At 63.0% G+C, this 56,756-nt stretch carries 51 protein-coding genes and 2 pseudogenes (2 of these 53 cut by a window edge); 23 read left to right on the plus strand and 30 right to left on the minus strand.

Features of this window, described 5'->3' with window-relative positions:
* From LB520_RS09925 to LB520_RS09935, 3 genes are all read right to left on the minus strand, one after another.
* Positions 1 to 282, minus strand: the 5' portion of a protein-coding gene (locus tag LB520_RS09925) for an Hpt domain-containing protein (RefSeq protein WP_224637362.1). 42 nt of this gene lie to the left of the window's left edge; the window shows 282 of its 324 coding nt (coding positions 1–282); it begins with the start codon at positions 280 to 282; the stop codon falls past the left edge of the window.
* Between the two features lie 91 nt (positions 283 to 373).
* Positions 374 to 829, minus strand: a complete 456-nt coding sequence (locus LB520_RS09930) for a hypothetical protein (RefSeq protein ID WP_224637363.1) — start codon at positions 827 to 829, stop codon at positions 374 to 376.
* Between the two features lie 70 nt (positions 830 to 899).
* The gene (locus LB520_RS09935; protein ID WP_224637364.1) at positions 900 to 2,756 is read right to left on the minus strand and encodes a hypothetical protein; all 1,857 of its coding nucleotides are present in this window, start codon (positions 2,754 to 2,756) and stop codon (positions 900 to 902) included.
* 613 nt (positions 2,757 to 3,369) lie between these two features.
* On the opposite strand from LB520_RS09935, the gene LB520_RS09940 reads away from it, so the two are divergent.
* From LB520_RS09940 to LB520_RS09960, 5 genes are all read left to right on the plus strand, one after another.
* Positions 3,370 to 4,419, plus strand: coding sequence for a LacI family DNA-binding transcriptional regulator (locus LB520_RS09940; protein ID WP_224637365.1), 1,050 nt, complete (start codon positions 3,370 to 3,372; stop codon positions 4,417 to 4,419).
* 76 nt (positions 4,420 to 4,495) lie between these two features.
* On the plus strand, positions 4,496 to 5,743 hold the full coding sequence (locus LB520_RS09945) for an ABC transporter substrate-binding protein (protein WP_140542761.1): 1,248 nt from the start codon (positions 4,496 to 4,498) through the stop codon (positions 5,741 to 5,743).
* A 330-nt stretch (positions 5,744 to 6,073) separates the two neighbouring features.
* The gene (locus tag LB520_RS09950) at positions 6,074 to 6,994 is read left to right on the plus strand and encodes a carbohydrate ABC transporter permease (protein WP_224637366.1); all 921 of its coding nucleotides are present in this window, start codon (positions 6,074 to 6,076) and stop codon (positions 6,992 to 6,994) included.
* On the plus strand, positions 6,994 to 7,851 hold the full coding sequence (locus tag LB520_RS09955; RefSeq protein WP_224637367.1) for a carbohydrate ABC transporter permease: 858 nt from the start codon (positions 6,994 to 6,996) through the stop codon (positions 7,849 to 7,851). The genes LB520_RS09950 and LB520_RS09955 overlap by 1 nt, the downstream gene beginning before the upstream one ends.
* An 18-nt stretch (positions 7,852 to 7,869) precedes the next feature.
* Positions 7,870 to 9,855 carry a glycoside hydrolase family 127 protein gene (locus LB520_RS09960; protein ID WP_224637368.1) on the plus strand — a complete coding sequence of 662 codons (1,986 nt, stop codon included), beginning with the start codon at positions 7,870 to 7,872 and terminating at the stop codon, positions 9,853 to 9,855.
* Between the two features lie 12 nt (positions 9,856 to 9,867).
* On the opposite strand, the gene LB520_RS09965 is transcribed toward LB520_RS09960, so the two are convergent.
* The 3 genes from LB520_RS09965 to LB520_RS09975 all read right to left on the minus strand — a co-directional run bounded on the left by LB520_RS09965 (position 9,868) and on the right by LB520_RS09975 (position 13,136).
* Positions 9,868 to 10,674 (minus strand): endonuclease/exonuclease/phosphatase family protein, encoded by an 807-nt coding sequence (locus LB520_RS09965; RefSeq protein ID WP_181170758.1) that lies wholly within the window; start codon positions 10,672 to 10,674, stop codon positions 9,868 to 9,870.
* A gap of 24 nt (positions 10,675 to 10,698) precedes the next feature.
* Positions 10,699 to 12,102: a phospholipase D-like domain-containing protein gene (locus LB520_RS09970; RefSeq protein ID WP_411969872.1), complete on the minus strand. Its 1,404-nt coding sequence runs from the start codon at positions 12,100 to 12,102 to the stop codon at positions 10,699 to 10,701.
* Positions 12,103 to 12,308: 206 nt separating this feature from the next.
* The gene (locus tag LB520_RS09975) at positions 12,309 to 13,136 is read right to left on the minus strand and encodes an oxidoreductase (RefSeq protein ID WP_224601624.1); all 828 of its coding nucleotides are present in this window, start codon (positions 13,134 to 13,136) and stop codon (positions 12,309 to 12,311) included.
* 75 nt (positions 13,137 to 13,211) lie between these two features.
* Here LB520_RS09975 and LB520_RS09980 point away from each other — a divergent pair, with 75 nt between their 5' ends.
* Positions 13,212 to 14,144, plus strand: a complete 933-nt coding sequence (locus LB520_RS09980) for an AraC family transcriptional regulator (RefSeq protein ID WP_224637370.1) — start codon at positions 13,212 to 13,214, stop codon at positions 14,142 to 14,144.
* A gap of 76 nt (positions 14,145 to 14,220) precedes the next feature.
* Here the strand turns inward: LB520_RS09980 and LB520_RS09985 are convergent.
* From LB520_RS09985 to LB520_RS10005, 5 genes and pseudogenes are all read right to left on the minus strand, one after another.
* Positions 14,221 to 14,661, minus strand: a pseudogene (locus LB520_RS09985) (methyltransferase domain-containing protein); the annotation flags it as partial.
* Positions 14,662 to 14,673: 12 nt separating this feature from the next.
* Positions 14,674 to 14,868: a hypothetical protein gene (locus LB520_RS09990; RefSeq protein ID WP_224637371.1), complete on the minus strand. Its 195-nt coding sequence runs from the start codon at positions 14,866 to 14,868 to the stop codon at positions 14,674 to 14,676.
* Between the two features lie 37 nt (positions 14,869 to 14,905).
* Positions 14,906 to 15,964 (minus strand): aminopeptidase, encoded by a 1,059-nt coding sequence (locus tag LB520_RS09995; RefSeq protein WP_224637372.1) that lies wholly within the window; start codon positions 15,962 to 15,964, stop codon positions 14,906 to 14,908.
* Between the two features lie 117 nt (positions 15,965 to 16,081).
* Positions 16,082 to 16,324 (minus strand): hypothetical protein, encoded by a 243-nt coding sequence (locus LB520_RS10000; RefSeq protein ID WP_224601630.1) that lies wholly within the window; start codon positions 16,322 to 16,324, stop codon positions 16,082 to 16,084.
* Positions 16,325 to 16,427: 103 nt separating this feature from the next.
* Positions 16,428 to 17,177 carry a DUF899 domain-containing protein gene (locus tag LB520_RS10005; protein ID WP_095767840.1) on the minus strand — a complete coding sequence of 250 codons (750 nt, stop codon included), beginning with the start codon at positions 17,175 to 17,177 and terminating at the stop codon, positions 16,428 to 16,430.
* Positions 17,178 to 17,297: 120 nt separating this feature from the next.
* On the opposite strand from LB520_RS10005, the gene LB520_RS10010 reads away from it, so the two are divergent.
* The 3 genes from LB520_RS10010 (at position 17,298) to LB520_RS10020 (ending at position 20,294) form a co-directional block, all read left to right on the plus strand.
* Entirely contained in the window at positions 17,298 to 18,518 is a 1,221-nt protein-coding gene (locus LB520_RS10010; protein WP_224637373.1) for a helix-turn-helix domain-containing protein, read from the plus strand.
* A gap of 33 nt (positions 18,519 to 18,551) precedes the next feature.
* Complete coding sequence (locus tag LB520_RS10015) at positions 18,552 to 19,556, plus strand: zinc-dependent alcohol dehydrogenase family protein (RefSeq protein ID WP_224637374.1); 1,005 nt, start codon at positions 18,552 to 18,554, stop codon at positions 19,554 to 19,556.
* Positions 19,557 to 19,652: 96 nt separating this feature from the next.
* A complete protein-coding gene (locus LB520_RS10020; protein ID WP_224637375.1) occupies positions 19,653 to 20,294 on the plus strand; it encodes a DUF5074 domain-containing protein in 642 nt (213 codons plus the stop codon).
* Between the two features lie 25 nt (positions 20,295 to 20,319).
* Here the strand turns inward: LB520_RS10020 and LB520_RS10025 are convergent, their stop codons facing one another.
* The 3 genes from LB520_RS10025 to LB520_RS10035 all read right to left on the minus strand — a co-directional run bounded on the left by LB520_RS10025 (position 20,320) and on the right by LB520_RS10035 (position 23,506).
* Positions 20,320 to 21,408: an acyltransferase family protein gene (locus LB520_RS10025; protein WP_224637376.1), complete on the minus strand. Its 1,089-nt coding sequence runs from the start codon at positions 21,406 to 21,408 to the stop codon at positions 20,320 to 20,322.
* 107 nt (positions 21,409 to 21,515) lie between these two features.
* On the minus strand, positions 21,516 to 22,778 hold the full coding sequence (locus LB520_RS10030; protein ID WP_224637377.1) for an MFS transporter: 1,263 nt from the start codon (positions 22,776 to 22,778) through the stop codon (positions 21,516 to 21,518).
* Positions 22,775 to 23,506 carry an MBL fold metallo-hydrolase gene (locus LB520_RS10035; RefSeq protein WP_224637378.1) on the minus strand — a complete coding sequence of 244 codons (732 nt, stop codon included), beginning with the start codon at positions 23,504 to 23,506 and terminating at the stop codon, positions 22,775 to 22,777. The genes LB520_RS10030 and LB520_RS10035 overlap by 4 nt, the downstream gene beginning before the upstream one ends.
* 107 nt (positions 23,507 to 23,613) lie before the next feature.
* Here LB520_RS10035 and LB520_RS10040 point away from each other — a divergent pair, with 107 nt between their 5' ends.
* Positions 23,614 to 24,279 (plus strand): ArsR/SmtB family transcription factor, encoded by a 666-nt coding sequence (locus tag LB520_RS10040; protein WP_224637379.1) that lies wholly within the window; start codon positions 23,614 to 23,616, stop codon positions 24,277 to 24,279.
* Between the two features lie 169 nt (positions 24,280 to 24,448).
* Here LB520_RS10040 and LB520_RS10045 read toward each other — a convergent pair.
* From LB520_RS10045 to efp, 8 genes and pseudogenes are all read right to left on the minus strand, one after another.
* A pseudogene (locus tag LB520_RS10045) lies at positions 24,449 to 24,624 on the minus strand (DUF899 domain-containing protein); the annotation flags it as partial.
* 17 nt (positions 24,625 to 24,641) lie between these two features.
* Entirely contained in the window at positions 24,642 to 25,025 is a 384-nt protein-coding gene (locus LB520_RS10050) for a VOC family protein (protein WP_140840917.1), read from the minus strand.
* A 228-nt stretch (positions 25,026 to 25,253) separates the two neighbouring features.
* On the minus strand, positions 25,254 to 26,708 hold the full coding sequence (locus LB520_RS10055) for a winged helix-turn-helix domain-containing protein (protein WP_224637380.1): 1,455 nt from the start codon (positions 26,706 to 26,708) through the stop codon (positions 25,254 to 25,256).
* Positions 26,709 to 27,085: 377 nt separating this feature from the next.
* Complete coding sequence (locus tag LB520_RS10060) at positions 27,086 to 28,294, minus strand: calcium-binding protein (RefSeq protein ID WP_224637381.1); 1,209 nt, start codon at positions 28,292 to 28,294, stop codon at positions 27,086 to 27,088.
* 447 nt (positions 28,295 to 28,741) lie between these two features.
* Entirely contained in the window at positions 28,742 to 30,007 is a 1,266-nt protein-coding gene (locus tag LB520_RS10065; protein WP_224637382.1) for a calcium-binding protein, read from the minus strand.
* A gap of 106 nt (positions 30,008 to 30,113) precedes the next feature.
* Positions 30,114 to 31,445 (minus strand): HlyD family type I secretion periplasmic adaptor subunit, encoded by a 1,332-nt coding sequence (locus tag LB520_RS10070; protein ID WP_224601806.1) that lies wholly within the window; start codon positions 31,443 to 31,445, stop codon positions 30,114 to 30,116.
* Positions 31,446 to 31,471: 26 nt separating this feature from the next.
* A complete protein-coding gene (locus tag LB520_RS10075; RefSeq protein ID WP_224637383.1) occupies positions 31,472 to 33,175 on the minus strand; it encodes a type I secretion system permease/ATPase in 1,704 nt (567 codons plus the stop codon).
* Positions 33,176 to 33,587: 412 nt separating this feature from the next.
* Positions 33,588 to 34,157: an elongation factor P gene (gene efp, locus LB520_RS10080; RefSeq protein ID WP_095767917.1), complete on the minus strand. Its 570-nt coding sequence runs from the start codon at positions 34,155 to 34,157 to the stop codon at positions 33,588 to 33,590.
* A gap of 129 nt (positions 34,158 to 34,286) precedes the next feature.
* Here efp and epmA point away from each other — a divergent pair, with 129 nt between their 5' ends.
* On the plus strand, positions 34,287 to 35,327 hold the full coding sequence (gene epmA, locus LB520_RS10085; RefSeq protein WP_224637384.1) for an EF-P lysine aminoacylase EpmA: 1,041 nt from the start codon (positions 34,287 to 34,289) through the stop codon (positions 35,325 to 35,327).
* 2 nt (positions 35,328 to 35,329) lie between these two features.
* Here the strand turns inward: epmA and LB520_RS10090 are convergent, their stop codons facing one another.
* Complete coding sequence (locus LB520_RS10090; RefSeq protein WP_224637385.1) at positions 35,330 to 36,436, minus strand: glycosyltransferase family 2 protein; 1,107 nt, start codon at positions 36,434 to 36,436, stop codon at positions 35,330 to 35,332.
* Positions 36,436 to 38,391 carry a glycosyltransferase gene (locus LB520_RS10095; protein ID WP_224637386.1) on the minus strand — a complete coding sequence of 652 codons (1,956 nt, stop codon included), beginning with the start codon at positions 38,389 to 38,391 and terminating at the stop codon, positions 36,436 to 36,438. Before LB520_RS10095 ends, LB520_RS10090 begins: the two co-directional genes overlap by 1 nt.
* A gap of 146 nt (positions 38,392 to 38,537) precedes the next feature.
* On the opposite strand from LB520_RS10095, the gene LB520_RS10100 reads away from it, so the two are divergent.
* The 6 genes from LB520_RS10100 (at position 38,538) to lpxK (ending at position 44,199) form a co-directional block, all read left to right on the plus strand.
* Positions 38,538 to 39,881 carry a TldD/PmbA family protein gene (locus LB520_RS10100; protein ID WP_224637387.1) on the plus strand — a complete coding sequence of 448 codons (1,344 nt, stop codon included), beginning with the start codon at positions 38,538 to 38,540 and terminating at the stop codon, positions 39,879 to 39,881.
* Positions 39,868 to 40,677 carry a 3'(2'),5'-bisphosphate nucleotidase CysQ gene (locus tag LB520_RS10105; RefSeq protein ID WP_224637388.1) on the plus strand — a complete coding sequence of 270 codons (810 nt, stop codon included), beginning with the start codon at positions 39,868 to 39,870 and terminating at the stop codon, positions 40,675 to 40,677. The genes LB520_RS10100 and LB520_RS10105 overlap by 14 nt, the downstream gene beginning before the upstream one ends.
* A gap of 75 nt (positions 40,678 to 40,752) precedes the next feature.
* The gene (locus LB520_RS10110; RefSeq protein ID WP_041002569.1) at positions 40,753 to 40,998 is read left to right on the plus strand and encodes a DUF4170 domain-containing protein; all 246 of its coding nucleotides are present in this window, start codon (positions 40,753 to 40,755) and stop codon (positions 40,996 to 40,998) included.
* 5 nt (positions 40,999 to 41,003) lie between these two features.
* Complete coding sequence (locus LB520_RS10115; protein WP_095767821.1) at positions 41,004 to 41,783, plus strand: lysophospholipid acyltransferase family protein; 780 nt, start codon at positions 41,004 to 41,006, stop codon at positions 41,781 to 41,783.
* The gene (gene waaA, locus LB520_RS10120; protein WP_224637389.1) at positions 41,780 to 43,096 is read left to right on the plus strand and encodes a lipid IV(A) 3-deoxy-D-manno-octulosonic acid transferase; all 1,317 of its coding nucleotides are present in this window, start codon (positions 41,780 to 41,782) and stop codon (positions 43,094 to 43,096) included. The genes LB520_RS10115 and waaA overlap by 4 nt, the downstream gene beginning before the upstream one ends.
* A gap of 74 nt (positions 43,097 to 43,170) precedes the next feature.
* Complete coding sequence (lpxK, locus tag LB520_RS10125; protein ID WP_224637437.1) at positions 43,171 to 44,199, plus strand: tetraacyldisaccharide 4'-kinase; 1,029 nt, start codon at positions 43,171 to 43,173, stop codon at positions 44,197 to 44,199.
* Between the two features lie 79 nt (positions 44,200 to 44,278).
* Here lpxK and LB520_RS10130 read toward each other — a convergent pair whose 3' ends face one another.
* Genes LB520_RS10130 through LB520_RS10140 form a run of 3 tightly spaced genes read right to left on the minus strand, consistent with a single transcriptional unit; the run spans position 44,279 to position 46,462 of the window.
* A complete protein-coding gene (locus LB520_RS10130) occupies positions 44,279 to 45,217 on the minus strand; it encodes a UDP-glucuronic acid decarboxylase family protein (protein WP_224637390.1) in 939 nt (312 codons plus the stop codon).
* A 57-nt stretch (positions 45,218 to 45,274) separates the two neighbouring features.
* On the minus strand, positions 45,275 to 46,225 hold the full coding sequence (locus tag LB520_RS10135) for a glycosyltransferase family 92 protein (RefSeq protein ID WP_224637391.1): 951 nt from the start codon (positions 46,223 to 46,225) through the stop codon (positions 45,275 to 45,277).
* 3 nt (positions 46,226 to 46,228) lie between these two features.
* Positions 46,229 to 46,462: a DUF2093 domain-containing protein gene (locus tag LB520_RS10140; RefSeq protein ID WP_040986608.1), complete on the minus strand. Its 234-nt coding sequence runs from the start codon at positions 46,460 to 46,462 to the stop codon at positions 46,229 to 46,231.
* A 115-nt stretch (positions 46,463 to 46,577) separates the two neighbouring features.
* Here LB520_RS10140 and LB520_RS10145 point away from each other — a divergent pair, with 115 nt between their 5' ends.
* A complete protein-coding gene (locus LB520_RS10145) occupies positions 46,578 to 47,180 on the plus strand; it encodes a hypothetical protein (protein ID WP_224544762.1) in 603 nt (200 codons plus the stop codon).
* Between the two features lie 6 nt (positions 47,181 to 47,186).
* Here the strand turns inward: LB520_RS10145 and LB520_RS10150 are convergent, their stop codons facing one another.
* A complete protein-coding gene (locus LB520_RS10150) occupies positions 47,187 to 48,113 on the minus strand; it encodes a LysR substrate-binding domain-containing protein (protein ID WP_095767816.1) in 927 nt (308 codons plus the stop codon).
* Positions 48,114 to 48,204: 91 nt separating this feature from the next.
* Between LB520_RS10150 and LB520_RS10155 the strand changes: the two genes are divergently transcribed.
* Entirely contained in the window at positions 48,205 to 49,098 is an 894-nt protein-coding gene (locus LB520_RS10155; RefSeq protein ID WP_224637392.1) for a DMT family transporter, read from the plus strand.
* 118 nt (positions 49,099 to 49,216) lie between these two features.
* A complete protein-coding gene (locus LB520_RS10160; RefSeq protein WP_224637393.1) occupies positions 49,217 to 49,975 on the plus strand; it encodes a hypothetical protein in 759 nt (252 codons plus the stop codon).
* A gap of 50 nt (positions 49,976 to 50,025) precedes the next feature.
* On the opposite strand, the gene mutL is transcribed toward LB520_RS10160, so the two are convergent.
* Positions 50,026 to 51,894, minus strand: a complete 1,869-nt coding sequence (gene mutL / locus LB520_RS10165; RefSeq protein WP_224637394.1) for a DNA mismatch repair endonuclease MutL — start codon at positions 51,892 to 51,894, stop codon at positions 50,026 to 50,028.
* A gap of 269 nt (positions 51,895 to 52,163) precedes the next feature.
* Complete coding sequence (locus LB520_RS10170; RefSeq protein ID WP_095767813.1) at positions 52,164 to 53,066, minus strand: LysR substrate-binding domain-containing protein; 903 nt, start codon at positions 53,064 to 53,066, stop codon at positions 52,164 to 52,166.
* An 89-nt stretch (positions 53,067 to 53,155) separates the two neighbouring features.
* On the opposite strand from LB520_RS10170, the gene LB520_RS10175 reads away from it, so the two are divergent.
* The 3 genes from LB520_RS10175 to LB520_RS10185 form a co-directional block, all read left to right on the plus strand.
* Complete coding sequence (locus LB520_RS10175; RefSeq protein ID WP_140840959.1) at positions 53,156 to 54,706, plus strand: trimethylamine methyltransferase family protein; 1,551 nt, start codon at positions 53,156 to 53,158, stop codon at positions 54,704 to 54,706.
* 58 nt (positions 54,707 to 54,764) lie between these two features.
* The gene (locus LB520_RS10180) at positions 54,765 to 56,414 is read left to right on the plus strand and encodes an ABC transporter substrate-binding protein (protein ID WP_224637395.1); all 1,650 of its coding nucleotides are present in this window, start codon (positions 54,765 to 54,767) and stop codon (positions 56,412 to 56,414) included.
* 92 nt (positions 56,415 to 56,506) lie between these two features.
* A protein-coding gene (locus LB520_RS10185) for a DUF3828 domain-containing protein (protein ID WP_224637396.1) crosses the window boundary here: on the plus strand, positions 56,507 to 56,756 show its 5' portion. The gene runs 224 nt beyond the window's last position; 250 of the gene's 474 nt are visible here — the first part of the coding sequence; the start codon lies at positions 56,507 to 56,509; its stop codon lies beyond the right edge, outside the window.

Raw genomic sequence — 56,756 nt, forward strand, 5'->3', positions numbered from 1 at the left:
CGCCGCACGGACGCTTGCGCCATCCGCCTGCTCGATAAGCAGCGTCTCCAGTGTGGAAGCCCGCGCGCTGGTCTCCGCAAAACCGAACGTGCCCGCGGCGCCGGCGAGCGAATGGGCGAGCCGGACCAGCGGATCGTTGCCGGGGAGGGGAGCGGCCTGAAGCGCGATGGCCTTCAGCTCCGCGAGCTGATCGGCGCAGCGGGCGAGGAAACGTTGGCGCAGTGGGGCGAAGGGGTCGGTGGGGATGGCGATGCTCCATGCCGGAATATTGGCGGTATTCAAGCAGAAAGCGGGGTGGGGTGGAATGGCGGGCAGCGTAGCTTATCGCGACTTGCTTTTCGTAGACCCACCAAAGGGAAGCCCGATCGAGTCCTCAGGCCTCGTGTTGCCACTTTCGGAGCGAGATGCGTCGTCGGTTCTGTTCCATGACCAGTTCCCCCATTCCGGAACTGCCAATCCAATAGTGGAAATCAACCGAATTTCGATTCCGGTCATGGTCATCGAACTTCCGAAAATCATCAAGTAAAGTTTCATACATTTCGGGGTCCGGCAACTGATGCCACTCCCCTTCGATCCAACAATTCGCTAAACCGCACAGTAGAGTTCGCTCGGCCGTATGGATGTCCCAGAACGGCTTCATGCCAACCAACAAACCCTTTGGAAGCCAAGTGCGCGCCTCGCGTAGCCTCCGTGCGGGCTCCCTCGTTTTTCCAACTTTTAGAAGATCACCGTTAAGTATCATGTACAGCCAACCTGCATCGACCTGAGCAACCCGCGACCAGACAGGCAGCGGCGTGTTGGCAATCGAAAAGCTGTGCGGTGCTTCCATTCAACCTTCCGTTGAATTGACAGTCACATCGACCTTATTGCGAAACTTCAGGAACTAGCAGCCTCGATCACTATGCTACTTCGGCGCTTTCAAGTTTGGCTGCGCGGATCATGTCCCTTGCCCATTTCTTAGCAACGGATAATCCCTGAACATAGTCGTCCGCTGCCATGGAAAGTGATTCTGGCGATGTTGCACTTTCAAGGTCATCACCGGACCAATCTTCTGACAGGCGCTTGCTTATAGCGTAGCACGTGACTTTGCCCACGCGAAACGCTGCCGAGCGACGCGCCGCACGGAGGCATTCCGCACGGACAACTTCAGGCTCGCCGGTGCCTGCTAGGTCCTGCTCAAGTTCGGCGGCCATGCGTTCGACTATTGGGTATAGACCGTTTACGAATAGAGTCTGAGATTCGCTATAGTATCGGCCCGCTCGGCCTTTGAGGTTCTTTCCTGCAACTTCTTCAGGGTCGACTAGGATTTTAATATCCGGGACGCGCTCCAACGCCTGTAAAGCTCTGGATGGTTTGGAACCGGACGGCGCCTTGCGAACTTTGTCTGCCTTTGCCCGCGCGCTATGCGGCTGAATCCGTTGCTCGCCCCCTAGTTCGCCATCGCCCGGAAGGTCCAAATCGGCATCTAGTCGCTGCGATGTATCATTACCTTCAGAGTAATTCTCCATTTTGACCGCGTTGGGGTTTTTGGATGGGCTAAATGCGAGGGTTGGCACCCGAAACTCGTCCAGCAGCTTTTGAAGGTCTGTCTGTAGATCATCCAGATTCTCGTCCGACTCAGGAGATTCCGCCCGAATAACCTCCTTCACCCATTCCGGCATCAATGCGCGCACATAGTCGGCGAAGTCGTCCGCAGTCAGTGGGGAGCGATCATTGGGCCATAGGAGCCCATCGCGATACTGATTAGGAAGCGCCATGCTGTTGGGGATTTCGATCTCGATAGTTAGGACCTTAGAGCCGAAAGGGATGCCGAACTTTGGCGCAGCGGCCGACCAGGCTTTGCTGTTTTTGAAGTCATAGCGTTCGCCTTTGTGCACGACAGCACAAAATGTCGTGGATGAGGTGGCGGGATTGGCGCGCGCACTCAATGTATGGCTCGACAAAGGATGCTTGGGGTCATGAATGTAATGGATGGCCAAACCAGTATTCTGGTCGTGAACACGCTGTGTTTGCGGCAACCTATCCAACACATCGGCAAGCGGTCTTAATTGCCGGTATCTGCCGGTTTCGTCTTTGCCGCCGCCTTTGGTCATAGCCACATCGATGCGGACTTCGACTCCGTCTGAGAAGGCGGCAAAGCGCCGAAAAATCGCGCTGGGCACAAAGCTTCGGTCAACGAATTTCCCCTTGCCCAAGGGCTCTGCAACCGTATCATGATCGTCGCTCTCGCCAAACAGCACGACTTCTGTCCAGTCCAAGTCCGTTGGCTTGCCTTCAGCAAGAACGGCATCAGTTACGTCATAGACCGTATCACTGCTGCCGTCGGGCAATAGGGCCGGGAAGCGGACATAAGTTTCTTCGTGTTCGTCATAGCCTATCGTGACCTCTGATACCGATCCATTCTTGCACGAACGGTACCGGATGCCGGTCTTGGACATGGTTAGTCCGGAGACCTTGGCGCCGATGCCGAAATTACCATCCAAAGCCATCACCTTACCTATCGAGGAGGACAGGTCTGTCGCTCTCTTGAGTTCGGTGCCATCCATGCCCGGGCCTGTGTTCCAGAAGGCCAGCTTGCGCACCCCGTCGATCTCGACGGGGTAGATTTCGATTAGCCGGCTACCTTCGGGCGCAAGGGCCGCACTCTCGTCCGCGTTCTTGAAGAATTCTCGGATAAGTGTGTTGACTGGTGCCTGTTCAATAAGGCGATTGATGAGGAAGCGCTTGTCATTGATGTTGAGCGGTTCTGCCTTCACGGACTATCCCCTCAGTTTGAATTTGTTGATGGACTCACCCGAAGTCGGGTTGAACTTCCGCTCAATTTCTGACGTGGCTTCTCGAAGCGCTTTCATTATCGCTTTAACGTCCACGTCCGAGTATTCATAGGCTCTACTGTTCGAAAGATTGCCGATTTTCCTAATTGCGTCCAGCGCGAGCTGCGTACGCCCTTCCGCCAGTCTAACGAACTTCTCACGCTTCTCGCTCCGGCTCGCCAAGTTGCCCTCCGTGGTTCTCGCCGCATTTCATTCATATATTTATGACGAATTTCGAGTCAAGAAACTGGAACTATTCTATCCGAAAATTCTACAAAAAACGCAGCGAATTTCATGAAAATTCGTCTCTTGGCCCCAAAAGACCCCCTCAGTTAAGGGCGTTCAGGATAGAGTCCAACTATGCTGCCGAGGTCCGTTTGATGAAAAAACTCGCGCAAGCCTCTTCGCCATCCCCTTGCCAACCCCGCCACCTTCCCCTAATCTCCCTCTGAGAAAACCTTTTCCCAAATCGCCCCGCACTCGCTGATTTCACCCGTCATCACCGCGCAGGCGATAAGAGAAAACCTTTTCCCAGCCAAGGGAATCCGCCGCGCCCATGCCTTCAGACGCCGAGCCAGCGCCAGTTTCCGCCAAGCCGCCGGTCACGCTGCGCGAGGTCGCGGCCGCCGCCGGCGTCAGCGTTGCGACGGCGTCGAAGGCGCTGAACGGGCAGGGGCGGATGACGGCGGAAACGCGCGAGCGCATCCGCGAGACGGCGCGGCTGCTCGGCTTCCGGCCGAACAGCTTGGCGCAGAGTCTGTTGCGAAAACGCTCCTTCACCGTCGGCCTGCTCACCAACGATACCTATGGCCGCTTCTCGCTGCCGCTGATGGCCGGCGTTTCGGATGCGCTGGTCGACAAGGGCGTGTCGGTGTTCCTGTGCAATGTCGAGGACGATCAGCGGCTCGGCCAGCTGCATGTCGAGGCCATGCTCGACAAGCGCGTCGACGGCATCGTCGCCACCGGAAAACGCATCGACCGCCATCTGCCGGTCGATCTCTCCAACCTGCGCATCCCGGTCGTCTACGCCTTCACCCAGCCGGATCCCGGCGCGGTCGGCCTCGTTTCCGACGATGCCGGCGGCGCGCGGCTGGCGGTCGAGCAGTTCTTGCGGCTCGGCCGCCGCCGCATCGCCCATGTCAGCGGCCCGGCGAGCTTCGCCGTGGTGCACACGCGGGCCGAGGCCTATCGCGACGTCCTGAGGGAGAACGGCTTGCCCACAGCCGAGCCGCTGCTGGGCGCCTGGTCGGAGGCCTGGGGCCACGATGCGGTGGCAAGACTGTTCGGCAAGGCGGGCAGGGAAGGATGGCCTGACGCCGTCTTCTGCGGCAACGACCAGATTGCCCGCGGCGTCATCGATGCGCTGCGCGAGCGCGGTATCCGCGTGCCCGAGGATGTCGGCGTCATCGGCTTCGACAATTGGGAGATCGTGGCCGAGGCGACGCGCCCGCCGCTGACCTCGATCGACATGAACCTGGCAAGCCTCGGCCGCGAGGCCGGGCTTGCCCTGCTTTCGCTCGTCGACGGCCAGCCGGCCGCACCGGGCATCAGGAAACTGCCGTGCCGGCTGGTGGTGCGTCAGTCATGCGGCAGTCCGCCGCAATGAAGCAACAAGGCTTACGCGCCCGGATAGACCGGGCGGCGTGGCCAAAACAGGGAGGAGAACCATGAGGAGGAGTAAAATGAAGACCATGTTTGCCAAGCTGGCTTTAGCCGCGGCCGTCATCGGCGGCGGCCTGCAGGCGGCGTCCGCCGAGACCGCCAACATCTGGGTGCGCGCCGACGGCTCGAATTTCATGCCGCGCATCGTCGACGCCTTCAACAAGGCGAACAAGGACCAGATCAAGCTCGACATCATTCCCAATGCCGAGATCATCCCGAAATATGGCGCGGCCGCGGCCGGCGGCACCGCGCCCGACGCGCTCTCGCTCGACCTCATCTACACGCCGTCCTTCGCCGCCGCCGGCCAACTGGAGGACATTACCGACTGGGCGAAATCCTTGCCCTATTTCGCCAGCCTGTCGCCGGCGCATGTGAAGACCGGCACCTATAAGGACCGCATCTACGGCCTGCCGTTCTCGGCCGACGCCTCGGTGCTGATCTGGAACAAGAAGCTGTTCAAGCAGGCTGGGCTGGACCCCGAGAAGGGCCCGACCAACTGGGCCGAGATCGAGGCCGATGCCGAAAAGGTCAACGCGCTTGGCGGCGACATCAAGGGCTTCTACTTCTCCGGCAATTGCGGCGGCTGCAACATCTTCACCTTCACGCCGCTGATCTGGGCCTCCGGCGGCGACATCCTGTCCGAGGACGGCTCGAAGGCGACGCTCGACAGCCCGCAACTGCGCGGCGCGATCGACCTCTATCGCTCGATGGTCAAGAAGGGCCTGGTGCCCGAGGGCGCGCAGACCGACACCGGCGCCAATTTCTTCGCCGCCTTCGCCGGCGGCAAGATCGGCATCTCGCCGTCCGGCGCTTTCGCCATCGGCGCGCTCAACACGCAATACCCGGATGTCGACTACGGCATCACCTTCCTGCCGGGCAAGGATGGCGGCTGGTCGTCCTTCGCCGGCGGCGACAATTTCGTCGTCACCAAGGGCACCAAGAAGATCGCCGTGGTGAAGGAGTTTTTGGACTTCGCCTATTCGTTGGAAGGCCAGACCATTCTGGCCAAATATGGCAGCCTGCCGGTGCGAAACGACATCGCCAAGGACGCGCTGAAGGATCTCGACCCCCGTTACCAGGTGGCGGCCGAGGCGATGGCGAAGGGCAAGACGCCCTATTCGGTGGTGTTCAATGACCTGATCAACTCCGCCAACGGGCCGTGGACGCAGATGATCAACGAGGTGTTCTTCGGCGACGATGTCGACGGCGCCATCAAGAACGCGCAGGAGACGATGCAGTCGATTATCGACCAGGCGCCGAACAAGTAGACACCAGGGCCAGCCGGCGGCGAGGATAGCGCAACGCTTCGCCGCCAAGGCTCTGACCGGCCGCCCGCCCCGTCTCCCTGGCCGGGCGGCCGGGGACTGTATCGCTGAATGGCAGGGTTTTATCGCGTTGAGAAAGCACGCTCACCAATTTGCGGCGCCACGACGTTCGCTCCCCCCTCTCCCCTTGTGGGAGAAGGTGTCGCCGAAGGCGACGGATGAGGGGTGTTCCAGCGGAGTGAGGCGTTGGCGTTCCCTGGAACACCCCTCATCCGTCTCGGCGCTACGCGCCGATCCACCTTCTCCCACAAGGGGAGAAGGGGGAGCCCGGCCATGACCGCCATCACCGCAACCTCCGCTCCCGCCCGCTCACGCATCGGCGTCAGCCGCCGGCAATGGGAGGGCCTGCTCTATGTCCTGCCGGCTGTCGCCCTGGTCACCGTCTTCTTCGTCATCCCGCTCGGCATGACCGCCTGGATGTCGCTCCACAACTGGCCGCTGATGGGCGAGCATGCCTTCATCGGCCTCGACAATTATTTCGCGATCCTGCGCGACACGCGCTTCTGGAACGCGCTCAAATTCACCTTCTACTACACGGTGATCGTCACCATCGCGATCTTCGCCGTCGCCTTCCCGCTGGCGATCTTCATCGAAAAACCGCGTCCGCTGACCAACCTCTACCGCACCGCCTTCTTCATGCCGGCGGTGGTCGGCTTCGCCTCGGCGAGCCTGCTCTGGTCCTGGCTGCTCAACGTCGATTCCGGCCTGTTCAGCCCGGCCGCCTTCGATCTCGGCCTCACCGCGAAGAAGGTCAATCTTCTCGCCACGTTCCAGCCGGCCTTCTGGTCGATCATCGCCATGGTGGTCTGGAAGGTCGCCGGCTTCACCATGATCATCCTGATGACCGGGCTGCAGTCGATCCCGCAGGATCTGCAGGAGGCGGCGGTCATCGACGGGGCAGGGCCGTTCGCGAGGTTCCGGGCGATCACCTTGCCGCTGATGCGCCGCACGCTGGCGCTGGCGCTGATCCTGTCGGTGGCGGGCTCGATCCTCGCCTTCGACCAGTTCTACATCATCCTGCGCGGCGGCCCGCGCAACCAGACGCTGACGGCGGTCTACTGGATCTTCAACCAGTCCTTCGTCTCGTTCAAGCTCGGCTACGGCGCCGCGCTCTCGATGGTGCTGCTGGTCATCCTGGTGGCGCTCAGCCTCATCCAGCTCTGGCTGCTGCGCAAGCCCGAGGGGCTCGATTAATGGCCGAGGCGATGTCGCAAAAGCGGAGAGTCGGCTTCAGCCTCGCCAGGCACTCCACCGGCATCATCGCCTCGGTGCTGTTCCTGGCGCCGATCGTCTGGACCGTGCTGTCGACCTTCAAGCCGGCGCAGGAGGCACGCCAGCCGCCGCTGCCGCCCTGGCCGACCACCGGTTTCTCGATCGAGAATTATCAGACGCTGAACTCCTTCGGCGACGGGCTCTGGGTCTCGGCGCAGAACAGCATCTATGTCTCGGTTATGACGGTGCTGCTCTCGGTGCTGGTCAGCGTGCTTGCCGGCTACGGTTTCTCGCGCTTCCGCTTCCCGTTGCGGGATTTCTTCTTCGTCCTGATCCTGTCGACGATCATGATCCCGTTCCAGTCGATCCTGACGCCGATCTTCCTGGTGTTGACGAAGCTTGGCCTGCACAACACGCTGACCGGCCTGGTCTGCGTCTACGTCACCCTGCAGCTGCCGTTCTCGATCTTCATGATGCGCAACGCCTTCGACGCCGTGCCGCGCGAGATCGAGGAAGCCGCGCGCATGGATGGCGCCAACAATGTCACCATGCTCGTCAAGGTGATGCTGCCGCTCGTCTGGCCGGGCGTCGTCACCATCGCGCTGTTTGCCTTCCTTGGCGCCTGGAACGAATTCCTGGCAGCCCTTGTGCTGATGACCGACCAGTCCAAATTCACTCTGCCGGTGATGATGACGGCGCTTCAGTCCGGCCGCTTCGGTGCCATCGACTGGGGCGCGGTGCAGGCCGGCGTGACTGTGATGATGGTGCCTTGCCTGATCCTGTTCCTGGCGCTGCAGCGCTTCTACATCCGCGGCCTGATGGCCGGGGCCGTCAAGTAATTCGAATGGAGTGAAATCATGACCGCATCGCAGCCCGCCGCGCAGACCGGCACCTCGGCCAGGCCGAAGCTCGCCTTCCGGCCGTTGCCAGTGCCGCAGGTCGATGTTCGCGGCTTCTGGGGCGACCGTGTCGACGCGGTCGCGACGTGCACCGCCGAGATTCTCTACGACCGCTGCGTCGAGGCGCGCATGCTGGAGCAGATCGATCCGGACCGCTCGTCGCCCGGCGTCGTCATCCCCTTCCATTCGCCGTCGCCGGACGAGGCAGCCAATCCTACCTTCACCGGCTCGACTGTGACGACACAGATGTTCTGGGATTCTGATTGGGGCAAGACCATCGAGACCGCGGCCTATTCGCTCTACCGTCGCCGCAATCCCGAGCTCGAGAAGAAGATCGACGCCGTCATCGACATGTTCGGCAAGCTGCAGCAGGAGGACGGCTATCTCTCAAGCTGGTATCAGCGCATCCAGCCCGGCCTGCGCTGGACCAACCTGCGCGACTGCCACGAGCTCTACTGCGCCGGCCATCTGATCGAGGGCGCGGTCGCTTACTTTCAGGCCACCGGCAAGCGCAAGCTGCTCGACATCCTGTCCCGTTACGTCGACCACATCGGCTCGGTGTTCGGTCCCGAGCCCGGCAAGAAGAAGGGCTATTGCGGCCATGAGGAAATCGAGCTGGCGCTGGTCAAGCTCGCTCGGGTGACTGGCGAGAAGAAGTACATGGACCTGGCGAAATATTTCATCGACCAGCGCGGCCAGCAGCCCCATTATTTCGACGAGGAGGCGCGCGCCCGCGGCGCCGATCCCAAAGCCTATCACTTCAAGACCTATGAATATAACCAGTCGCACAAGCCGGTGCGCGAGCAGGACAAGGTCGTCGGCCATGCGGTGAGGGCGATGTATCTCTATTCCGGTATGGCCGACATCGCCACCGAATATGGCGACGACACGCTTAGGGTCGCGCTTGACCGCCTGTGGGACGATCTCATGACCAAGAGCCTCTATGTCACCGGCGGTCTCGGTCCGTCGGCGCACAACGAAGGTTTTACGAGCGACTACGACCTGCCCAACGACACCGCCTATGCCGAGACCTGCGCTTCGGTGGGCCTGGTGTTCTGGGCAAGCCGCATGCTGGGGATGGGGCCGAACGCCCGCTACGCCGACATGATGGAACGGGCGCTTTACAACGGCTCGATCTCCGGCCTGTCGCTCGACGGCTCGCTGTTCTTCTACGAGAACCCGCTGGAGAGCCGCGGCGGCCATCACCGCTGGAAATGGCACCGCTGCCCGTGCTGCCCACCCAATATCGGCCGCATGGTGGCGTCCATCGGCAGCTATTTCTACGGCCTCGCCGACGATGCGCTGGCGGTGCACCTCTATGGCGATTCGACTGCGCGCTTCGAGATCGCCGGCCGGCAGGTGACGCTCGTCCAGACCAGCAGCTATCCCTGGGACGGCGCGATTGCGATCGAGATCGGGCCGGAGGCGCCCGTAGAGTTCACGCTTCACCTGCGCATACCCGCCTGGTGCCGCAAGGCGGCGTTGCGCGTCAACGGCAAGCTCGTCGATCTGGAAGCCGCGACGGTCGACGGCTATGCAGCGCTCCGCCGCGAATGGCAAAAGGGCGACAGGGTCGAGCTCGATCTCGAAATGTCGATGGCGCGCCTCTTCGCCAATCCGCAGGTGCACCAGGACATCGGCCGCGTGGCGCTCACCCGCGGCCCGCTGATCTACTGCGTCGAGGAAACCGACAATGGCGGCGGGCTGCATCGCATCGCCCTGCCGCGCGAGGCAAAGCTCGAGGCCCATAAGGAGCCGAACCTGCTCGGCGGCGTCGTCACCCTTTCGGCCATCGGCAGCAGGGCTGAGGCGGAAAACTGGGGCGCCGATCTCTACCGCCCCGAGCCGCCGGCGGCGGAAGCGACGAAGCTCAAGGCCGTCCCCTATTTTGCCTGGGACAATCGCGATCCCGGCGAGATGCTGGTCTGGCTGCGGGAAGGGTGAAAGCGGCTTCTCTCAAAGATGCACGAAGGCCGTCAGCGGCAGGTGGTCGGAGGCGACGCGCGACAGCGGCGTGTCATGCGCCTCGACGCCTGAAACCAGGTCGTGCCGGTTGCCCATGATGCGGTCGAGCGCCAGAACCGGCAGGCCGGATGGGAAAGTCGGCACCGCCGGCGTCGGGCCGAAGGTCGTGTGCAGCGTGTTCAACGCCGAGCGGTTGCCGAGCCGCCATTCATTGAGGTCGCCCAGAAGCAGCGTCGGCCTCTCGTCGGCGCTGCTCATGATGTCGAGCACGACGCGGGCCTGTTCCGAACGCGAGCGGCGCAGCAAGCCGAGATGGGCGGCAATGACGCGCAGCGATCGTTTCTCGTCGAGATCGATCTCCGCGACCAGCGCGCCGCGCGGCTCCAGTCCGGGCAGCTTGAGCTGGTGGACGTCGCGCACGGTGCCGCGCTTGAACAACAGCACATTGCCGCGCCAGCCATGCCCCTTGCCGTTGCCGCTGACCGGCACTGGCACCAGCCCCGTTTCCAGCTCCAGGCGGGCCAGGTCGAGCAGCCCGGCCCTGTCGCCGAAGCGGTTGTCGGCCTCCTGCAGCGCGATCACGTCGGGGCTCATTTCGCGGATGACGCGCGCCGTCCGTTCGGGGTCGAATCTGCGGTCGGTGCCGATGCATTTGTGGACGTTGTAGGAGGCGACGACGATTTCCGTGTCGTTGACGCGCTTGCGCGGGGTCGCCTTCGCCTTGCGTGCGCTTCTGCTGCGGATCGAGAGCAGCACGGTCTCGGGCAGGCTGCGTCCTTTGATGTCGTCTATCTCCATGATCCCGATGCTCGATTTCCTGCTCTAAAGATAGGGCGATCCCAGCCACAGCAAACGGTCGAAGACGCGGATTGCGAACGGCCTTGCCTTCAGCGTCTGCAGCGTCACCGGCTGCGCGGTCGAGATGGCGGCCGCGATACGGGCGTCGATCTCGGCGGCGAAATTTTTATCCAGCACTTCCAAGTCGATCTCGAAATTCAGCCTCAGCGAGCGGGCGTCCAGATTGGAAGAGCCGACATAGGCCCACACGCCGTCGATCGCCATCAGCTTCGAATGGTCGAACGAGCCTTCATGGCGCCAGACGCGGCAGTAGTGCTTCAAAACCTGGTCGAACTGCGCCGTCATCGCATGGTCGACGAGGAAGAGGTTGTTCACCGCCGGCACGACGATGTCGATTTCGACGCCGCGCCGGCCGGCCGTGGTCAGCGCGCTGATGAACTCCCGGTCCGGCAGGAAATAGGGCGACATGATGCGGATCGATTTGCGGGCGACCGAAAACGCTCCCATCAGCAACTTGAGATTGGTTTCGTTGGACGCGTCCGGCCCGGTCGCGACCGCGCGCACCAGCATCGGCTGCCCCGGCGGCGGCACGACACGCTCGACCTGCCAGGGTCCGTCTTTCAGGGCTTCGTTGCCGGCGAAGCGCCAGTCCTCGGCGGCCACCGAGAACAGATCCGCCACCACCGGCCCGGTGACCTCGAAATGGGTGTCCCGCGAACTGTCGGAACCGGCGAGCTCGGCCGAGAATCCCTTGCGGATGTTCATGCCTCCCGTGAACGCCACCGTGCCGTCGATGATCAGTATCTTCCTGTGAGTCCTGAGATTGGCATAGGGAAGTCTCAGGCCCATGACGATGTTGCCGTTGAAGAGATCGACCGTGACATCGGCCTCCCTGAGCTGCTTCAGGATGCTGGGCACCGAATAGCGCACGCCGACGGCATCGATCAGCACGCGCACGGTGACGCCGCGCTTGACGGCATTGCCGAGCGACTGGACGAAAAGCGCCCCGACCGCGTCATTGTCGAAAATATAGGTTTCCAGAAGCACGCTTCGTTGCGCCGCATCGATCGCCCGGCACATCGCCGTATAGGCTTCGTCGCCTGTCTTGAGCACGGCGATGGTGTTTCCCGAGGTGAGCGGGCGCCGCGCCACTCTGTCGCCAAGCGTCTTCAGCCCGGTGAAACGCTGGCCGAATTCGGCGTTGATCAAGGCTTCCAGCGCGACGTCCCGGTCATGCCTGGCGGCAGCGGCCTCGGGCGAGACCGGCCGCATGGCGCTGATCGTCGCGCGGCGGATCCGGTTGATGCCGGCAATGGCGTAGATGATCGCGCCGAGGAAAGGCGACAGAAGCATCACGCCCACCCAGCCGGTGGCCGCGCGCACGTCTTCCTTCGTCATGATGGCGTGGACGATGCCCACCGCCGCCATCGCCAGCGACAGGATCAGGATAAGCGTCGACCAGTGACTCGCAATCGCCTCGAACATCGGCCCGACTATTGTGCGAGCCGGCGCGGAAGGCAATGCGGGCGGTGAGGCTGGTCCGAAACTCGCCCCGTCGATGGCCCCCCGCCGAACACTCGGCAAGGTCAGGCTTGCCGAGTGCCCTGACCGCGTTTGCCTTTGTCGCTATGCGGTCAGCTGTCGGTCGAGATAGTTACGGCTTTCCAGGCATCGATCTCTTGCTGCAGCCGCTGGATTCGCTCGGACACGAGCTTGAGGGCGTCGCTGCCAAGCAGAAGCTGCGGCGGCGGGGCTTCGGTTTCGACCAGGGCCAATACGGCCGTCGCAAGCTTGTCCGGATCGCCAATTTGCTTGCCGCTTTTCGCCTGTCGGGCCTCCCGGATCGGATCGAACAGCGCATCGTAATCGCTGATGGACCTCCCGGTCCGGACCATGGAACGTCCGGCCCAGTCCGTCCGGAAGGAGCCTGGGCAGACGGCGGCAACGCGAACGCCCAATGGGGCCATTTCGGAACGCATCACTTCCGATATGCCCTGGAGCGCGAACTTGCTGCCACAATAGTAAGCGATGCCCGGCATTGTGATCATGCCGCCCATCGACGTGACGTTGACGATGAAGCCGCGGCGTCGCTCGCGGAACCTGGGAAGAAACGCCTTGGCGACCGCCACGGCGCCGAAGACGTTCACATCGAACTGACGCCGCATCTCTTCGAGCGGTGACTCTTCGAGCACGCCCTCGTGGCCATAGCCGGCATTGTTGATCAGGACGTCGACGGGCCCGTGCTCTTCCTCCGCCTGCGCGACGACGTCCGGCACGCGGTCGAACTCCGTGACATCGCAGATGACGGTGCGGATCGCTGGGAGGGATCCGGCAAGTGCCGCGCGTGACGTCTCGGTCCGGACGGTGCCAATGACCGTATGGCCCATCTGGATGGCGGCGGAAGCGATGGCGAGGCCGAAGCCCGAATTGGCGCCAGTGATGAAGAAGGTCTTTTTTGCCATGATCTGCGGTCCTTCATTGATGGAGTGCAGCTTGGCAAATAGTATGGTGCGGTAACGTCCACGATTGCGGTTCCTATGAATGGCTTGCCAAATCCTATCAGGGCGGACATCGGGCGAAGACGAAAGCTGGTCGAGTTGGCCGGAGCTATCGCCGACCGTGTTGGCTATAATGCGACCGCGCTCGAGCGTGTGCGCGTGCTCCGGACCGAGGCGGTGCTTCACGACATCCCGGTACTTTATGAACCGGGTGCGGTGTTTGTCCTGCAGGGAAGCAAGCGAGGCATCCTCGAACGGGAGGTCTACCTGTACGATGAAGACCATTATCTGGCGGTGTCGGTCCCTGTTCCGTTTCGGATGGAATCGACGGCCAGCCCCGATCGTCCTCTGCTTGCGGTCTATGTCGAGTTCGACATGCGGATGGCGGCCGACATTGCCGCGCAGCTGGAGATTCATTCGGATGTGGGAAGCGACCGGCCGCGAAGTCTCGTATCGAGCAGGATCGGCTCCGACATCGAGGATGTCCTGCTGCGCCTGCTGACGGCGCTTCGCAATCCTGCCGAGACCGCCGTTCTTGGATCAAGCCTTCTGCGCGAGCTGCATTACCGCGTCCTGATTGGCTCGCAAGGCGGGGCGATGATCGCTGCCTTGCAGCAAAGAGGCAGGTCGGGAAGGATCGTGCGCAGCCTCGCATGGCTGCGGGAAAACTACAGCGCCGAAATCTCGGTCGCCGAGCTCGCGGGACAAGCAGGCATGAGCGTGCCTTCTTACCACGTTCATTTCAAGGAAATGACCGGAAGCAGCCCGATGCAGTATGTGAAAGCCATGCGGCTGCACGAGGCAAGACTGATGATCGCACGCAAGACAACGATCGCGCAGGTCGCGGCTTCGGTCGGCTACGCGAGCGCGGCTCAGTTCAGCCGCGACTTCAAGCGGCATTTTGGACGCACGGCTTCTGAGGAGATGAGCTGGATCCGTCGCCATCTGGGCGAGCTCGCCTCGGAAGAGTAGTCCGCTATTGCCGCTCAGCGGTCACGGGTCGGCATAGTGTCGCGGCGCGCTAGAGCCGGTCGGCAAGGCCGCCGGCCTAAAGCTTCCTGAAAAAACCCGACAGAATGTTCGGACCTGCTTCTCCTGGCCGCAGCCTGATCCCGTCCTCGAAGAAGTTCAGCGTCACACACTCGAAGCCGTTGGCCGCGAGGAGCGCCACCAGCGAGTCGCGGTCGAAATGGTGCAGGTGCTCGTTGGGCAGGCGCATGCGCCATTTGGCGAACCACGCGTCTCCGTCGGCGCCGAGCTCGCGCCAGCGGCAATAGGGGACGGCGACAGCCAGGTGGCGGGCCTGAAGCCGGGAAAGGAAGCCGAGATCGGGGATGTGCTCCAGCACGTCGAACATGGCGACGAGGTCCCAGGCGCCGGCGAGCGCCTCATCCCAATCGACGAAGCGGACACCCTTGGGCAGTGGGAATTCAGCGATATCGCAGCCGGCGCAATCGGCGACGCCGGTTATCTTCGCGGCTTCGATGAACGTGCCCGTGCCTTATCCGATTTCCAGCACGGAACGAGGAATCTCGCCGGTGATGCCAAGCACCCAACCAAGCCGCTGATAACCGAGCTTGATGGTCCGGTCGCTCAGGTCTTCATAATAGGAGATGTATTTCTTGTCGTATTTGATCGGTGTGAAGTCGATCTGGTGGATCACGCCGAACCTGTCCACCTCATAATTGTCCAACATTGTCCGCGCGGCCTCCGGATGCCGAATTCCTTATAGGTCAATTGCACGCAGCCACGGTTCTAAGCGCTTCGGCTCGGGAAGGTGCGGGCAAATTTCCGATCCGTCGAACAGAAGCGTAGAACCTCGGGTAGTCGCCGGAGCACAAGTCGAACAAGCGAAGAAACGCCGGGACCTGTTCGCCGTAGACAGCGGTCGCGGCGAGCTTTGCGTTGTTGATAGGACTATCGAACCAGGCATCATATCCCCGGTATCCAGCCCATCGCCTGTCGCGCATTTGCCGGTAGCGCATCCGCAGCCTGTCGATGGCGGCTGCTTTGGCGGCCGTCATCTGCTGCGGGCTGCGGGGACTTCCATAGACCTGCCTCAGCTCATCCCGGGTTTTCGATATCAGTCCGAGAAAATCGGCCTTGCGCTTGCGATCGATTTCGTAGCTGCGCAATCCGGCGCGATTGCCGGTGGCGCGGAGCCATTTCCTCGTACCGGTGGTTTCGACGGAAACCGCGAAAGCCTCGTTGAATGCGGAGTCGCCGTTCACATAGATTTTCTGATGCGCCAGCTCATGGAAAATAAGGCTTGCGAGGTAGGTGTCGTCCTGACGCAGCATGGTGCTGAGCAGCGGATCGCTGAACCAGCCCAGCGTGGAATATGCGGTGACGCCCGACACATAGACGTCCCGCCCCTGCCGCTGCAGTTCAGCGGCATTTTCGAGCGCGTCTTTGCGCGAAAAATAACCCTTGTAGGGAACGCAGCCGAAGACTGGAAAGCACCAAGTTATCGGCGCAAGCGAGAATTGCGGCGCAGCAAACACGGCCAAGGTCACATTGTTTCGACCGACGTCGACATAACTGCGGTAGCTGTTGTTATCGGGCAGCGCCAGCTCTTCCGTGGCAAAGCGGCGTATGGCGCTGGCGGAGGTTAATTTGGCGCGCAACGCCTGTGGCGTCGACGGATCGCGGATCAGTCTTCCAACATTCTTGCGCGCGGCCATGATCTCGACATGGCCCTCCAACGACTGCGCGTAGTAGGAAATGCTGGTGCATCCAGTCACGCCGGACGCCAGGATCGCCGCGGCAAGCAATCGAAAAACGCGCTTCACAGCCTGCCCACCGCCTGCCCGTCTCCCATGGAGCAAATGTCTGCTCCCGTGTCTCAGGCGCGCCTATTTTCGTCAAGACCTGGAGGGCAGGTCGGACTTTAGATTGCTCAGCGGCCATCATCTCCGCCGCGCCGCCAGCCGCAGCCACGGCGCCAGATGGAACGCTGCCATCAACAGATACATCGGCACCATGCCGCTGAGCGCCGAGGCGCCCGACATGCACATCATGTCCTGGCCGCCATAGGCCGCCGTGAGCAGCGCCATCATGGCGAAGGTAGGAGTCGCGGCGAGGCAAAGCCAGTCGGCGAGGCCGAAGCCGCTCAGGCCGTTTGGGCGAGGGGCAGGATTGTCGATGCTCATGATATCCACCTTCTGATGCGGACAGGGTTCGAGCCCGTTGGAACAAGCGCGAGGCGATCGGCTCCGGCGGCGCGCTGTTTGCGCCGCCGGAACCGCTTCACGCTCAGGCGTTCTTGTTGCGGAACGCCGCTTCGCCGGCATCCGAGACCTCGACCCATCTCTGGTCGGGGGCGGCGCCTTCCTCGTAATTGTCGTGCCAGTTCCACCATTTGTAGGTCTGGGTCTGCGGATAGCCCTCGGGCGAATCCTCCCATACCTCCTGGCGGCCGAGCGGGGTGACGTCGAGATAGCTCCAGACGGTGCCAAAGGCTTCGTCGCCGCGGTTGTTGACGAAATAAGTGCGGAAGATGCGCTTGCCGTCATGGATGAAGACGTTGTGGCCATGCCATTCGTCGACGCCGAAATCCTTATCCCAGCTATCGGTGATGGTGTACCAGGGCATCTTCCAGTCCATCCGCTGCTTCAGCCGCTGGATGTCGGCCTGCGGCGCGCGCGAGGCATAGGCAAGCGTGGTGTCGCGGGCGTTGAGATGGGCGAGGTTGCCGACCTGGTCGGCGCCGAGCGAGCAGCCGCGGCACGCATGTTCGGGCCAGCCATAGACGCCGGGCTCGAAGAAGGCGCGGTAGACGACGAGCTGGCGGCGGCCTTCGAAGAGGTCGAGCAGGCTCATCTTGCCGTTCGGGCCTTCGAACACATAGTCCTTCTTGACTTCCATCCACGGCATGCGGCGGCGTTCGGCGGCCAAGGCGTCGCGGGCGCGGGTGAGCGCCTTTTCCTTCACGAGCATCTCTTCATAGGCGCCTTCCCACGCTTCCTGCGAAACGACCGGGGGTGTCTTCATATGTTGGGTCATTGCTCTTGTCCCGTTCTTGGGTTTGGTTGGGGTGACGAGGACAGACATAGGACAGCGCACTGCGATGGTGAGAGTTACAAGTGTGACGCGATTTGCTGCGGCGGGCGCTGAGACGGTGGCATGGATTCGCTGATCAATGCCGCCGGCCGCGCGCTCGCCGCGGGCGATCCGCTCGGCGCCTTGAAGCGCGTCGCGCTGCGCGACGACGCGCCGGCGCTGGCCCTGCGCGGCATCGCGATGGCGCAGCTCGGCGATTTCGCCAAGGCCAAGGCGCTGCTGAAGGACGCCGCCCGCGCCTTCAGTCCGAGGGAAGCGGTGGCGCGCGCCCGCTGCGTCGTCGCCGAGGCCGAGATCGCGCTGGTCTCGCGCGACCTCGGCTGGCCAGAGAAGGCGCTGCGGTCCGCCCGCGCGACGCTCGCCGCGCATGGCGACCGGCTGAACGCCGCCTATGCCGGCAGCCTCGAGGCGCGCCGCCTCATCCTGGTCGGCCGCCTCGACGAGGCCGAGCGCCTGCTTGCGGACTTCGATCCGACGCCGCTGCCGCCGGTGGCGCGCGTCGCGCATGAACTGGCCGCGGCCGGCATCGCCGTCCGGCGCCTGAGGACAAAGGCGGCGCGCTCGGCATTCGGCCGCGCATCGCTTGCCGCCTATCAAGCCAACATCCCGGCATTGAAGGCCGAAGTCGAAGCGGCGTCCCTGGTGCTGAACACGCCGGTGGGCCGGCTGATCGCGCGCGGCGCGGAGAAAGAGTTGCTGCTCGACGAGGTCGAGGCGCTGCTGGGGTCCGGCGCGCTGGTCATCGATGCTTGCCGCAACGTCGTGCGCGAAGGCGGCGCCGCGGTCTCGCTGGCGACCCGGCCGGTGCTGTTTGCGCTGGCGCGCACGCTCGCCGAAACCTGGCCGGCGGATGCCTCGCGTGAGACATTGCTGAGGCGCGCCTTCCGGGCGAGGCATGTCGATGAATCGCATCGCGCACGGCTCAGGGTCGAGATGGGACGGCTGCGCGCCGAGCTCGCCGGGATGGCCGAGATCAATGCGACCGCCGGCGGCTTTGCGTTGACGCCGCTGAACGCCGCCGAGATCGTCGTGCTGGCGCCGCCTGTCGAGGATGAGCATGGCGCGGTGCTTGCCTTTCTGACCGATGGCGAGGCCTGGTCGAGCTCGGCGCTGGCGATCGCGCTTGGCGCCAGCGCGCGCACCGTGCAGCGGGCGCTGGAGCAGTTGTCGGCCGAGCACAAGGTGCAGGCGGTGGGCCGCGGCCGGGCGCGCCGCTGGATGATGCCGCCGGTCACCGGATTCCCGACTGTCTTGTTACTCCCCGGTCCGCTGCCGAGCGACTAGTTTGCCGGTACTCGGCATCGAGGGAGAGACGTCATGAAACTGATCAGATTAAGAGCGCCCGGCGGCCTAGAACAACTCACGCTGGTCGAGGAGGATCGGCCCGAGCCCGGACCGGGCGAGTTGCTGGTCCGAATCCGGGCATGCTCGCTGAACTTCCACGACAGCATGGTTGCAACGGGCAAGAAGCCCTGTGCCGACGGCCGCATTCCGCTGTCCGATGGTGCTGGCGAGGTGATTGCCGTCGGAGAGGGCGTCGACGCATTCGAGACCGGCGATGCCGTTGTCAGCTGCTATTGGCCCAATTGGCTGGGTGGCGAGGCTACGCCCGCCACCAAGCAGGGCGAACTGGGCGATGATGTCGATGGCTATGCAAGGGAATATGCCTCGATGCCGTGGCATGCTTTCACGAAAGCGCCGGCGGGTTACACCCATGTGGAGGCGGCTACACTCAGTTGCGCCGGGGTAACCGCCTGGAGGGCACTGGTGGTGTGCGGTCAGGTGAGGGCTGGCGATACGGTGCTGGTCCTCGGCGCGGGCAGCGTGTCGTTGTTCGCGCTGCAGTTCGCCAAGATGGCGGGCGCCCGTGTCATCGCGACATCTTCCTCCGATGACAAGCTCGAAAAGCTCAGGCGGCTCGGCGCCGATCATCTTATCAATTACAAGGCCGTGCCGGACTGGGGCCGGAAGGCCAGGGACCTGACCGATGGACGCGGTGTCGATCACGTGGTTGAGGTCGGCGGCCCCGGCACGCTGGCGCAGTCGATAACGGCCTGCAGGATGGGCGGCCACATCGCGCTGATCGGCGTGTTGACCGGCTTTGCCGCAGAAGTGCCGATCCCGGCGCTGTTTTCCAATCAGATCCGCATCAATGGAATTTCTATCGGCAGCAGAGCTGACCAGGAAGATATGATCCGGGCGATAACGGCCAACGGCCTGAGGCCTGTTATCGGCCGTAGCTTTCCGCTGCGCGATATTGCCTCGGCTTTCCGGGCGTATGGGAGCCAGAAGCATTTCGGCAAGATCTGCATCGAGCTGTGAGGCGGTTCATAAATTCCCGACTGTGTTGTTGCTCCCGGGGTTGCAGCAGAGCGGCTAAAGTCGAAGCTGACACAAGAGACCGATGAGGATTGGAAGATGAAAAGAGCCGCTGCCGAGATCCTGCGCGAATATGGACCCTTTCCGGACACCGAGCGCGTCAATGGCGTTACCTACGATGGCAAGAATGTCTGGTTTGCCACCGGCGACAAATTGAAGGCCCTCGACCCGGAGAGTGGCACCATCGTGCGATCGATCGACGTCGCCTCGCATGCCGGAACCGCTTTCGACGGCGAGCACCTCTACCAGATCGCCGAGGACCGCATTCACAAGGTCGACCCCAAGACCGGCGCGGTCGTCGCCACCATTCCCGCACCGGGCAATGGCGGCGATTCAGGTATGGCCTGGGCCGAAGGTTCGCTCTGGGTCGGCGAATACAGGGCCCATAAGATCCACCAGATCAATCCTGAAACGGGTGAGGTGATCCGTAGCATCGAGTCGAAACGCGTCGTCACCGGCGTCACCTGGATCGACGGCGAACTCTGGCATGCCACTTGGGAAGGTGAGGAGGGCGATCTGCTGCGCATCGATCCCGAGACGGGTGACGTGCTGCAGGAGGTAGCGATGCCCTCCGGTGTGTCGGGACTGGAATCCGATGGCGACGGCTGCTTCTTCTGCGGCGGCGGCAGCAGCGGCAAGATCAGGGCCGTGCGCCGGCCGGGATACGACGCTGGCAAATAACGGATGGCCGGAACGGGCGGCCCGGTCAGGCCGCCTCGCGTGCCGGCCGGGTCATGGGCTTGCTGGAGGCCTTGGCGGCTGTCGGCCTGTCGAAATGCGCCCAGGCCGGCCGCTCGAACAGGAAGGTGCCGAAGCCGACGCGCTGGACGATGAAGTAGAGCACCACCGGGCTTATGACCGAGACCAGCAGCACCGCCAGGCTCAGCATGCCGGTATCGGTCAGGAGACCGCTCGCCAGCATGACGCCCCGGAAGATCGACATCGGGATGGTGAAGGCGACATAGACGACCAGCGAATGCTCGCCGAGCCAGCGCAGCCATTCCATGGAAGCGAATTTCGACAGGAAACCGCCGGCAACGCAGAGCGCCACGGCGCCGGCGACGGCAAGCGACAGATGCAGCGGCGGCCATGCCGCCAGTCCCATCTGCATGCCGACCGGCTGCATCGCATAGCCGGGCGAATAGACGAGCAGGCCGTTGACGATCGCCCAGGCGAGCAGGCCGAGAACGGCGATCGCCGGCCGTGCCTGCGTCCACTCCACCAGCCGGAATATCAGCGGCGCGAGCACGAAGCCGAGGTAGAAGAACACGAAATAGGCCGCGAACTGCTCAAGCGCGTAGCTGTCCGGCTTCGGCGCCCACATCTGCAGCGCAGCGGCAGCCAAGATGACGATCCAGTGCGGCACGCGAAGCTCGCGCAGCACGCGGATGACGATCCCGAACACCGCCAGCATGTAGATGAACCACAACACGCCGTATGGCTGGACGGCGGCCATCGCGAGATCATGCAGCATGCCGGCGGGGTCGCGGCTGAAGATGCCGATCTTCAGCCCGATCGAGATGATCGCCCAAAGCACGTAGAAATAGAAGTAGTGGACGACGCGGCGGTCGATATAGCGCCGCCATGGCCGGTCGATCACCTGCGACAGGAACAGGCCCGAGATCAGGAAGAATTCCGGCATCCGGAACGGCGTCGCGAAGCCGATGACATAATGCAGGAAGCCGACGCCGCCGGTGTATTCACCGGTGTTGTAGGCGGCATACATCATCACCACCAGAATGATGGAAAGACCTTTTGCCGTGTCCACCCACGGCATGCGGTTCGGGTTGCTCATGAACGATCTCGAGGAAATGTACCTGTTCAGATTGTAGCGGACAGGCACATCCCGCGCAGCATCAAGCTTCCATTAACGTAAACACGGCCTTCGTTTCCGAGGCGGTCTCAACGATCGCCCGATGTCGGAACCACGGCGGCGGAACGCGGCTCGCGCATCGTCACCGCAACGATCGCACCCGATAGGAAGGTCAATGCGGCAATGGCCGCGATCGCCGCAACGAAGCCGAAGAAGTCGGCGATCAGGCCGGCGGACAGCGCCCCGATCGCATAGCCGAGGTCACGCCAGAAGCGATAGACGCTGAGCGAGCGCGCCCGCCAGGAGGGATGCGATGCGTCCGAGACCGCCGCGATCAGGCACGGATAGACCATTGCCGTGCCGAGACCGAGCAAAAGGCTCGCCAGCAGCCACCAGCCGAAATCGCGCGTCATGGCGGTGGTGAGAAGCCCCGCTGCCTGCACCCACATGCCGGCGACGATCAGCCCCTTGCGGCCCCAGCGGTCGCTCAACGGCCCGGTCGCGACCTGGAGGATGCCCCACACCGCCGGATAGACCGCCTTGAGAATGCCGATGCGCTCGATGCCTAGCCCATTGGCAACGAAGAAGAGCGGAAACAGCCCCCAGCTCATGCCGTCGTTGAGGTTGTTCACCAGGCCGGCCTGCGAGGCGGCGAACAGATTGCGATCCCCGAACGAGGTCAGCATGAAGATCTCGCGGAAGCCGAGCGGGGAAGCCTGTCTTGGATGGTTGGCCAGCTCCAGCCGCAGATGCTCGCGCGTGTCGCGCACGAGCAGGATCGACAGCGCCGCACCCAGGATCGCGTAGCCGACGCCGAGATAGATCGGCACGGGACGAAAGCCGTAGCGGCTCGCCAGATAGCCGGTCAGGAAAGCAGTGACGCCGACGGCGAGGTAGCCGGCGAACTCGTTGAGGCCGACGGCGAGCCCGCGCGACTTCGGCCCGACCAGGTCGACCTTCATGATCACCGTCATCGACCAGGCGAAGCCCTGGTTGATGCCGAGCAGCGCGTTGGCGGCGACGATCCATCCCCAGCTCGGCGCCCAGATGATGATGAAGGGCACCGGCAGGCCGAACAGCCAGCCGAGGATCAGGACGCGCTTGCGGCCCCATCTGTCGGCAAGCTGGCCGGAGACAAGGTTGGCGCAAGCCTTGACCACGCCGAAGCTGACAATGAAGGAGACGACCAGCGTGGTCGAGGCAACGCCAAACTCCTCCGCGCCGATCAGCGGCACCACGGTCCGCTCGATGCCGACCATGCCGCCGACAAAGGCATTGATCAGCACCAGGAGCGAAAACTGCTTCCAGTTGGCCTTGAGACCGAGCGCGACGGCTGACGCCGCTATGTTCAAGATTTCGCTCCGGCGTTGACGGCCCGGGTACGGGCGGCCTGCGGCGGCGGGGGAGGGATGTCGGCAGTCATGGCGGCGACGAACTCACCCTCGTCCTCGATGCGGAAGGCCCTGTTGAAGCGTCGCTCGAAGCCGATGGTCGATGTAGGCTTGCCGCTCAGCGAACGACCGCAGACCGAGCCGGAATAGGCGCCAGGCAGCACCTCGATATGATCGGGCAGTTCCTTCAGGCGGCGCACGCTGGCATAAAGCGCGCGCGCCCCGTCCTCGGCGCTTGAAGCAAGCTCGGTGCGACCGAGATCGCCGACCATCAGCGTGTGTCCGGTGAGCACGAACCACGGTTCGGCCGACCGCGTCCGGTCGGTGACCAAAAGGCTCAGATGCTCCGGCGTATGGCCGGGTGTATGCAAGACCGTCGCCGTGACATTGCCGAGCTCGAGCACCTCGCCATCCTTGACACGCCGGAACGGGAAGCCTGCTTCGGCCCCCTCGAACAGCACGTATTCCGAGCCCGTCGCCTCGGCCAGCGAGCGTCCGGCCGAGATGTGGTCGGCATGGATATGCGTGTCGACGACATAGAGGATGCGCATGCCGGTCGCGCGCGCCACTTCGACATAGGGCGCGATGTCGCCGAGCGGATCGACCACGGCCGCGGAAGCCTTGCCGCCGCAGCCGAACAGATAGGAGGCGGCAACCGGATCGTTGTGCAGGAACTGCCTGAGAATCATCGCTTTTTCCTCCGAACGAGCGGCTGCGCCCCGGGGAGCCGCTCTGCTTGACAGCAATGGTCGAGACCGTCATTCAATTATTCCATTGAATGACGGTAGAAAGGTCGATGTCAATCCGCAATCCGAAGCAGGCGCTTTACGAGCAGTTCGCGATCGTCGCCAAGGCGCTCGGGCATCCGCTGCGCCTGGAAATGATCGAGCACCTGGCGCAAGGCGCGCGCAGCGTCGAGGCGCTCGCGGCGAAGCTCGGCCTGCCCGTCGCCAACATCTCTCAGCATCTGCAGGCGCTGCGCCGCGCCGGCATCGTCTCGGCCGAGCGCGATGGAAAATTCGTGCGCTATTCGCTCGCCGATGACAGCGTGCTTTCCGCCTTCGCCGCCGTGCGCGGCGTTGCCGAGCGGCAGCTCGCCGAGGTCGACCGCATCGTGCGCGGCTATTTCGACGCGCGCGACGACATGCGGCCGGTCACGCGCGACGAGCTTCAGAGGCTGATGCGCGACGGACTGGTGACGCTGATCGACGTCCGCCCGGCAGACGAGTTCGCGCTCGGCCATGTGCCGGGCGCCATCAATGTCCCGCTGGGGAAAGTCAGGGCCTGGTCGGCCGACGCCGCTGTCGGCCGCGAAATCGTCGCCTATTGCCGCGGCCCGTGGTGCGTGATGTCCTTCGAGGCGGTCGCGGCGCTGCGCGCGCTCGGGCATGCCGCGCGCCGGCTGGAGGACGGCATGCCGGAATGGAAAGCCGCCGGCCTGCCGGTGGAAGTGGTTACCTGATCGCGGCCAGTTGGACAGCGCCGAACGCTCGCGCGTCGACGTGCCACTGAGCGCCAGTTGCAGACGCTTGATGACAACATCGCGAATGCCTTAAGCGGAGCCGTGAGCGGATTGGCAGGTCTCCACCCTTTTCCGCAACGCCAGACTCCTGGCCAACCATCTCGACCGCTTAGTAGGTGACCTTCGGGTACCAGTCGGTCCCGCGACCTTCCGGCGCCCAGTCCAGGACGTTCCACAGCATCATCAAGTCCGGCTCGGTTGTCGGGTCTTTGCCTGGATCGGCTGACTCGAAACCTAGCTCCGCCCCCCGAAGTGCCGAATGGTTCCGTCGTGCGATACCCAGACTGTCGTATAAACGCACTTTATTGCTCTTCGTAGAGTTCCAACGGCAATCCATCCGGGTCGCTAAAGAAGGTGAAGCGCCGATCCGTATATGGGTCGATCCGGATTGGCTCTACGGCAACGCCGGCGGCTTCCAGGCGCGCGACTACGAGGTCAAGGTTCCCCACAGCAAACGCCAAGTGCCGCAGCCCTGTCGCCTCTGGATAAGACGGCCGCGGCGCTGGGGCCGGGAAGGAAAATAATTCCAGCTGGGCGGATCCGATCCGCAGGTCGGCCTTCCAGGACTGCCGCTCCTCCCGATAGACCTCGCGGATCAGGTCCAGGCCGAGGAGCTCGACATAGAACCGTCGCGACCGATCGTAGTCGGTGCAGATAAGCGCGACGTGGTGAATGGCGTCCAGCATCTTTCGAAGTCTAGCCAAGCCGGGCTTTGGGGCCAAGGTCACCCACTTTGTATCTGTCATCGCGGGCAGGATCTCCTTATCGCTTCGGGTGAGAGCCTAACATCCAGGCGGCGGGCAACCGTGCTGACCGTGGCTCGCTTGGTTGCAGGCGGACCTGCTGTCCTGCGGGGCATCAGGATCGTCCGCGTGTTTACCAAAAATCGAGATAGGCTGGGATCGTAGATACGTTCACACGGGAAAACCGGCCTTTCTGAAGCCTGACGTGAAAAGCTCAAGGGCGACTTGATCGGTGAACGGGAGACCTGAAATCAGCCGGATGGTCAGCTCGTGTTTCCTTGTTAGTGCTTCCTCAACCTCAGCGCGCGCCTTCTCCATCTCGCCCAAATGTGCGTATGACGCTGCGAGGAAGGCATGGATGAAGAATTGGTCACCGGCCTTCCGATACGAAGCGACAGCTTCCGAGTACCTTCCAAGCAGGAACAGAGAGCTGCCCTTCACCTCCCAGAACCACACCGGAGGTAACGGCTCGCGCAGGAGCGCGGTTTCGAGCACATTGAGCGCCGTCTCGGCCCGTCCGCCGTAGTTGAGCCAGCTTGCGTAATCCCCCGCTATATTCACGTCTAGCGGGTTCAACGAGCGCGCTCGCTCAAAATGCACTCCGGCATCGCTATGCTGGCGCATGTGTGTAAGCACCAGCCCAATGCTCTGGTGACAGACGCCATCGCTTCTGTCGAGAGAGAGCGCCGTTCGTGCCGAGTCCCAGGCCTTCTGTAGCGTCCGCGGATCGTTGTCGTACCAAAATCTGCCGACGAGGGCCTGCGCGAGGAAAGCGTGGGCTTGAGCGAATGTCGGATCGAGATCGACAGACCGGACGAAGAGGGGCTCAGACTTTTCCAGTTCATATCGGTAAAAGTGCGCGCGCCCCTGCAGGTAGTAGTCGTATGCATCCCAATCGGCGGGTGGCTTGCGTCTGGTGCGGGTCGCCGATTCGGCCTCCGCTTGCCCTTCGACCGTCGGGGCGATAAGCGCCGCAACCTCGTCTTGCAACGCGAAGATGTCGTTAAGGGCCCGATCGTAGCGTTGGGCCCATAGATGGGTGCCGGTGGCGGCGTCGATCAGCTGTGTGGTGATCCGAATGCGATCACCGAGTTTTCTTATGCTGCCTTCGACGAGATAGCGAACTCCGAGTTTGCGATGTACTTCGGCAATGTCCATTGCCGGATGGCGAAATTGAAAAGACGAATTGCGCGCGATGACGAGGAGGGAGCGAAACCTGGCCAGCTCCGTGATTATGTCCTCGGTTATGCCGTCGCTGAGATACTGCTGGTCCTGATCGCCGCCCAGATTGGCAAAAGGCAGCACCGCGATCGAAGGCTTGCCGGACGGCGGTATCGGTTTGCAGGATGCGCTCGCCACCGGCTTGACAGTCCCGGTGAAGCGGTAGCCGACGCGAGGCACCGTGGCGATCCACTCACCGCCATTATCAGCCGGACCGAGAGCCTTTCTTAGTGTCGCGATTTGAACGGTAAGGTTGCCTTCCTCGACGGCGGTTCCCGGCCAGGCAGCATCCAGCAGTTCGGCCTTGGTCAGGATCTCGCCAGGCCGTGCCGCAAGTGCAGCAAGCAGCGTCAGTCCACGATGCCCAACAGCGACCGGGATCTCCTCTCTAAGGAGCGTCCCCATGTCGGGGTCGAGTACGAACGGACCAAAAGCGATGCGAGTCCCGTGCATGCAGGCATAGTAGACTTTTCGGAAATTTCGGAACAGTTCCGGCGCCGCGCAAATCTAACGGCGAACTTTCCGGGAAAGTGCGTCATCAATTTGCTATGGCGCAACTCTGCTCATGGCGCCGGGCGCTGCCGATGCCCGCCTTTGGGTTCGGTTCAAGGGCGGGATAGTCGCGCAGCCAGCCAGCCAGCCTTCTCGATCGGCGTCGGGAGGGTCTCTGTTATCGGCATTATGCAGCTGCCTCCCCAGAGCGCCGCGTTCCAAATGGGCTGACCTCAGTAACCGAGAATTGGCGCTCGTACTCCACTGCAAGTTTTACAGGCGCAACTTTTCTACGCGAAAAGGAAGTCTGATTCGGTGATGTGAGCTGCCGCCGTCTCGCCCACCGCCACGTTTAGGTCGATTGTACCGGCGTCGTCGCTGAAACCGACAATGAGCCCGCTGCTTCCGGTGTCGACTTTCACCACTGCTCCTTCGGCGGATATGTTGTGTGCGTGAAGATAGTCGAGAGCTGCCTGAGACGAGGCGAAAGTTCCGCTAGTACCGGGAGCGTCGTTAAGGATCAAAGCGACGTGCCGCGATTCATGCAGATCGATTTTATCCTCGCCATGCTTGAATCCCTGGATGGTGTCCTGCACGGTCGCCGATGATTCGCCCGAGAAGAAGACAAAGGTGTCCTGGGCGCCGTCCCCCGTGGTGATGCCATTGTTCGCCGACATCCAGTCCGCGCCTGCGCCGCCGAGGATGATGTCGGCGCCTTTGCCGCCATAGATGGTGTCGTTCTGGTCTCCCCCCAATATCAAGTCATTCCCGGCATCGCCGTACAGGGTGTTGGTACCGCGACTATCTTCTACCACGTCATCGCCTGCACCGCCGTGGATAGTGTCGTTACCGCTGGTGGGGGAGGTGGCGGTGTCGTCGCCGTAGAGGGTATCGTTGCCGGCACCGCCCTCGATATAGTCGTCCCCGGCGTTGCCGAAGATCGTGTCGTTGCCGGCACCGCCGTAGAGTGTGTCGTTCGTGTCGCCGGGAGTGTGATCCTGACCGTCGCTCGGGCGAATCCCGCTGCCGCCGTAGATAGTGTCGTTCCCGGTGCCGCCGTGAATCACGTCGCTGTCGATCCCGCCTCGGAGTGTGTCGTTGTCAGCGCCGCCATTGATCGTGTCGTTGCCGGCACCGCCGTCGAGAAGATCATCCCCGGCCCCGCCGGTGATAAAGTCGTTGCCGTCATCGCCGTTGAGGGCGTCGGCACTGGCGCCGCCGTGGAGGAAATCGTTGCCGGGGCCACCGGAAAATAGGTTGGTGAGATCGTCACCGATCATTCGGTCCGAGAAAGCCGAACCGAACCAGGTGCCGGTGTATGTGAAGTCGGTGGTGTATGCGGTCCCGCCGGCGAAATAAGCGGCCTCGTTGGTGACTGTCGCGCTCGGCGGGATGTTCTCTTCGAGTTGGACTGTGTGGGTGTGCAGATTCAGATCGACACTCGCCGTCGACTGCGAGAAATCCGGGCCGACTGATACTAAGACTGGCTTTTTAGTCATGGTATTCATCTCCCTGTTGTGCACAAGATTGTGCGCGTTGTGGCGCTACACTGCGGATATGAAATATGTGTCTTTGGTCTGGGTCTCCTTTGTTGTGAAAAGGATGCGTACGGAGCTGTTGAAGATTTCATTTCTCGCGCAATGAGCGACGGATATCTTGCGTGAGCGGTTCGGCAAGATATGCCAGCACGGTGCGGGTGCCGGTCTTGATCATGGCCTCGCTCGACATACCCGACAGCAGACTTTGTCCACGCCGCCGAGCCCGTCGGAGATTTGGAAGCCGTCTGTATTATCGCCGCCCGAGGCCGAGGTGTATGGAGGCGGCCAGGTCGGCTCTGATACCGCTGCGGGTACCCCCTAAACCGCGCACTCCCTACCTCTGTCCGCATACGTGTATCTCACTATCAGGTGTTGGGGGGCGACTTGTGCGCCGCCCCTCACTGGAGGTTACACCAGAGCGCCGAAGAGGAAGTCCGCCTGTGTGATATGCGCCGCCGCCGATGCGCTTACCGACACGTTGAGGTCGAGAGTGCCGGCGTCGTCGCTAAAACTGACGAGGTCGACGGCAGAACCGTCGATGACCTTTACTACTGTACTCTCGACAGAGAGATTGTGCGCGTGGAGATAATCGATAGCCGACTGTGCCGAGTTAAAGGTGGGGCCTTGCAGGAACGCGGTGTCGTGAGTGTCCCTCAGGTCGAACTTATCGTCACCGTGTTTGAAGTCGGTGATGACGTCATGTTGGCCGGCGACGAAGGTGTGGCTGTGGAAGACGAAGGTGTCGTTACCCCCGCCGCCCGTCAGGGTGTCGCTGCCGGAATTGATCGAGAAATTTGCCCTACCCCCTTCGATGGTGTCGTTGCCGGCCCCACCGTTGATGGTGTCGTCACCGATAAACCCGACGATGGTGTCGTTGCCCCCGTCACCGTACAGGAAGTTAGCTCTGCCGGACGGGAGAAACATGACGTCACCTTCGATATAATCATCACCGGCACCGCCGTGGATGGTGTCGGTGCTGTTGTGATTCATAGCGCCGTTGTCGCCGTAGAGGGTGTCGTTGCCGGCCCCGCCGTTGATAGTGTCCTGGCCCTCGCTGCCGGTGATGGTGTCGTTGCCAGCGTCGCCATTGAATATGCCGCCGTCACGGCCGGCCCTGATAAAATCGTTGCCGCCACCGCCATTGACTATGTCGACACCGGGGGAGTAGTGGGCTTGGCTGTCGTCACTGGTATAGATGGCGTCATCACCGGCCCCGCCGTTGATGATATCGTTACCGTCACCGGCTCTGATAAAGTCGTTACCGTCACCACCTTTGATGGTGTCGTCGCCGGCGTTGCCGTAGAGGGAATCGTCGCCGGCGTCACCGGCAATAGAATCGCTACCGTCACCGCCTTCAATCCAATCGTCACCGCCGCCGCCGTACATGAAATCGTTGCCGCCGCCGCCGAGAAGATGGTTGAGGAGATCGTCGCCGATCATTCGGTCTGAGAATTCCGAGCCGGTGTAAACACGGAGATAATCCCCGGTGGGGTTGGTGAAGTCGGTGGTGTAGGCGATGCCGCCGGCGAAATAAGCGGCCTCGTTGGTGACTGTCGCGCTCGGCGGGATGTTCTCTTCGAGTTGGACTGTTTGGGCGTGCAGATTCAAGTCGACACTGGCGCTCGACGACGAGAAATCCGGGCCAATTGATACTAAGTCTGGCTTCTTAGTCATGGTATTCACCTCCCTATCGCGAACACAATTGTGTGCGATAAACTCTATAGTGTGGTATAGTGAGAATGATACGCACGTTATTCACAGATGATTACGCAATTTTACGTCATTTCTCGCGCAAAGAGCGACGGATGTTTTGCGTGAGCGGTTCGGCGAGATAAGCCAGGACCGTGCGGGTACCGGTCTTGATCATGGCCTCGCTCGTCATGCCCGGCAGAAGCCGGCGACCGTCAAGCTTGGCCAGTTCGCTCTTGTTGATGATCACCGTCGCGGAGAAGTAAGCAGCGTTCGTGCGCTCATCCACCAATCGATCGGCCGACACCGTTTCCACAACTCCGCTGAGCTGCGGCAGGTTGTATTTGGCGAAGGCCGGGAAGCTGACATAGGCCGTCTGGCCAGGGGCGACCGTCTCGACGTCCTCGGGCTTGACCATGGTCTCGACAACCAGCTTCTCGCCGAGCGGCACGACCGTCATCAGCGTGTCGCCGGGTTTCACCACTCCGCCCGCCGTGTGGACTTTCACGTCCATTACGATTCCATCGACGGGCGCGGTGATGTCGGTGCGCTTGAGGACATCCTCGGCCGCGCGCGCTTGCTGCCGGAAGTCGAACAGCTCCGCTTCGACCTTGCTCAATTCGTCAACTGACTCGTTCAACTGTTGAGTTGTAAGGTTGAGGATTTGCATGTCGATCTCGGCGATAGAGCTGCGGGCGCGGGCGATCGATGCGACATTCGTGGCGCGTTCTCCCTCGGTCTGGCGTTGTTGCTGGGTGAGCGTCAGGTTGCGTTCGCGGGTGGTGAGCCCCTTGCTGAGCAAAGTCTCGAGGTCTTTGTTCTCATTCGCGAATGCCGCGATCCGCTTGTCCTCGGTCGCGATAAGCTGTTGCAGTCCGGTAATTTGCTCGGCGGTCTGCTGGCGGCGTTCGTCGAGGATTGCCTTCTCGTCCTTCAGGTTGCGGTGCTTCGCGTTGAAGACGTCACGTTGGGTGGCCACCGCGTCCTTGACGGCAGGGTCCGGGTTGTCGAGCAATGCCTGGTCGAACTCGATCGTGTCCTTGCCGTCGCGTTCGGCCCGGAGACGGGCGACGAGTGCCTCGCGTGTGGCGATCTTGTTTTGGATCGAGTCCAGTTGAGCCTTGGCTTGGGTGTTGTCGAGACGGATGAGCACTTTGCCCTTCTTGACGACATCGCCGTTGACGGCGTCCAGTTCGGCGATAATGCCGCCCTCGAGGTGCTGGATGAGTTTGCGGTCGCCGTCGACCTTGACCACTCCGGTCGTCACCGCCGCGCTGTCGAGCGGTGCCAGGGCCGCCCAGCCGCCGGCCACGCCGAAGAACAGGAACATGATTGAGAAACCGGCGTTCGTGACGGCTCTGAGACGGAGCGGTTGCAACGTCGGCGGGGGTGGCAGTGGCTGGGGGAGAGCGACTATGTTCATATCGTCGTCTGCTGGGTTTGCGCAGGTCATGACGTGACCGCCGTGACGTGATGGGTGTTGGGCAGCTGGGCCACTCTCCTGGCGCGGGCGGCGAGTTCGTTGAAGACCGTGTCACGCGCCCCGAATAATTCTTGTCTGCCCTGATTGAGCACCAGCACCTTGTCGACTTTCTCCATGATGCTTGGGCGGTGTGCGATTAGGATCATCGTAGTGCCCGTCGCCTTGACCGCGCCGATCACGGCCATCAGGGCGTCTTCGCCCTCGCGATCGAGGTTGGAATTCGGCTCGTCCAGGATGATGAGTGTCGGATCGCCGTAGAGTGCCCGCGCCAGCCCGATTCGTTGGCGCTGTCCGCCTGACAGCGATGCGCCTGAATCCCCTACTTGAGTTTCGTAGCCTTTCGGCAAGCCCTTGATCAATTCGTGAACGCCCGCCAGTTGCGCGGCCTTGATCACGCTGTTGAAGACCGCGGGACTGAGCTTCGCGAAGCGGGCGATGTTCTCGGTGATCGTGCCGGCGAACAACTCGATGTCCTGCGGCAAATACCCGACGTGCCGACCACGGTCCTCGGCGGGCCACTCGGCGACGTCCATGCCGTCGAGCAAAGCGCGACCGGCTGATGGGCGCCAAGCGCCGGCGAGAACGCGGGCCAGGCTTGTCTTGCCGGATGCGCTCGGGCCGATGAGCGCCATCACTTCACCGGGCTTGAGTTGGAAACTCACGCCTTTCAAGACAGGCTCGCCGCCACCCTGCCGGGCGAGGACAATACTCTCTGCCTCGACCTTTCCTTGTGGGCGCGGCAAAGACCACACTGCTTTGGCCTCGGGTCGCTGGCCGACAAACGCGGTGAGACGCTTGTAAGCGGCGCGTGCCCCAAGTGTCGCCTTCCACGTGCTGATCGCTTGCTCCACGGGGGCCAGCGCGCGGCCCATCAAGATTGAGGATGAGATCATGATGCCGGGAGAGGCCTCGTTTTGCAGCACCAGGTAAGAGCCGAGGCCGAGCACCGCCATTTGCAAGGCCATCCGCCAGAAACGTGCGACAGACGCGATGGCGCTGGCGCGGTTACCGGCGGCGACTTGTCCGGCGCTCGCTTCATCCTGCTGCTCTTGCCAACTGTCGAGCAACGGCCGCAGCATGCCCATGGCCTGGACGACCTCGGCGTTGCGGACTGCCGACTCGGCTTGGGTGAAAGCCCGTGCCTGCGCATTGCCGGCCTCTGTCAGCGGTTTGCGGGTGGTGAGTTCGTTGAGCAATGCCAGCACAAACAACACGCACCCGCCGGCCAGCGCCAACCAGCCGAGCCACGGATGCATGAAGAAGATGGCGATGAAGAAGATTGGCGCCCACGGTGCGTCGAGAATTGGGTAGATGCTCGGACTGGTGAAGAAATTCCGCACTTGGTCGAGATCGCGCAGAGACCGCGTGCTGCCTTGACCCGGCGCGGCGGCCGACTGCTCTACTGACGCGGTCAACAGGACTGGGGCCAGCCTCGAGTTCATCCAGGCGCCTACGGTTGACAGCAGGCGGGCGCGTACCATTTCGAGCCCTGCCATTGTCAGGATCGCCGCGCAGGCGATCAACGACAACGCTGCTAAAGTTTCCACGCTGTGGCTGGACAGAACCCGGTGGTAGACTTGAAGCATGTAGAACGAGCCGGTGAGCATCAGTATATTGATGCCGCCGCTGAACCAGATAAGCGGCGTTATGGCGCGTTTGGCCTCTTTCATCACTGCCTGCAGAGCAGGAGCCTGTTTGTTGCTTATTTGCATGACGGCGACCGCGCCCGTTCCGCGCGCCGCACGCTATCTTGCTTTTTGGCCTCTGAAATCCATCAAAGGAATGATGCGGCGATACAAGCGTGCCTCGCCTTTCGCTAAACGTTCGTGTAGCTGCCTTTGATAAAACGCAGCGTGCGCTGGGTATTTGGGCAATCAGCAGATGCCCATGAGGCGGCGCGGGCCTTCGGTGCCAACATTATTTCAGCTTTCAGGTGCCGGCATTCGTGGTTCGCGCGGCTGAAGTGAGGCGTAAAGCGATCGTCCGCGGGCGAAACTGGCGGATACGGGTCAAAAAAGCCAACTATGTGTGATTGCAGGCCCGCCTGTGCTCAGGCGAGCCATTTCAAATCGCCCTAAAATCTCAGTCCTTGGCGCGCTCGACGTAAGAACCGTCGGCGGTCATCACCACCACGCGCGTGCCGGCCGAGATATGTGGCGGCACGGCTGTGCGCACGCCGTTGGAGAGTATCGCCGGCTTATAGGACGAAGACGCCGTCTGGCCCTTGGTCACCGGCTCGGTGTCGACCACCTCGAAGGTGGCGCGCTGCGGCAGCACCAGTGAGATCGGCACGCCGTTGAACTGCGCGAGCTGCACGGCCATGCCTTCCTGCAGATAGGGCGCCATGTCGCCGACCACGGCTTCCGAGGCCACGACCTGGTCGTAGCTTTCCGGGTTCATGAAGTGAAAACCTTCGCCGTCGGAATAGAGGAAGGTGTGCTCGCGCTCCTCGACATAGGCGCGCTCGACCATTTCGGTCGTACGGTAGCGCTCCGAGACCTTCACCCCGTCGCCGATGCGGCGCATGTCGAGCTGGGTCACCGGCGTGCCCTTGCCAGGGTGGATGTTTTCGGCAAAGAGGATGACATAAAGCTTGCCGTCCTTATCGACGACGTTGCCTTTGCGTAAGGAACTGGCGATGACCTTGACCACGATATTCGATCCCGTTCGAGTTTTTCGGCCTGCAAGCGTCGATTTCCGCGAAGCGGCGACGGCGGCCATCGCGTGCGCCCTAGCGCATCTTGCGCCGAACCGCCAGCCTGTCGGGCGATTTTCCTGCCCATGACCGCCGCTTCGCCCTGGTGGACGCCGCATATTCATGCCGACCGCCGGCCCCGGCTGATGGCGCGCAATGCCATCGCCGCCGCCCTGCGCGGCTGGTTCGCGCAGCGCGATTTCATCGAGGTGACGACGTCGGCCCTGCAGGTTTCGCCGGGCAACGAGGCGCATCTCGCCGCCTTCGCCACCGAGGCGATCGGGCCCGACGCATCGCGCCGGCAGCTCTATCTCCACACCTCGCCGGAATTCGCCTGCAAGAAGCTGCTCGCCGCCGGCGAGGAACGCATCTTCAGCCTCGGCCCGGTCTGGCGCAACCGCGAGCGCGGGCCGCTGCATCACCCCGAGTTCACCATGCTTGAATGGTACCGCGTCGGCGATACAGTTGAGCGTCTGATGGCCGACTGCGCCGAATTCCTGGCGCTCGCCGCGGAAAAAGCCGGCGCCAAGAGTTTCCGTTTTCGCGGCCGCGAGGCCGATCCGCTCGCCGAGCCGGAGCGGCTGAGCGTGGCGGAGGCTTTCCTGCGCCATGCCGGCATCGACCTGCTCACGACCGTATCGGCCGACGGCAGCACCGACCGCGACGCCCTTCACGAGGCACTGGTCCGCGCCGGCCTGCGCACTGCGCCCGACGACAACTGGGCCGACCTGTTCAGCCGGGTGATGGTCGAAAAAGTCGAGCCGGTGCTGGGGCAGGGGCGGGCCACCATCTTATACGGCTATCCGATTTCGGAAGCGGCGCTCGCCCGGCCGAGCGATGAAGATCCGCGCGTCGCCGAGCGCTTCGAGCTCTATTGCTGCGGCGTCGAGCTTGCCAACGCCTTCGGCGAGCTGACCGATGCGGCCGAACAGCGCCGCCGCTTCGCCGCCGAGATGGATGAGAAAGAGCGCGTCTATGGCGAGCGCTATCCGCTGGACGAGGATTTTCTTGCCGCTTTGGCCATCATGCCGCAAGCCAGCGGCTCGGCCCTCGGCTTCGATCGGTTGGTGATGCTGGCGACGGGAGCCGCAAGGGTCGACGACGTGATCTGGGCGCCGGTGGCGTGATCTTAGCCGCCGTCGGCCCTTGAGTCAGGTCGCGATTTTCTCTGACCTTGCAAGGCCAGGAATTGCTTGTAGCCTTTGCGGCCCATGCGAGCGCGTAACGCCTCGCGCGTCTCGGCCTCTCCGCATGCCGCGAGGATCTCGTCGAAGTGATCAGCCAAAATATCCTGAATTGCAGGGTCGTTGAAATATGCCTTCAACGAAATCCCGTCCGGCACGCTGGGAGCATCCATCAGGGTCCAGAAAGCATGTCCGTGGGTCGACACAAAATCCCGGGCACGTGAGGCCAGTTCGCGCACCATAGCACTTCGCCGCACGCGCGAACGCTGATGGGCGGCTTTGCTGAATGTCCTCAAGTTCGGCAAGGAGGGCTGCGCGCCATGCACGTTGCCTCCGTGAATTCGGTAGGCCGAAAGCGGAAGGTCTATGCAGGCCGAACCAGCCAAGGCATGCACGAACGGCATGAAATAGTTGTCGGTCGCGGCATTGCCGACCACAGCCAGGGATGGCTTGCATCGGACGAGATAATGCCGCTTGTACACGTTCGCCGTACCAGGCGACCAGTGCCAGCCGGGTTCGTGAGGCTCTATCACCGTGGACTGTTGCCCGAGCAGCTCGCGCTCCCGTCGTCCCAGAATCATGTGATCTGAGTGTGAACGGGGGAGATCAAGGGGGCTGCCCACTCTGCGGTGCAGCAACCATGCGAAACCAGAAGACAGCGGCCGCCCGGCATGATCGGTTTCAAGAACGCCGCCCGACGTGGCGCCGATCGTCGGGCAATCGCAATGAAGCTGGGCGTGAAAGGCCGCGAAGTTCGCGAACAGGAAATCGTCGGCGTCAACGATACAGACCAATTCGCCCGCCAGGCGATCCAGAACGTGAAGGAACGCGCCCATCTGGTGCAGGTTGTCATTCAGATATTCAAACGCCAGCCTGGGGTCGGTATTCTCGAATCGCGCGATGACATCGCGGCTGTCGTCGGTCGAGGCGTTGTCGAGGACAACGCATTCGAACTCGGCGTAATCCTGCGACAGAACGCTCGATATCGCCTGGCCGACATACTGGCCGTAATTGTGGTTGATGATGACGAAGCTGATCTTCGGCGCGGTCATTATCGCTTCCGTCCGATCCTCAGCGAGATGCGGACATCGCGCAACAGCGACTTCGAGAGGACGCGCATTGGAATTCGGCCTCCGAAACCGGCTCTGAGGATGGATCTTGCCTGGGCTCCGGAAAACCGGGCCAGCACCTCTCTGCCGAACCTCCTGGCCCCGAAAACAGACCTCAATTGCGGCGCGTTGCGCTTGAATATCTCGACCGCGATCTCGTCGCTGAAATAGTCGCGCAACCTGTCGGGGTTTTCTCGCGTGACCCGGTCCACGACCGGCCAGAACTCGCCTCCTAAAAGCCAGTCGAACCTTTCGCTTCCTTCGATCAGATACTTGACGCTTTCATATGTGAATTTCTGCAATTTGGCCGCGTATTCCCTGGTTCCGGTGCGAATGCCCTCCACGCTTTCGCCCGTGGCAAAATAATTGCTTGAATGCAGGCGATAGCCGGACAAGGGCATGTCGATCAGCGCGCTGCCGGCAACCGCATGGCATATCGTATTGAAATAGCCGTCGGCCGACGTCATCAAGGGTTTGCTGCCATCGTCCAACCGCAGCAGATGCAGGACCGAGGTGCGGAACATGTTGGCGCTGCCCGGCGCCCAGAACCAGCCGACGTGCGCACGCGGTATGGTCGCAGTGCTGGCGTCGAGGAGCCGGTATTGCGACGGGGAGACGGTCGGCAGCCGCAGCACGGTCCGCTCACCTCGCAGGCCTCGCTGCGCGCCCGGTCTGTTCAGCCGGAGTTGCTGGTACGAGGCCGTCAGGGCTGTGCCTGTCGAGTCCATCTCTGCGACGTTGGCCGAAGTGAAGCCGACGCTGCGTTGCAATGCCATATGCACCTGGATGTGCGTTGAAGCGTAGTTGTCGAACAGCACGTCGTCCGCGTCCACGAAGGTGACGAATCCGCCGTTCACCTTGTCCAGAGCCCACAGCGCGGCGCCGAGCTGGCCGTGGTTCTGCGCCAGCGCCTCGACCCGGAAACGTGGATCGCCTTCGACATGCCGGGCAATCACCTGCGCGCTGTCGTCGGTCGAGCCGTTGTTGATGACGATGCATTCGAAATGCGGATAGTCCTGTCTGCGTATGGAATCGATCGTCGCGCCGACATAGCCGCCGTAATTCCAGTTGATGACGACGAAGCTGACCAGCGGCGGCGACAGCGCGCCGCCGGCGAGCCCGTCAATGTCGCGGCCGGCGATCGTGAATGACTTGGCCGCGACGATCTCGCTCTTGCGAATGACGATCTGCTGGCCCCGGTGCAACAGCTCGTAATCCCCGGCGACCTGGCTCAGGAAAGCTTCTATCCCTGCCTGGGGACGCCTGGCCGTCGGCAGATCCGGCCTCCACCGGTAATCGTCCAGGATCATGACACCGTCATTGTCGAGCAGGTCCCAGGCCAGTCGGGCATCGCTGTAAACGGAGGTGGCGGAATGGTCGCCATCGACATAGACCACGTCATACAGCCGTCCTTCGCCGGCAAGGCCTGGCAGGATCGTCAACGAATGGCCTTTGCGTTTCTCGACCCGGCCGGCGAAGGGCTTAAGGTTGCGGTCGAAGCGTCGTTCGACCTCGGCCATATCAGATTCATGCTTCGAGCCAGGCTCGAGATGCTCTTCGCTGCCCTGGAAGCTATCCACGCAGGTAATGCGGGATTTTGGCAGGAATTGCAGGAAAAACAGCGCCGAACGCCCCTCGAACGAGCCGATTTCGAGCACAGCCGTCGCCGTGCCGGCCTTGTCGCCGAGAAGCTCCTCCCAAAGCTTCAGGTGATGGGAGGTCCAGTCATGGGTAAACTCTCCGTCGACAAAATAATCCATCCTTCCCCCATCAGCCCGGCGCTGAAGCGCGCGCGGCCAAGCCCATTTCGTCAGAACGAGACACTGTTCCAGCGATCGGAACCCCTTCCGGTCGCTTTGGACGGTTTGGCCGCGGTATCCTGATTGTCCTGAGCCCATTGCACAAGCGGCAATGGAACAATAGATGGTGCATGAGCATCCAGCAGATAGTGCGTGAGCATCCGCAGACGGTGCGTGAGCATCAATGGATGGGTGCGGGCGTGATCCCGACCTGACAGACTGCGTGAACAGACAGGAACAACCGCATGACCGATAAGCTCGCAGCGAAATTGACCGATCGCGTCGCGGCGCTCGTCGAGGCCGCCAGGCGCGCCGGCGCCGATGCGGCCGACGCGGTGGCGGTGCGCGGCCGTTCGGCCGGCGTGTCGGTTCGGCTGGGCAAGGTCGAAGGCACCGAATCATCGGAGAGCGAGGACGTGTCGCTGCGCGTCTTCGTCGGCCAGCGTGTGGCGAGCGTCTCGGCCACCGCCGCCGCATCCGACCCGAAGGCGCTCGCCGAGCGTGCCGTGGCGATGGCCAGGGTTTCGCCCGAAGACCCGTTCCAGGGCCTCGCCGACCCCGCGCTGCTTGCCCGCAATTTGCGCGATCTCGACCTCTTTGACCCGACAGAGGTATCGGCAGACGAGCTGAAGGAAGCTGCACTTGCCGCCGAAGCGGCCGCGTTGGCCGTCAAGGGCGTCACCAATTCCTCGGGCAGCAGCGCCGGCGCCGGCCTGGGCGGCCTGGTTCTCGCCACATCGCATGGCTTTGTCGGCCAGTACGTCGCCTCGCGTTTCTCGCGCTCGACCAGCGTCATTGCGGGTGAGGGAACGGCGATGGAACGCGACTACGAATTCTCGTCGCGCCAGCATTTCGCCGACCTCGACACGCCGGAAGAGATCGGCCGCAAGGCGGGCGAACGTACCGTTCGCCGCCTCGGCGCCCGCAAGGCGAAGACCGGCCCGATCGACGTGGTGTTCGATCCGCGCGTCGCGCGCGGCATAGCCGGCCATCTCGCCGGCGCCATCAACGGCGCCGCGGTCGCCCGCAAGACCAGCTTCCTGCGCGACATGATGGGTAAGCAGGTGGCGTCGGCCGCGATCACCGTCACCGACGAGCCTTTGCGGCGGCGCGGCCAGGCCTCGCGCCCCTTCGATGGCGAAGGCATCGAGGGCGAGAAGCTGCTGATGGTCGAGAAGGGCATCTTGAATCACTGGTTCCTGTCCACCTCGGCCGCGCGAGAGCTCGGGCTCGTCACCAACGGGCGAGGCTCGCGCAGCGGCTCGTCGGTTTCGCCGTCCTCGACCAACCTTGCCATCGAGCCCGGCGAGCGCTCGCCGGAAGATCTGATCGCGTCGTTAAAGAGCGGCTTCTATGTCACCGAGGTATTCGGCCAGGGCGTCGACATGGTGACCGGCGAATACAGCCGCGGCGCTTCCGGCTACTGGATCGAGAACGGCGCATTGGCCTATCCGGTCGCCGAGGTGACGATCGCCTCGAACCTGAAGGCCATGTTCCTCAACATGGTTCCGGCGAACGATCTCGACCGCAATTTCGGCACCGCGGCGCCGACGCTCCTGATCGAAGGGATGACCCTTGCCGGCGCTTGACCAATTGACCTCGAGCGAGGCCCGCGACGACCTCGCTTTGCTGCGCGATGCCGCCCGCGAGGCCGGCGCCATCGCCATGGGCTATTTCGGCAAGAACCCGCAGGTGTGGATGAAGGGCGGCACCTCGCCGGTGAGCGAGGCCGATCACGCCGCCGATACCTACCTGCGCGAGACCTTGCTCCGGCTGCGTCCGGATTATGGCTGGCTGTCGGAGGAGACCGCCGATGACCATGCCAGGCTGTCGGCCCGGCGCACCTTCGTGGTCGACCCGATCGACGGCACGCGCGGCTTTCTCGACGGCCTGCATTCCTGGTGTGTCAGCGTCGCAGTGGTCGAGAACGGGCGCTCGCTCGCCGGCGTGCTCGAATGCCCGGCCAAACGCGAGACCTATTGGGCGCTGCCGGGCGAGGGCGCCTATCTCAACGACAAGCGTATCTATGTGCGCCCGCTGGGCGAAAGCGTCGATATCGGCGGACCCAAGCCGCTGGTCGACTTGATGCCGCCGGCATGGCAGGACAGGCTGCGGCGGACGGCCTACATCCCTTCGCTTGCCTATCGGCTGGCGATGATCGCCGCCGGAAAGCTCGATGCGACCTTCGTCAAGCCGAGCGCGCATGACTGGGACATCGCCGCCGCAGACCTCATCCTTGCCGAGGCGGGCGGAGCATTGCTCGACCGCACCGGCAAGCCGCCGCGCTATGCCGGCGAGGTGATCAACCATGGTGCGCTCGCCGCAGGCAGCGGCGAGCTGCTCGGCGTGCTCGCCAGGGTGATCGCGGGGATTGACCAAGAGTGAGTCGGCCCGCAGTTCCAAAATCGGCTGCTTTGGGCTAAACGTTTCACAAAACTCATGAATCTGCGAAGGATCGGCATGGCCGTGGAAGACGGAAAGAAGCAGCTTTTGCACCTGGTGTTCGGTGGCGAGCTGAAAAAGCTGGGTGGAACCGAGTTTCGCGACCTGGACGCGCTCGACATTGTCGGCATCTATCCCGACTATCAATCGGCGCACGCCGCCTGGAAGGCGAAGGCGCAGGCAAGTGTCGACAATGCTCATATGCGCTATTTCGTTGTTCATCTGCACCGCTTGCTCGATCCAGAATCGAAGGTCGGCGGTTGACGTCGATGGAGCATGAAGCGGTGAAAGGGGCGACCCGGCCGCGCGCCGCCAGACGCGGCGGAACGCGCACGCTGTGGCGGCGCATCCGCGAGCCTCTGGCGCAGTCGAGTTTCGTCAAGAACTTCATCGCCAGCCTGTTCGCCTGGTTCTTGCGGTTGATTCGCGTCACCAGCCCGCTCGTCGAAGGCTCGACCCGGGTAGCCGGCGGCGCTTATGCGCATCTTGAGCCGGGCATCATCGCGCTCTGGCACGGCCAGCACCTTTTGACCCCTGCCTATTACCCCGAGGGCCGGCCGCTGGTCGCCATGGTTTCGCGCAGCGCCGACGCCGAGCTCCAGGCGCTGATGATCGAGAAGTTCGGCATCGAGGCGGTGCGCGGCTCCGGCGGCCGCGACAATTCTAGGCATTTGGACAAGGGCGGCGCCAAGGCCTTGATCGCGCTGAGGAAGGCGCTCGCCACCGGCAAGAACGTCGCCATGATCGCCGACATTCCGAATGGCACGCCGCGCGACGCTGGGCTTGGCATCGTTCTCCTGGCAAGGCTTTCCGGCCGGCCGATCCTGCCCTCGGCCATCGCCACCAGCCGCCGCAAGGTGCTGGAGAAGAGCTGGGACAAGACCACCATCAACCTGCCGTTCGGCCGCTCCGCGGTCATCGTGGGCCAGCCTGTCTTCGTGCCCGCCGATGCCGATGATGCCGAGATGGAGCGCAAGCGGCAGGAGGTCACGGCCTCTCTCAACGCCGCGACGGCTGAGGCTTATCGCCTCGTGGACGGCGGCAAATGAGCGAGCGCTGGGCGCGTGCGGCCCTGACTGCCTATCGCTATGCGGGGGCGGCCGCCTATCCGCTGATCGGCCCCTATGTCGCCTGGCGCGCCTCGCGCGGCAAGGAGGATCGTGTCCGCCGCCGAGAACGCTATGGCATCGCCGGCCGTCCCCGTCCGGAAGGACCGGTGATCTGGATCCATGCCGCAAGCGTGGGCGAGACGATCGCGGTGGTGCCGCTGGTCGAGAGCATCCTCGACTATGGCGTCAACATCGTTTTGACCACTGGCACCGTGACCTCGGCCAAGGTCGCCGAAGAGCGCCTCGGCAGCCGCATCATCCACCAATATGTGCCGCTCGATCTCAAGCCCGCGGTAAGCCGTTTTCTTGATCACTGGCGGCCGGAACTGGCGATTATCGCCGAATCGGAAATCTGGCCGATGACCATCCTGGAGCTTGGCGCCCGCAACGTGCCGCAGGTTCTGGTCAACGGCCGGCTGTCGGACCGCTCCTTCATGTCCTGGAAGAAGCGCGCCGGCGTTGCCGAGGCGCTGTTCGAGAATCTTGCCCACGTCATTGCCCAGTCGGATGTCGACGGCGAGCGGTTCCGCGCGCTGGGCGCCCGGCCGGTCACCGTTTCCGGCAACCTCAAGGTGGATACCAACCCGCCGCCGGTCGACGAGCGGGCCTTAGCCACCCTGCAGCGCCAGATCGGCGGACGTCCGACCTGGGCTGCGATCTCGACCCATGATGGCGAGGAGGTCGTGGCCGCGGAGGTCCATGCCAGCCTGCACAAGCGCCATCATGGGCTCTTGACCATCGTCGTGCCGCGTCACCCCGATCGCGCCGATGCGCTGGCCGCGCAGATTTCCGGCATGGGCCTGTCCGTGGCAAGGCGCGGCAAGGGCGACCGCATCTCCCACGATACCGACATCCTGCTCGGCGATACGATCGGCGAGATGGGCCTTTATCTGAGGCTGACCGAGATCGCTTTTGTCGGCCGCTCGCTGACTTCGCAAGGCGGCCAGAACCCGCTCGAGCCGGCGATGCTCGAAACCGCCGTGCTGGCGGGGCGTAACGTGCAGAATTTCCGCGAGGCCTATCAGCGCCTGCTCGACAGCGGCGGCGCCAAGCTGGTGCGAGACCGTGACATGCTGGCCGGCGCCGTCAATTTCCTTTTGACCAACGAAGTGGCGCGCCACGAGATGATGGCGGCGGGTGCCGCCACCGTCGACGAAATGCGCGGCGCGCTTGCCCGCACGCTGAAATCGCTGGAGCCCTATATCCAGCCTCTGGTCGTCAAGGCGCGCCTGAAAGGCGCAAACGGGCGCTAGATCATGACCCCAGAAATCGGAACCGATTTTTGGAAAAGTCCATGCGCGAAACCGAGACGCATGGAGCAGGCGCGATGACCAGCGAAGCGCCACCCTTCTGGTGGGAAAAGCCGGACTGGCGCGTGCTTGCGCTGTCGCCCGCATCGGCGATCTATGGGCTGGTCGCCGGCCGTCGCATGCGCCACGCGCCGCGCGAGAAGGTCGCAGCGCCGGTCCTGTGCGTCGGCAACCTTACCGTCGGCGGCAGCGGCAAGACACCGGTCGCCATCGCTTTGGCCAAGCAAGCCAGACGCATGCAGCTCACGCCAGGCTTCCTGTCGCGCGGCCATGGCGGCTCGTTCGCCAGGCCTCATGTGGTCGATGCGCATCACGACGCCGCCAAGCATGTCGGTGACGAGCCGCTGCTCCTGGCCGAGCATGCGCCCGTCGCGGTGACGGCCAACCGCGCCGCCGGTGCGAAGCTGCTCATCGAAGAACGTGGCTGCGATTTCCTGATCATGGATGACGGGTTCCAGTCGGCGCGCATCCATATCGACTATGCGCTGGTCGTGGTCGATGCCCGCTTCGGCGTCGGCAACGGCCGCGTTATCCCGGGCGGGCCGCTCCGCGCGAAGGTCGTCGACCAGCTGGTCTTCACCAGCGGCTTGCTGAAGATGGGCGAGGGGACCGCCGCCGACGGCGTCGTGCGCCAGGCGGCGCGCGCCGGCCGGCCGATCTTCCTGGCGCATGTCGAGCCGGCCGACCCGTCGCGTTTCGCCGGCGGCCGTTTCCTGGCCTTTGCCGGCATTGGCCATCCGGAGAAATTCTTCGACACGGTGCGCGTCGCTGGCGGCGAAGTGGCTCAGTCGCGTGCTTTTCCAGATCATCATTTCTATGCCCAGGACGAGCTTGCCGACCTCCTGGCGCTCGCCCGGCAGGAGGGGCTGCGCCTCGTCACCACCGCAAAGGACGCCGCGCGGCTGCGCCATGGCGAGATGCCTGCCGGTTTCCTCGCCCAGCTGGACGTGCTCGATATCGAGGCCGTGTTCGAGCTCGATCATGTGCCCGAACGCATCGTCGACGAGACGCTCGACGCCTGGCGCCTGCGCAAGATGCGGGGCTAATGCATGTCGCGCAAAAGTGTGCAGCGGTTTTGCGATAACGACATGCATGAAGACAAAGACTTAAAGGGGCGCGCCACCGTCAATTGCCGTTGATGAGGCGGCGGAAGTAGCGAACCGTTTCGCCGAGCCCATCCTCGAGAGCGACGCGAGGAGACCAATCCAGCGTCGACCGCGCCAGACCTATGTCGGGTTGGCGCTGGCGGGGATCGTCCTGCGGCAGGGCCTTGAACTCGATTTTGGACTTGCCGCCGACAAGGCTCAATACAAGTTCGGCCAGTTCCAGGATCGTGACTTCCGTCGGGTTGCCGACATTGAGGGGGCCCACGAAATCGTCGGGCGTAGCCATCATCCGAACCATCGCATCGACGAGATCGTCGACATAGCAGAAGCTGCGGGTGTGGCTACCGTCGCCGTAGATGGTTATAGGATCGTTCTGCAAGGCCTGGACGATGAAATTGCTGACCACCCGTCCGTCCGACAGGTGCATGCGAGGCCCGTATGTATTGAATATGCGTACCACCTTGATGGGTAGTTTCGACTGACGCCGGTAGTCGAAGAACAGCGCCTCGGCGCATCTCTTGCCTTCGTCGTAGCAACTGCGCGGCCCGATCGGATTGACGTGGCCCCAATAGGCCTCGGTCTGGGGATGGACTTGCGGATCGCCATAGACCTCGGATGTCGATGCCTGAAGGATCCTGGCCCCCGAAGCGCGTGCAAGATCGAGCATGTTGATCGCCCCATAGACGCAGGTCCTGGTCGTCTCGATCGGAATGCGCTGATAATGAACAGGCGAGGCCGGACAGGCGAGGTTGAAGATTTCATCCGTTACGACTTTGAGAGGCACGGTAACGTCGTGCCTCAGAAACTCGAAATGTGGATTGCCCAGAAGATGACCGATATTTTGCGCCGAGCCGGTGGAAAAATTATCGGCACATAGTACCTGCCGGTCTTGTGCCAGCAGCAGGTCGCAAAGATGCGAGCCGATAAAGCCGGCCCCACCCGTCACAAGAACCTTCACAACAAACCCCCGTACCCGTCGCCCTTTGCTGTCTATAGCCCCAGAAAGGCGAAAGTGTCAGCACTGAAACGACGGAGTGGGACCATCGATGGGGAGGGAAGAAGTGGCTACGGCTATCCTGCGCGCCGCATCGCCTGCAGGAATCGCCTCGTCGCGCTCGACATTGAGCTTGCTTTCGAAGTCGAAATGCCAATCCCTGTCGCGCAGCGCGGAAGTCGAGGCGTCGCCGCGCCGGATTTTCTGGTCGAGGTCGGCAAGTGATCGCGACCAATAGTGATTGATCCTCAGGATATCGAACTGGGGAGGCATGCCGGGCGCGATGGTCCGTCGACGGGTGTCCATCCCTTCGCCGGACAGGAATTTCGACTGATGGACGCCCACTCTGTAGACCATGCGCGGGTTGAGGATTGTCTTGACCGTCGTGATGTCCGGCCCGGCTCGCATCGTATAGGCCTCGACCACCGGCCGTTCTGGTCGCTCCGCTTGGCCGGAGGAGCCATAGAAAGCTTGCCAGACGCAAACGCCTGGCAGGTCGCGATAGTCCCTCAGAACCGAGGGTACGTCACGTCCGTCGGGCGCGAAAAGAAACTCATCGATGTCGAAGAATCCGATCCACAACGCTTCGCGCCAGCGCCTGCGGATGCAGTCCCTATAAGCCGACAGCTGCCCCACCGGCCGCGGCCAGTCGACCAGCGTAACCAGGCCCTCCTGAATGAACGGATTCAATACGGCTTTGAAGTCGTCGGTCGAGAAGTTGTTGTAGAGATAGAAATGCTCGAATCCCACATTCTGATGGAACCTGATCCATTCGGCCAGGAACGGCGCTTCCTCGCGGAAGACGGCGCAGGCCGTCAGCTTGAATCGGGGCGCCCTCGACACCGCCCGATCGCGCCATCTCGCGCGCATGACAAGCGGCATGCGAAGAAGTGTCTTGAGAGATTTCCTGAAGTTTTTCAATGTAGTACCCTGAGCGGTCGAGCTTGGCTGCCAAGCGCCATGGGCTCGCAAGGCTTATCCGCGCTTGCGCAATTCCGGGTGCATCTCGATCTCGCGGGCAAGCGACACCGCGGCGTTCACATAGGGCTCCTGCCGGGCGACGCTCCAATATTTGAGCTCGTCGAGCGGAATGTTCTCGCCCGTCACCGCACAGCGCACGAAGGAGCCGGGACTGGTGACTTGGAAGTCGCCGTCGAGATAACGGATCCGGGCTTCCCTGCCGCCCGGGCCTTCGAAACGGTTCATCATGAAAGGACGCTGCAGTTCATCGAGTTTCAATCGCCATAAATCGCAAGCAACGTCAAGCTTGACGCAATGCTCATCCGGTATGGCTGCAGCGACAAATGGTTCCCGGAGCCCCGGCATGAACATCACTCCGCCCCGCTTGAACACGCTGATCAATGAGGCGCTCACCCCGCATGCGATGCCTTCGCCGAAGGCCGATCCGGCGACGGCGGCTTTGATCAAGACGCTGGTCCAGCCGCCGGCGCCATCAATGATGCAGGCGGCGCAGTTCGCTGCGCAGGCGCTGCAGAGCGCACAGCCGCGCCCTGCCGTCCAGGCATCGCAACGCCTGTCGTCCTCCGAGGCCGAGGACGCTTACCGGGCCGTCATGGAGCCCGATGCCGCCTCAGGCGATGCGCCGGCAAGATCTTCGACGGGCAGGGCGGCGACAGATACCGATCAGGCACCGCGCGGCTTCGCCTCACCGCAGGCAGCGGTCGCCGACAATGCGCCCAGGGCCGCGGTCACTCCGCCATTGTCCACATTTTCGCCGGCCGTCGCTTCCGCCGCGATGCTGGTCGCGGCCAACGCCAATGCACCGCAGCCTCGCGGCGCCGCGGTTCGTCCGGCTGGTCACGCGCCGCGATCCGATTCTGTTGCGGTATCGCTCTGGACGATCTCGGTCGTCACGGCCGTCGTCTCGGCGGTGACGGCAACGATTATGGTGCTCTTGCTTCGATAAGCCCGCTCAAACGCCGTCCTGAAGGAAAGCCTCGAGCTTTTCCGGAGCAAGCCCTGCCTGTTCGGCGATGCGCCTGGCAAGGTCCGCCGCTGCCGCGCGCGGCCGGCCGACCGGGCGGTCCATCCAGTAAGACACCGGATTGAGCGCGACGCGCTCGTCGACGGCAACGATGCGGCCGGATTGGAGTTGGTCTGCCGTCAGCGGTGGCCGCGCCAGCGCTATGCCCAACCCATGCGCGGCCGCATCGAGCACCAGATTATAGTCCTCGAAACGCCGGTCCTGCGGACGCGGGCGATAGTCCATGTCCTGCGCCGCGAGCCAGGCGCGCCAGGCGGATGCGTCGGAATCGTTGATCAGCGGGAATTTCAGCAGCCGGGCAGGGTCGCCTCGTCCGATCTCCTTCGCCAGCTCCGGCGAGGCGATCGGGAAAATATGCTCCTCGAATAGCTGCACCGAGATGCGGCCCGGAATGCGGCCGCGCCCGCAGCGCACCGAAAGATCGATGCCTTCGTCGGCGAGATCGGCCTGGCGGTTGTCGACGTCAAGCACGATGCGCAGCTTGGTCGGATGGTTCTCCAGCGCGGCCATGCGCGGCATCAGCCACAGCCCGCTCACCGACGGGATCGAGGCCAGCCGCACCACGGCCGTGCCGCGCGGCTCGACCCAGCGGTCGGAGTTGAACGAGATCAGCGCGAAGGCCTCGGCGGTCCTCAAATGCAGCCGGTTGCCCTCGATCGTCAGCGTCACGCCACGCGCGTTGCGCTCGAACACTTTCAAGCCAAGCCAGTCCTCCAGCTTGGCGATCTGGCGGCTCACCGCGCCATGAGTGAGGTTGAGCTTTTCAGCCGCCGCGGAAAAACTCCCCATGCGCGCCGCCGCATCGAAGGCACGCAGGGTTTCAAGCGGCAGTATCTGGTCAGAGCTGTGATCCATGCTCACAGCTGACCCTCGAATTGGTCGTTTGTCAATTGGCCGGCAATGGCGTTCTCATGCATCCATGACGCAGAAAGACGAGGCTACGGCAATGAGCGCTTACACCGGCACGTTGAATGAGACACGGCGCATGGACACCACCGCCGCAGTCGCGGTGACGCTGACGGTCATCGGCTGGGCTTCGGCTTTCCCGGCGATCCGCGCCGGCCTTGCCGCCTTCCAGCCGTTGGAGCTCGGCGCGCTGCGCTTTGCCATCGCCGCGGTTCCGGCCGCCATCTTCCTCGCGGTGAAGCGCCCGGCACTGCCCCGAGTGGACGAGCTGTGGCGCTTCGGCTTCGGCGGCGCCATCTTCGTCGCGCTCTACACCGCGATGCTCAATTTCGGCGAGCTGACCGTCTCGGCGGGTGCGGCTGGCTTCATCATCAATGTCAGCCCGATCTTCACCGCTATCATGGCGATGGCGCTGCTCGGCGAGCGCTTCTCGGGGCTTGCCTGGCTCGGCACTGTCATTTCCTTCGCCGGCATCGGCATCATCGCGGTGGCCGACGGGCACGGCCTTCATTTCAACGCCGGCGCGCTGCTGGTGCTGGGCTCCGCGCTCTGCTCCGCCGTCAATACCATTGTGCAGAAGCCGCTCTTTGCCCGTCATCATCCTCTGACGATATCCGCTTCCAACATGGTGCTCGGCGCGCTCTGTCTGTCGCCCTTCCTGCCCGAGGCTTTTTCGCAGGCAGCGGTCGCCGACACTGCCGGTCTTGGTGCCGTCATCTACCTCGGCATCGTTCCCTCGTTGATCGCTTATGCCGCCTGGGCGACCGCACTGTCCCGCCTGCCTGCCGCGCGCGCCTCGAACTTTCTCTATCTCGTCTCACCGACCTCCGCCTTGATCGGCTTCTTCTGGCTGGGCGAAGTGCCGTCGCTGCTCGGCATCCTCGGCGGCGCGCTGGCGCTGGGCGGCGTGATCGTTGTGAATTTGAAGCGTTAGTTCAAAAGTTTACGGCCGTTTCCGGGCTCGAACTGAAAAGTTGAATGCGGCTACCGGCGGCCCCTGTGACGCAGGCGCAAGGCAAGCTATCCTGATCCGCCTTGACGGAGGGGATAGGGTGGGAAGAGGGTTCATTGCCGCGGTTGGCTGTTTGCTGCTGCTAAGCCAAAAAGCCTTCGCGGGCTGGTATCAGGTGGAGAACTACGAAGGTTCCATCGGACCGAACCCGGTTCACGTCTCTCTGCAGCGCTATGCCAGCTTCGGCAGCGGCATCAGTGTCAAGGGAAGCTATTTCTACGACGCCAAGCAAAGCCCAATCGCGATCTACGGCAAGGCGGAGGGCTCAAAGCTCACGCTGTGCGAGATCGCGGACGACCAGGAATTTCAACGCGTCCTCGTCATGGGGTCGAAAACACCCGTCGACACCACCGGATGTCCTTTCTCTATCGAGATCAGTGAAAGCGGCGCGGCGGGAAGCTGGAGCAAAGGCGTGGACAAATTTCCCGTTACGCTCAGAAAGGTCGCGAGTCTTGACAATACAGGCGACCTGAAGATCGACGGGACCGTCGAAATTCCCTTTTGGGCTGAGACGACCCGCGACAGATTTGCGGGGATTTACACGAAGTCCGACGCCGGCATCTGCATGACGAAAATGCTGGTGATCAACAAGAAGAAAAAGAAGGCCGTTCAGGAGATCGGCTTCGACGATGAGGACTGCAACGCCGGTATGTCGACGACGCCCATTTATATGAACGTGCAAAAATGGGTGGAGGCAGGCAAGGACATCATTTCGGTGGAATTTGGAGGCGGCAAATTCGCAGGCGCGAACGACTATGTTCTCAACCCGAAGACAGGAAAATACCACCTCAAGAAATGATATTTAGCGTATGGCGCCGACCCTTGCTGTTGCAACGAGCCAGGGGACGCTCACCGCCGCCCGAACAGCCTTTCGATATCGGCGAGCTTGAGCTCGATATAGGTCGGGCGGCCGTGGTTGCAGGTGCCGGATCCGGGCGTCGCCTCCATCTGGCGCAGCAGCGCGTTCATCTCCTCGGCCTTGAGCAGCCGGCCCGAGCGCACGGAACCATGGCAGGCCATGGTCGCCGCGATCTTGTCCAGCCGCTCCTTCAGCGTCTCGACCGTGTCGTTGTCGGCGATCTCGTCGGCGAGATCGCGCACCAGCTGCTGCACATTCGTCTCGCCCAGCATCGACGGCGTCTCGCGCACCGCCACCGCACCGGGACCGAAGCGCTCGAGGCCCAGGCCGAATTTGGCGAGCGTCTCGGAATGCATCGCCAGCCGCTCGGCATCCTCTTCCGGCAGGTCGACGATCTCGGGCAGGAGCAGCATCTGCGACGGCACGGCGCGAGAATGCAGCGCATTCTTCAGCGCCTCGTAGACCAGCCGCTCATGCGCGGCATGTTGGTCGACGATGACGAGCGAATCCCTCGTCTGGGCGACGATATAGTTCTCATGCACCTGCGCGCGCGCCGCGCCCAGCACCATGCCGAGCAGCGCTTCGGCCGGTTCGGCCATGCCGGCGCGGACATCGGCGCTGGCGAGCGGCCCGGCGTCGAACGCCGCCTGCTCGTTCTCGGCGAAGCCGTTTCGTGGCGCCCGTGCTTCGCCCATGTCGAGCGGCCGCTGCGCCGAGCGCAACGGGTCGAAGCCTCCGGAGGCGGAAGCGTGATAAGCGGCCTCGTAGCTGCGATGGCCGTTGGCCGGGCCGGCATGCGAGTAGGGCGCCTCGCCCGGCCGGAATGCCGCCATCATGCCGGCGGCGCCCGTCGTCGCCGCGCGGATGCCGGCGCCGGCCAGCGCCTCGCGGATGGCGCCGACGATCAGCCCGCGCACCAGGCCGGGATCCCGGAAGCGCACATCGGCCTTGGCGGGATGGACGTTGACGTCGACCGTCGAGGGATCGAGCGACAGGAAGAGCACTGTCACCGCATGCCGATCTCGCGGCAGCACGTCGGCGAAGGCGCCGCGGATCGCGCCGGCGATCAGCTTGTCGCGAACCGGCCGTCCATTGACATAGGCATATTGCTGCAGCGCATTGGCACGCGTGTAGGACGGGATCGAGACGTGGCCGGCAAGGTGAACTCCCTCCCGCGCGGCATCGATGGCAATGGCATTGTCCGGGAAATCCTTGCCCATCACTTGCGCGACGCGGGCAAGCCGGCCCTCCGGCGTGTCGCTGGTTGCGGGCAGTTCCAGCGTCGAGCGGTCGGCGCCGGCCAGCGTGAAGCGGACAGCGGGAAAGGCGATGGCGATACGCTTCACCACGTCGCTGGTGGCCGAGCTTTCGGCGCGCTCGCCCTTCATGAATTTCAGCCTGGCCGGGGTGGCGAAGAAAAGGTCGCGCACCTCGACCGTGGTGCCCCGGTTTGCCGCCGCCGGCTTCACCGCCGAGACGCGCCCGCCGTCGATGCCGATCTCGGCCGCGCTGTCGCCGCCAGCCGTGCGCGAGCGGATCGACAGCCGCGCCACCGAGCCGATCGAAGGCAGCGCCTCGCCGCGGAAGCCGAGCGAGCGGATGTCGTGGATGCTGTCGGAAAGCTTGGAGGTGCAGTGGCGCGCGACCGCCAGCGCCAGTTCCTGTTCCGGAATGCCCGAGCCGTCATCGGTGACGCGGATGAGATTGAGCCCGCCGCCGGCGGTGACGATCTCCACGCGCGAGGCTCCTGCGTCGAGCGCATTCTCGACCAGCTCCTTCACCACGCTCGCCGGACGCTCGATGACCTCGCCGGCGGCGATCTGGTTGATCATCGTTTCGGAAAGCTGGCGGATGGGCATGAGGCGATTATAGGCGGATTCGGATGGCGTGGGCAAAAGCTGCACGTAATTATGGAGAGGCTAGCGGGACAGCACCCCCTCTGGCCTGCCGGCCATCTCCCCCGCAAGGGGGAGATTGGCTGTGTCATCGCCTCGCTCTTCTGCAACGTACGAGATTGGCGAGGGCCTGCGTCAAGTCTGATCTCCCCCCTTGCGGGGGAGATGTCCGGCAGGACAGAGAGGGGTGTGAAGGATCGCTACGACGGCGATTGCCCGACGATGATGCAAATCTAAGCCTGCGCCACCAGCCAGTCCCTGACCCTGCGCGCATTCTCGCTGAGGTCGCGGTTCTTCGGCCAGATGACGTGGAAGCCGATGCCGGTCCGCATGACATGATCGGTCACCGGCACCAGCAGCCCTGATGCCACCAGCCGCTCGACCAGATGCCGCCAGCCGAGCGAGATGCCTTGTCCCTCCATCACCGCCTGGATCACCAGGGCATAGTCGTTGATGCGCAACCCGCGTTCGGCATTGCGCAGGCTGGTTCCGGCCGAAGCGAACCATTCGTCCCAGTTCGGCGCCTCGCGATAGGGCTCCTCGAGATGGATCAGCCGGTGCGTTGCCAGTTCCTCGACCGTCTTAGGCTTGCCGAATTTGGCGAGATAGTTCGGGCCTGCGACCGGGAAGATCTCTTCGTCGGAGAGCGACAGCGAGTGGTAGTCCGGCCAGTCGCGCGGCACGCCGCCGCGCACCCCGAGCGGAATCCCCTCGGCGATGATGTCGAGGTCGCGGTCGGCGGTCTGGATGCGCAGATCGATGCCCGGCAGTTCGTCGCGGAACTGCTGCAGGCGCGGCATCATCCAGAACGAGCCGAAAGCCGTCGAGGCGGCTAACGTCACGTGCCCGCCGGTCGCCTGCAGGCGCAGGTCCTCCGCCGACTTGCGGATATGCGACAAGCCGAGCGAGACGTCGGCATGGAAGCGCTCGCCGGCTTCCGTCAGAAGCACCTGGCGGTGGCGCCGCTGGAAGAGCTTGGCGCCGAGCTGCTCCTCCAGGCCGCGAACGGCATAGGAAACGGCGGCCTGCGTCATGCCGAGCTCGCGCCCGGCGGCAGTGAAGCTCGACAGCCGGCCGGCGGCTTCGAAGACGATGAGGCTGCCGGCGGAGGGCAGGAGGTGGCGCAGGCTTCGCATAAGGTGAACTTATACAGAAGATCAGGATTTTCCAGCGTCACAGCCATATTTTGCCTCGCTAACGTGAGTGGCGGGAAGAAGGAGCCTCCATGAACGCACCGGCCGTTGAATTGACCGAACAGACCCACCGCCGCGGCGGCGGCCGTCTTGGCCGCAAGGCGCTGAGAAGCGCGCCGATCGCGTCCTTCCCCACCCTTGTGCGCAAGATCCCCGCCTATGAGATCGTGCCCGACGAGGCGGTGGAGTTGATCCACGAGGAATCGCTCAAGATCCTCGAGGAAGTGGGGTGCGAATTCCGCGACGACGGGGCGATCGAGCTCTGGAAGGCCGCCGGCGCCGATGTCAGGCAAACGCGCGTCCGCATCGACCGCGCACTCCTGATGGAACTCGTCTCGAAAGTTCCGCCGGAATTCACGCTCAACGCGCGCAATCCGGAGCGCACGGTGCGCGTCGGCGGCAAGAACTCGATCTTCGTGCCGATGTATGGCGCTCCCTATATCCGCGACCTCGACAACAAGCGCCGTTACGGCACGCTCGCCGACCTCAACAATTTCCATAAGATGGCCTACATGGCGCCGGCGCTGCATTCCTCGAGCTCGGTCATCTGCGAGCCGATGGAAATCGCGGTGCCGAAGCGGCATCTCCACATCATCCATTCGGCGCTGAAACATTCCGACAAGCCGTTCATGGGCATCGTCACGTCCAAGGAGCGCGCCGAGGACACGATGGCGATGGCTGGCATCGTCTTCGGCGAGGACTTCGTGCGCGACAACCCGGTGCTGGTGGCGATCACCAACTGCAATTCGCCGCTGGTCTGGGACGCCACCATGATCGACGCCATGCGGGTCTATGCGAGCCACAACCAGCCGCTGATCCTGGCGCCTTTCGCGCTATGCGGCGCCTCGACCTCGGCCTCCGCCGTCGGCGCGGTGGCGCAGGTCAACGCCGAGGCGCTCGCCGGCGTGGCGCTCACTCAGCTCATCCGGCCCGGCTCGCCGCAGCTTTACGGCCAGTTCATGGTCACCGTCGACATGAAGACCGGCGCGCCGATGGGCGGCACGCCGGAAGCGGCGCAGATGATGTATCTGATGGGCGCCCTGGCCAGGAAATACAAGCTGCCCTGGCGCACCTCCGGCTTCCATGTCGGCTCCAAGCTCAATGACGCCCAGGCCGGCTATGAGGCGAACATGCTGATGCATGCCGCGATCCTTTCCGGCGCCAACTACATCTGGCATTCCGCCGGTTGGCTGGAGGCGGGCCTCACCTGCGGCTATTCGAAATTCGCCACCGACTGCGAGCAGCTGGTCGGCTGGTACAAATATGCCGGGGGCGTTCCCTTCGACGATTTCAAGGAAGCGATGGCGGCAATCCGCGAGGTTGGTCCGCAAGGGCATTTCCTCGGCACGCAGCACACTCTCGAGCATTTCGAGAGCGCCTTCTTCATGCCCAACATCATGGACTTCAATTCCTTCGAGCAGTGGAGCGCCGAAGGTGCCAAGGATCATGACACGCGCGGCCGAGAAAAGGCGCGCGCCATGCTCGCCGACTACCAGGAGCCGAAGCTCGACGAAGGCATCGCCGAAGGTCTCAGGGATTTGATCGCCCGGCGTGAGGAAAAGCTGCCGGACAGCGTTAGTTAATAGACGAAAGTTCAAGCAAAAGGGCAAAAGACCCGCTCAAACCAATGGGAGAAAGAGAATGACACTGTTCAGAAGCAATGGCGACCGGGTTCCGGCCGCTATCGAAGCGATGGCCGAGGAGGCGCGGGCAGGGCGTGTCGACCGGCGCGAATTCCTGGCTCTGGCAAGCGCTTTCGGTGCATCGACGGCTTTCGCCTATGGCATGCTCGGCCTTGCCGCGCCGACCAAGGCCCTTGCCGATGAGCCCAAGAAGGGCGGTACGCTGCATGTCGCGATGTCGGTCAAGGCGCAGAAGGATCCGCGCACCTATGACTGGACGGAGATGGCAAACGTCACCCGCACGTGGCTGGAACCGCTGGTGCGCTACACGCACCAGTTCACTTTCGAGCCGGTGCTGCTCGAAAGCTGGGACGTCAATGACGACGCCACCGAATACACGCTGCACCTGCGCAAGGGCGTGACCTGGAACAATGGCGATGCCTTCAACGCCGATGATGTGGTCTTCAATCTGAACCGCTGGTGCGAGAAGGGGGCGTCCGGCAATTCCATGGCGGCTCGTGTCGGCGCGCTTATCGATGCCAAGACTGGCAAGGCCAAGGACGGCGCGATCACCAAGGTCGATGACCACACGGTCAAGCTGAAGCTCAACGAAGCCGACATCGCCATCATCCCCGGCCTCACCGACTATCCGGCCCTGGTCGTGCACCGCGACTTCGACAAGGACGGCGCCGACCCGATCAAGAAGCCGATCGGCACCGGAGCTTTCGAGCTGGTGTCCTATTCGGTTGGTCAGATGGCGGTCGTCAAGCGCCGCGAGAACGGCAAGTGGTGGGGCGGCGAAGCGCCGCTCGACGGGGTCGAGTTCATCGACTACGGCACCGACTTCAACGCCACGCTGAATGCCTTCGATTCCGGCGAGATCGACCTCGACTTCGAAACGCCGGCCGACTACATCGACCCGCTAGACAAGATGGATCTGGTGAAGTCGGAGGTCGCGACGGCGACCACGCTCGTTGCCCGCACCAACATCACGCATAAGCCCTATGACGACAAGCGGGTGCGCAACGCGCTGCAGATGGCGGTCGACAACAACCAGGTGATGCAGCTCGGCTATAATGGCCGCGGCACGGTCGGCGAAAACCACCATGTCAGCCCGATCCATCCTGAATACTACCCGCTGCCCAAGAAGGAGCGCGACGCCGCCGGCGCCAAGAAGCTGATGGCGGAGGCAGGTCAGGCCGATTTCGAGCATGAGCTGATCACGGTCGAGGACGAATGGCAGAAGAACACCGGCGATGCGATTGCCGGCCAGCTGCGCGACGCCGGCATCAAGGTGAAGCGCACGGTGCTGCCCGGCTCGACCTTCTGGAACGACTGGACGAAATATCCTTATTCGATGACCATCTGGTACATGCGCCCGCTCGGCGTGCAGGTGCTGGCGCTCGGCTACCGCACCGGCGAGGCCTGGAACGAGACAGCCTATTCCAACCCGGAATTCGACGCCAAGCTCAAGGATGCGCTGTCGCAGATCGACGTCGCCAAGCGCAAGGAGGTGATGAAGGATGTCGAGGCGATCCTGCAGGATTCCGGCGTCATCATCCAGCCCTTCTGGCAGAAGCTCTACTGCCACATGAACAAGAAGGTGAAGAACTATTCGATGCACCAGACCTACGAAATGGACTTCCAGAACGTCTGGCTGGATACCTGAGCGCGACTGGACTTCATGAGCCGCAAAAAAGCCGGTATGCAGGATGCGTGGCAGCGAGCTTGCCGCCACGCACCGAACCTCGGAGATCCTGCATGAAGCCGATAGTGCTCGCCGCTGCCATATCAATAGCCTTGCCCGGCGCCGCGCTTGCCGGCCCGGCTTCCAACACCGTGAAGTTCTTCTACGTGCCGGAGGTGAAGTTCGAGGCGGACGCCAAATACCGCGACCGCTTCACCGAGCCGGTGACCAGGCTGTTCGAAGCCAACGACAAGGCGCAGAAGGAGAAGCCCGACGAGGTATCCTGCATCGACTTCGACCCCGGCCTCGACGCCCAGGACTTCG

It is taken from the genome of Mesorhizobium sp. CA12, assembly GCF_020165255.1.
Lineage (GTDB): Bacteria > Pseudomonadota > Alphaproteobacteria > Rhizobiales > Rhizobiaceae > Mesorhizobium.

Excerpts from the sequence above, each read along its gene's own strand:
- LB520_RS09930 (WP_224637363.1), bottom strand. The coding sequence starts at position 829 with ATGGAAGCACCGCACAGCTTTTCGATTGCCAACACGCCGCTGCCTGTC.
- LB520_RS09940 (WP_224637365.1), top strand. The coding sequence starts at position 3,370 with ATGCCTTCAGACGCCGAGCCAGCGCCAGTTTCCGCCAAGCCGCCGGTC.
- LB520_RS09945 (WP_140542761.1), top strand. The coding sequence starts at position 4,496 with ATGAAGACCATGTTTGCCAAGCTGGCTTTAGCCGCGGCCGTCATCGGC.
- LB520_RS09950 (WP_224637366.1), top strand. The coding sequence starts at position 6,074 with ATGACCGCCATCACCGCAACCTCCGCTCCCGCCCGCTCACGCATCGGC.
- LB520_RS09955 (WP_224637367.1), top strand. The coding sequence starts at position 6,994 with ATGGCCGAGGCGATGTCGCAAAAGCGGAGAGTCGGCTTCAGCCTCGCC.
- LB520_RS09960 (WP_224637368.1), top strand. The coding sequence starts at position 7,870 with ATGACCGCATCGCAGCCCGCCGCGCAGACCGGCACCTCGGCCAGGCCG.
- LB520_RS09965 (WP_181170758.1), bottom strand. The coding sequence starts at position 10,674 with ATGGAGATAGACGACATCAAAGGACGCAGCCTGCCCGAGACCGTGCTG.
- LB520_RS09970 (WP_411969872.1), bottom strand. The coding sequence starts at position 12,102 with ATGGCGGCGGTGGGCATCGTCCACGCCATCATGACGAAGGAAGACGTG.
- LB520_RS09975 (WP_224601624.1), bottom strand. The coding sequence starts at position 13,136 with ATGGCAAAAAAGACCTTCTTCATCACTGGCGCCAATTCGGGCTTCGGC.
- LB520_RS09980 (WP_224637370.1), top strand. The coding sequence starts at position 13,212 with ATGAATGGCTTGCCAAATCCTATCAGGGCGGACATCGGGCGAAGACGA.
- LB520_RS09990 (WP_224637371.1), bottom strand. The coding sequence starts at position 14,868 with ATGTTGGACAATTATGAGGTGGACAGGTTCGGCGTGATCCACCAGATC.
- LB520_RS10000 (WP_224601630.1), bottom strand. The coding sequence starts at position 16,324 with ATGAGCATCGACAATCCTGCCCCTCGCCCAAACGGCCTGAGCGGCTTC.
- LB520_RS10005 (WP_095767840.1), bottom strand. The coding sequence starts at position 17,177 with ATGACCCAACATATGAAGACACCCCCGGTCGTTTCGCAGGAAGCGTGG.
- LB520_RS10010 (WP_224637373.1), top strand. The coding sequence starts at position 17,298 with ATGGATTCGCTGATCAATGCCGCCGGCCGCGCGCTCGCCGCGGGCGAT.
- LB520_RS10015 (WP_224637374.1), top strand. The coding sequence starts at position 18,552 with ATGAAACTGATCAGATTAAGAGCGCCCGGCGGCCTAGAACAACTCACG.
- LB520_RS10020 (WP_224637375.1), top strand. The coding sequence starts at position 19,653 with ATGAAAAGAGCCGCTGCCGAGATCCTGCGCGAATATGGACCCTTTCCG.
- LB520_RS10025 (WP_224637376.1), bottom strand. The coding sequence starts at position 21,408 with ATGAGCAACCCGAACCGCATGCCGTGGGTGGACACGGCAAAAGGTCTT.
- LB520_RS10035 (WP_224637378.1), bottom strand. The coding sequence starts at position 23,506 with ATGATTCTCAGGCAGTTCCTGCACAACGATCCGGTTGCCGCCTCCTAT.
- LB520_RS10040 (WP_224637379.1), top strand. The coding sequence starts at position 23,614 with ATGTCAATCCGCAATCCGAAGCAGGCGCTTTACGAGCAGTTCGCGATC.
- LB520_RS10050 (WP_140840917.1), bottom strand. The coding sequence starts at position 25,025 with ATGCTGGACGCCATTCACCACGTCGCGCTTATCTGCACCGACTACGAT.
- LB520_RS10055 (WP_224637380.1), bottom strand. The coding sequence starts at position 26,708 with ATGGGGACGCTCCTTAGAGAGGAGATCCCGGTCGCTGTTGGGCATCGT.
- LB520_RS10060 (WP_224637381.1), bottom strand. The coding sequence starts at position 28,294 with ATGACTAAAAAGCCAGTCTTAGTATCAGTCGGCCCGGATTTCTCGCAG.
- LB520_RS10065 (WP_224637382.1), bottom strand. The coding sequence starts at position 30,007 with ATGACTAAGAAGCCAGACTTAGTATCAATTGGCCCGGATTTCTCGTCG.
- LB520_RS10070 (WP_224601806.1), bottom strand. The coding sequence starts at position 31,445 with ATGAACATAGTCGCTCTCCCCCAGCCACTGCCACCCCCGCCGACGTTG.
- LB520_RS10075 (WP_224637383.1), bottom strand. The coding sequence starts at position 33,175 with ATGAAAGAGGCCAAACGCGCCATAACGCCGCTTATCTGGTTCAGCGGC.
- epmA (WP_224637384.1), top strand. The coding sequence starts at position 34,287 with ATGACCGCCGCTTCGCCCTGGTGGACGCCGCATATTCATGCCGACCGC.
- LB520_RS10090 (WP_224637385.1), bottom strand. The coding sequence starts at position 36,436 with ATGACCGCGCCGAAGATCAGCTTCGTCATCATCAACCACAATTACGGC.
- LB520_RS10095 (WP_224637386.1), bottom strand. The coding sequence starts at position 38,391 with ATGGGCTCAGGACAATCAGGATACCGCGGCCAAACCGTCCAAAGCGAC.
- LB520_RS10100 (WP_224637387.1), top strand. The coding sequence starts at position 38,538 with ATGACCGATAAGCTCGCAGCGAAATTGACCGATCGCGTCGCGGCGCTC.
- LB520_RS10110 (WP_041002569.1), top strand. The coding sequence starts at position 40,753 with ATGGCCGTGGAAGACGGAAAGAAGCAGCTTTTGCACCTGGTGTTCGGT.
- LB520_RS10115 (WP_095767821.1), top strand. The coding sequence starts at position 41,004 with ATGGAGCATGAAGCGGTGAAAGGGGCGACCCGGCCGCGCGCCGCCAGA.
- waaA (WP_224637389.1), top strand. The coding sequence starts at position 41,780 with ATGAGCGAGCGCTGGGCGCGTGCGGCCCTGACTGCCTATCGCTATGCG.
- lpxK (WP_224637437.1), top strand. The coding sequence starts at position 43,171 with ATGACCAGCGAAGCGCCACCCTTCTGGTGGGAAAAGCCGGACTGGCGC.
- LB520_RS10140 (WP_040986608.1), bottom strand. The coding sequence starts at position 46,462 with ATGATGAACCGTTTCGAAGGCCCGGGCGGCAGGGAAGCCCGGATCCGT.
- LB520_RS10145 (WP_224544762.1), top strand. The coding sequence starts at position 46,578 with ATGAACATCACTCCGCCCCGCTTGAACACGCTGATCAATGAGGCGCTC.
- LB520_RS10150 (WP_095767816.1), bottom strand. The coding sequence starts at position 48,113 with ATGGATCACAGCTCTGACCAGATACTGCCGCTTGAAACCCTGCGTGCC.
- LB520_RS10155 (WP_224637392.1), top strand. The coding sequence starts at position 48,205 with ATGAGCGCTTACACCGGCACGTTGAATGAGACACGGCGCATGGACACC.
- mutL (WP_224637394.1), bottom strand. The coding sequence starts at position 51,894 with ATGCCCATCCGCCAGCTTTCCGAAACGATGATCAACCAGATCGCCGCC.
- LB520_RS10170 (WP_095767813.1), bottom strand. The coding sequence starts at position 53,066 with ATGCGAAGCCTGCGCCACCTCCTGCCCTCCGCCGGCAGCCTCATCGTC.
- LB520_RS10175 (WP_140840959.1), top strand. The coding sequence starts at position 53,156 with ATGAACGCACCGGCCGTTGAATTGACCGAACAGACCCACCGCCGCGGC.
- LB520_RS10180 (WP_224637395.1), top strand. The coding sequence starts at position 54,765 with ATGACACTGTTCAGAAGCAATGGCGACCGGGTTCCGGCCGCTATCGAA.